Consider the following 57,199-nt stretch of genomic DNA (forward strand, 5'->3'; position numbering starts at 1 on the left):
CCTCACCACACGGGGGTATGAGAGAGCCGGAACCAAAAAATATTTGGCACTGACATTCATCGACACACTATTGAGTTCTCAAAGAACACACGCACGCAACTCGACCCCAGATTCTCTCGGGGGGCTTGTTGAGGCAACTTTCCTAGCCTAGCCAACCGCCCGCGCAGAGTCAAGTCTGCTCGTTCGATCCGGCAACGCTGATCGTCAGGCGCTCCTCGTCCTACCTCGTTTCCCAGGCCACTTGCTCAACGTTTCCGCTGCGCTCTGGGCTCCGGGTCGGTGTCCGTGTCGCTCTGACTTGGACAAAGTTACGCGGCGGGGAACGACGAGTCAAATCCGCACTACACGGATGTCATTTCGCAGGTCAGAGGCCATCCGACACCCCAGAAAACCGGCTCGGGCCACCCGAATGTGACCCGAGCCACGTGATCTTTATGCGCCCGCCCGCAGTACGCCCGCGAAGTTCCGCTTACCGCGGCGCAGCACCAACCACCGTCCGTGCAGGTAGTCGGCATCGGCGGGCGTCCATTCCAGATCCGAGATCCGCTCGTTGTTCACCGACGCCCCGCCTTCGTTCACCGCGCGGCGTGCGGCACCGCGGCTCTCCGACAGTCCGGCGGCGACCAGCAGATCGACGATCGTGCTCGGCTCGCCCACACCGACCTCGGCGACTGTGCCTTCGACGGCGGCTTCGCGCAGGGCTGCCGCCAGCGTCGGCTCATCGAGTTCGCGCAGATCCGCGCGTCCGAACAAGGCCTGGCTCGCCAACTGCACGGCCCGGGTATTCGCCTCGCCGTGCACCAGATTCGTCATTTCCTCGGCCAGCTTGCGCTGGGCTTCCCGTGCGTGCGGACGCTCGGCCGTGGCCGACTCCAGCTCGGCCAGCTCCTCCCGGGACAGGAAGGTGAACCAACGCAGGTATCGCACGACGTCGGCGTCGGCGGTGTTCACGAAGTACTGGTACCAGGCGTACGGGCTGGTCATTTCCGGGTCGAGCCACAGACTGCCGCCGCCGGTCGACTTGCCGAACTTCTTGCCGTCGGCCGAGGTGACGAGCGGCACCGTCAACGCGTGCACCGACGCACCGTCGACGCGCCGGTTCAGCTCGACACCCGCGATGATGTTGCCCCACTGATCCGAACCACCGACCTGCAGTGTGCAGCCGTAGTTACGGCGCAGCTGCAGGTAGTCGTTGGCCTGCAAAAGCATGTAGCTGAACTCGGTGTAGGAGATGCCCTCGCCATCCAGACGGCGCTTGATGGTGTCGCGGGCCAGCATGACATTGACCGAGAAGTGCTTGCCGATATCGCGCAGGAAGTCGACGGTCGACAGCTGGCCGGTCCAGTCCATGTTGTTGGCGATGATCGCGCCGGTCGGTGAGTGGTCGAGGTCGACGAAGCGCTCGAGCTGCGACCGGATCCGGACCGCCCATTCGCCGACGGTATCGGTCGAATTCATGGTGCGCTCGCCCACGTCGCGGGGGTCGCCGATGAGTCCGGTGGCTCCGCCGGCCAGCACTATCGGACGATGGCCCGCGCGCTGGAACCGCCGTAGCGCCAGCAGCGGGACCAGATGTCCGGCGTGCAGGCTGGCCGCGGTGGGATCGAAACCGGCGTAGAGGGTCAGCGGCCCGGCGGCTACCGCCGCGCGCAGGGCGTCCAGGTCGGTGGACTGCGCGATCAGTCCGCGCCAGGTCAGTTCGTCGATGATGTCGCCGCTCACGCCTCCGCCTCGCTGGCGCTCAGCTCCAGCGTGCGCGATGCGCGCTGGCACATGGTTCGCTCACTTCGTTCGCTCACGCTTTCCCATCTTTCCGCACCGGTCCCCGCGACCGGCATGCCCCTCAGTGTCACTGTGCGCCGCCACGCACGGCGAACCATTTTCGGTAAACGCCACAACGATCGGCAGACCGCAGTCTGCCGATCGGATGCGTTATCCAGATACTCAGCTGGCCAGCAGCTCCCGCGCCGCGATGATGCTGTCGCGCCGCTGCCAGGCGATCCAGCCGAACACCGCGGCGAGCACCAGCGGGAAGGGCGCGAGCGCGGGCGCGCCGAGCAGAAACACCTGGGTCAGGGCGGCGCAGACCGTGGTGATGGTCAGGCCGACGGCCGCGGGGCCGGTCAGGCGCGGCACCAGCAGGCCGATGCCACCGGCGAGTTCGACAAGGCCGGTGAAGTAGCGGAACCACTGGCCCCAACCGATCGTGTCGAAGGATTCGACCGCGGCATGCGCACCCAGCAGCTTCGGGGCGGACGAGGCGATGATGAAGAACAGCGCGAGCAGGATCTGCACGGTCCACAGCGCGGTATTCATCTTCTTGCCGGGGCGGTAGGCGACGGTGGTGGTGGTGGTGATCGAGGCGGCGGGGGCGATGGCGGTCATCTGTCTGTCCTTCGAGTCGGTCGCGCCGGGTGCAGCGCGTTCAACAGATAGGACTGACACCGTGCCGAAAACTCATCGCCGGCCCCGAAAATTCTTGTGACCTGGAGCTATACCGCCTCGATCGGGGCACGCGGGCTGCGCCGGTAGACCGAGACCGCAGGCGATGCGAGCCAGAATCGCCACGGCACATCCGCCGCACTGCTGACCCCGACACGCGGTCCGCTGGAGATCTCGGCGGGGTCGACCGCACCGTTCAGCTGCAACCGGATCGGCGAGGCCGGATCGAACAGCGGAGTTCCGTAGTCGCTCAGCGTGATTCCGAGCGCGCTACCGAGATTCCCAGGGCCCCTTGCCAAATCGGCATCGGTACGGGCAGCGGGCCGACGCTGTCGGGCCGTCGCCGCCCCGGCGATCACTTCCCCCGACCGGATGAGTACCGCACTCGCCGTGCCGTCCGGACCGCTGGTCACGTTCACGCACATATGCATGCCGTAGCTGAGGTAGACGTACAGCACTCCGGCGGGTCCGAACATCACCGCGTTGCGCTTGGTTCGCCCGCGTCCGGAATGCGATGCCGGATCCGGCCACGGCCCGGCCGGATCGCCGCCATATGCCTCGACCTCGACGATTCGCACGCCGACCGGTCCGGCCCACAGCGTCGAGCCGAGCAATCGGCGAGCCGCGGCGGGCGGCTCGACCACGAGTTCCTCATTACGCACGACTCACCATTGTTCCCGAAAGTCAGACATAGCGACTGTGCTGGCCCGAGCGCAGCGTGACCAGATCATCGATGATCACCGCGGCATAGCCGACCGCGACCAGCACCGCGAGCTGTGCCCAGGCGACCCACGCGATACCGATCGGGATGGTCGCGGCCACGGCCGCGGCGGCGAGCAGTCGCGACCACGGGCGGGGCAGACCGAGAGCGAGCCGGAAACAGAATTGGCCGAAGAAATACAGTGCGACACCACCGGAGAGCGCGGCGGCCGCGGCGACGGACGCGGGTTCGTTGCCGTGCGCGATGGTCATATTGATGCCCGCCGCGGCGACGGTGATGCCGATGAGCAGCGGGTAGAGCGCGTAGCCGTAGGCGAGCACGGCGGGACGTGAGCGTTCCCGGTCCGGGACCGCGGCAAGCGCGTGTTCGCCGCGCTCGTCATCGATCCCGAAATAGGCCCACCACAGCACGTAGACCAGACAGAGCCCGAGCGCGACGGTGGCGGTCAGCGGCACAGTGAGCTTCTCCCCGGCTAGCCCCAGACCGATCGCGACCACCGACTCACCGATGGCGACGATGATCACCAACCCGTTGCGCTCGCAGAAATGGCTGGCCCGCACCACGAAATCGCGGGTGTCGACCAGATATGGGCTGAGTACCTGCACCACGAATGCCAGACCCCAGCACAGGTACTGCCACCATCCGTGTACGAATCCGCCTGCGAGCACGAGCGCCGCCGCGAGCGCATTCAGTGGCGCGATGCGCTTGATCGCCTGGGTCGCCGAGGTGCCACCGCTGACCCAGAACAGCGCCGTGTGCACGGTATTGACCAGGACGTAGCCCAGACCGAAGGCCAGACCCGTGCCGTGGAACGCGTCCGGGATCGCCAGCGCGAGCACGAAGAATCCGAACATGCCGATCAGCAGCAGGGTGCGGCGCTGCGAATTGCTCGGCGCCACTTCGTTGGTGAGCCAGACGTAGCCGCTGTACATCCACCAGATGACCCCGAACAGCACCACCACCTGAGCCAGTGCCTCCCAGCCGGGATGGTGGGTGAAGACGTGGGTCAGCTGGGTAATGGTGAAGACGAAGACGAGATCGAAGAACAGCTCGAGGGTGGAAACCCGAACCTGTCCCCCGTCCACGTTCGGTTCCGCGGTCTGGCTGGTCACGGCAGGATCGTAAAGCAACACGCCGGAGCTGACCCGCCGAGTGGTTACCCGAGGACGTCGGTCCCCATGTACAGCCCCTTCAGCTTGCTCGGGTTCACCTGGAAGCGCAGGTTGTGGATGTGGCCATCGATGATGTCGTAGGTGAACGCCGCCACCGGATTCCCGTCGATGCGCGCGAGCGCACCGAGTTCCCCGTTGATATGCGCGGGCTCGAGGACGATGCCCGCGACCGAGGGCTTGGCGAGTACGCCGAGGACCCAGCGGGCCACATGATCCGGTCCGTAGAGCGGACGCCGGGCCGCGGTGACCACGCCGCCGCCATCGGACCACGAGGTGACATCGGGAGCGAGCAGATCCATCAGCGCGTTGAGATCGCCACCGGCGCAGGCGGCCATGAACCGTTCGGTGACGTGGGTGCGCTCGGCCTTGTCGGTATCGAAGCGCAGGCGCCGAGATTGCACATGTGAGCGGGCCCGATGCGCGATCTGTCGCACAGTGGCCTCGGGCTTGTCGAGGGTGTCGGCGATTTCGGCGTGGCTGTAGCCGAAGACCTCGCGCAGCACGAACACCGCGCGCTCCACCGGGCTCAGGGTCTCCAGGACCACCAGCATCGCGGTGGAGACGGTGTCCGCCAACTCGGTCTCCTCGGCGATATTCGGTGAGGTCAGCAGGGGTTCGGGCAGCCAAGGGCCGACGTAGGTTTCGCGTTTGGCCTTGGCGGAGGTGAGCCGGTTCAACGACAGATTGGTGACCGTGCGTACCAGATAGGACTTGGGATGCTGGACTGACGACTGATCGGTGTCATTCCACTTCAGCCAGGCGTCCTGGAGGACGTCCTCGGCGTCGGTGACGGTGCCCAGCATCCGGTAGGCGGTGGAAAAGAGCAGCCGCCGGTGTTCGATGAACGGATCCTGTCCGGTCGTAGCGTCGACCATGCTCATCCGCCTCCCTGAATATTCAGGTCATCCATGTCAGGTGCGCGTGAATCGAGAAAGAATCTACCGCCCGCCGCGGGTTTTCCCGGCGAGCGGCAGATTTTTTGCGCCGTCACGCGGTAGCACGCGTGGCCTTGCCCCCCTTGGACAGCTGGACCGAGACCGTCATCTTCTTACTGAGTTTGAAGCTCGGCACCGGGCTGCTGCTCACGCCCTCCTTGTACAGCACGGCGGCACGTCCGGTCAGGTAGAACCGGCCCGGCGTGTCGTCGGCCTTCGTGAACTGGATGACCGCATCCTTGCGGCCGAGGCTGACCGGCTGGTGGAAGTAGCCGAATCGGAACGGCTTGACGGTCTTGCCCTTCAGCTGCCGCGCGATGGTGTCGGCGGTGTAGGCGGCGGTCGGCAGACCGGATTGGCAGGTGCCGTGGATCTGGCCCCAGGCCTGGCGCACCGCGGCCGCATCGCCGATGGCGTGAATATTCGGGTGAGAAACCGACCGCAAGGTCGGATCGACCACGATCAGCCCGCGCGCATCGGTTTCGATGCCCGACTGTGCGGCAAGTGGCGAGACCCGGACACCGGTGGTCCACAGGGTCAGATCGGCCGAAACCAGTTCGCCGTCGGCGAGTTCGACCGCATCCGGGAGCACCTTGGTGACCACCTGGCCGACCTCTCGGGCGACACCGAGCCGATCGAGTGCCTTGTTCAGGTAGGCGCGAGCCTTATCGCCCATCATCGCGCCCGGTTCGGTGCTGCTGATCAGCGTGACGCGCAGTCCCGGGTAGCTCTCGGCGATTTCGGTCGCCGCCTCGATACCGGTCAGACCACCGCCGCAGACCGCGACGGTGCCCGACTTGGCGGCGACCACCGCGAGGTGTTCGGAGAAGCGGTGCGCGGTGCGCGGATCGTTCAGGGTCCAGGCGTGATCGGCGGCGCCGGGCACAATGCCGGTGTCGGTGCTGCTGCCGAGCGCGTAGATCAACTCGTCGTAGTGCAGTGTGCCGGTGCCGTCGACGTAGACCCGCTGCGCGTCGGGATCGATGGAAGTCGCCCAGCCCTGGACGAATTCGACGCCCGTCCCAGCCAGGATCTCCGGAATCCGGTTATCGGCCAACCGCTGTCCGGCGGCGACCTGATGCATGCGCAGCCGCTCGGTGAAGCGGGCGGACGGGTTGACGAGAGTGATCGCGACGTCGAGTTTGCGGGTCCGTCGGGCCAGTCGGACGGCGGCAAGCATGCCGGTGTAGCCCGCGCCGAGTACGACGATCCGATGCTTTGCGGTGGGCCCACCCGTCACCCGGCCACCACCCCTCATCGAATCGCTACGCGATGCTGTACTCATGATTGCTCCCCATGGTCGGTGTCACCTGGTCAGGTTTGTCGGTTGGTGACGACCATCGGACAAAGCACTGTCACCGGACGTGACAGCCATGCGATGTGACGTGGGGCACACACCGGATCAGGGGTGAAATGGGGACGCTCCCGGATGTGGTCAGGGCCCGGTCATCCCTACCGTCTGCGGCATGTCTTCGGTTTCCCGCCCGCGGTGGTTGCGGCGCTTGCTCTTGATTGTCGCGGCGGTCGCGACGGTATTGCCGCTAGCGGTTGGCGGATGCGTAACGTGGGTGTATCGCAGTGCGGCCATATCTACTGTCGGCAGTACCGAACTCGACAACGAGCTCGCGATTCCACCGCTGGCTCAGTCCCGCGTGCGCGCGGATGGCACGCGTGTGTTCGAACTCGAAATGCGCTCGGGGCAAAGGGAATTCCAAGCGGGGAAGGCGACCGAGACATGGGGGTTCAACGGCGACTATCTCGGACCGACGCTGCGGGCGCGGCGCGGGGAGAAGGTGGAAGTCGAAGTCCGGAACAATCTTTCGGAGCAGTCGACCGTGCACTGGCACGGGATGCATTTGCCAGCGGCGATGGACGGCGGGCCACACCAGATGGTGCCGGCCGGTGGCACGTGGACACCGCACTGGACCGTGGATCAGCCCGCCGCCACCCTCTGGTACCACCCGCATCCGCACGGTGCGACCGAACAGCACGTCCGGCGTGGGCTCGCGGGGCTGTTCCTACTCGACGACGAGGTGTCCGAAGGACTTTCGCTGCCGAAGAACTACGGCGTCGACGACCTGCCGGTCATCGTCCAGGACGTGAAATTCCGTGGCAGTCAGCTCGATTCGTCGCACGGCATGTTCCGCGACGTCGGGTTCCTCGGCGACCGGACCATGGTGAACGGAACCCTCACGCCGTATCGGAATGTCGGCGATGAGCTCGTGCGATTGCGGCTGCTCAACGCTTCGACGGCGCGGGTCTACACCTTCGGCTTCGCCGACGATCGCCGGTTCTCACTGGTCGGCACCGATGGCGGCCTGCTGGAGCGTCCTGTGGCACTCGATCGGGTGCGGTTGTCGCCGGGCGAGCGCGCCGAGATCGTGGTTCGCATGCGGCCCGGCGAACGCACCGTGCTGCGCAGCACGGAACTCGATGCGGGACTGGACTTCTGGACGCAGCGATTCGCGGGCGGTGACGACAGCTTCGATATCCTGGAACTGCGTGCGGCATCGATATTGCGGCCATCGCCGCAATTGCCGGCGGCACTGGCACATCCGTCCACGCCGGATGGCTCCGATGCGGTGCGTGAGCGCAGCTTCGAACTGAATCTGAGTGGCATCAACGGCAGTCCGATGGCAATGGATCGGATCGATCTGACGGTCATCCGGGGCACCGCCGAAACCTGGGTGGTGCACAACAACGACGGCATGCCGCACAACTTCCACATTCACGATGTGCAGTTCCGCGTCCTCGAACTCAACGGTGCGCCGCCGCCCGACGCACTGACCGGGCCGAAGGACACCATCTTCCTGCCGCCGAATGCCACCGCGAAACTCGCCATGCGATTCGACGGACCCGCCGATCCGAACTCGCCGTACATGTATCACTGCCACCTGCTCTGGCATGAGGACCAGGGCATGATGGGCCAGTTTGTCGTCGTCGAGCCCGGCCGGTCGGCGAGCACACCGGCACATCACCACTGACAGGTCTTGCCCGAAGAGCCGGGCCGCGCTAAATTCATCACATAGTGAATTCAACACTCGATGAATTGAGGCGTCCCATGCCGGACCTGCACTCATCCCATGCCGTCGAGGTTCGCAACCTCACCGTGCGCCGCGGCGGCCGCGAAGTCCTACACAACATCTCGCTGACCATCCCGCGCGGATCCATTACCGGATTGCTCGGACCGTCGGGATGCGGCAAGACCACGCTCATGCGCAGCATCGTCGGCACCCAGATCGTGGCGTCCGGCGAGATCTCCGCACTCGGACTACCCGCGGGCTCAGCGGAATTGCGGCATCGAATCGGCTACGTAACCCAGGCGCCGAGCATCTACCGCGATATCAGTGTGCGCGAGAACGTCGGCTACTATGCCGCGCTCTACGGCCGTGATCGCGACGATGTCGACGAGGCCATCGCCGCGGTCGGCCTGTTGGATCACGCTCGTCAGCGCGGCGATGAACTCTCCGGCGGCCAGGAGACCCGCGCCTCGCTGGCCTGCGCCCTGGTCGCACAGCCGGAGGTGCTGATCCTGGACGAGCCGACGGTCGGCCTGGATCCGGTACTGCGGGTCGACCTGTGGAAGCAGTTCCACGAACTGGCCGCGAACGGAACGACGCTACTGGTCTCGAGCCACGTCATGGACGAGGCCGAACACTGCGACAAACTGCTCCTGCTGCGCGAGGGCGACCTGCTCGCCCAGCTCAGCCCGGACGAACTGCGCACCGAGACCGGTGAGCAGAACCTGGAACAAGCCTTCCTCGCGCTGATCACGATGGGACGTGCGGCATGACTACCACCCTCGTACCCCGCCACCGGACACCGACACTGCGTCCCTACACCGCGACGACCGGACGCATCCTGCGTCAGCTGCGCAACGACCACCGTACTGTCGCAATGATTCTCGTGGTTCCCGCGATCCTGATGGCGCTGCTCTACTTCATCTACAAGGACACCCCGACCAATCCGCTCAACCCGGTGCCGATCTTCGATCGTGTCGGCATCAGCATGCTCGGCATCCTGCCGTTCATCGTGATGTTCCTGATCACCGCGATCGCCATGCAGCGCGAACGCACCTCCGGCACCTTGGAGCGGCTGCTGACCACCCCGTTGTCGAAACTCGATCTGCTCGCCGGTTACGGCACCGCCTTCTCGTCGGCCGCGGCGGCGCAGGCGGCGGTGGCCTGTGTGGTCTCTTTCGGGCTACTCGGTCTCAATTCGGCGGGCAGTCCGGTCTGGGTGGTGGTGATAGCCATGGTCGACGCGATCTGCGGTGTCGCACTCGGGCTATTGGCAAGTGCCTTCGCGCGCACCGAATTCCAGGCCGTACAGTTCATGCCGGTGGTGGTCGCTCCGCAGATCTTCCTGTGCGGCCTACTTGTTCCGCGTGCACAGCTGCCCGGCTGGCTGGAGGCGATCAGCAATGTGATGCCGTTGAGCTACGCGGTCGATGCGCTGCAACAGGTTTCGACGCATTCGGATGTCACCGGTCAGATGCTACGTGATCTGGCCGTCGTTGCCGGCTTCGCGATCGTCGCGCTCTGCCTGGGCGCGGCGACGCTACGACGGCGGACCGCGTGACGGCCGAGGAACCGACGACCAACGGCGACCGGGGCAGCCGCTCCGGTCGCCGGCCGGGTCGATCCGGGGCCCGCGAGGACATCCTCGCGGCGGCCCGCACCCGTTTCGCCGAGATCGGATTCGACAAGACCTCTATTCGCGCGGTCGCGGCCGACGCCGGAGTCGATCCCGCGCTGGTCCACCATTACTTCGGGACCAAACAGCAATTGTTCGCCGCAGTGGTCGAGTTGCCGGTCGACCCGGAGGTCACGCTGCGTCGGATCGAGGCGGCACCGCTGGATCGGCTCGGCGAAACCATCCTCGGCTCGGTGCTCGCGGTATGGGACTCCCCCGCGGGTCCCGGGGTCGTCGCGATGGTGCGCAGCATTATCGCAGGCAGCGATACCGCGCTGGCCAGGACGTTTGTCCTGGATGTCGTCCTGGAACGGGTGCGGATGCGGATCGTGACGCCCGAGGATGACGGCCGTGCCCGGGTCGCATTGGTGGGGACACAGATGATCGGCGTGCTGGTCGCGCGCAAGATTCTGGAGATCGAGCCGCTGGCCTCGATGCCGATTCCCGAACTCGTCGCCGCCGTCGCCCCCACACTCCAGCGCTATCTCACCGGTGAAATCGATACTCCCGCACAGTAATTCGCGGTGGCGCCCGCTAGCCCGCGCCACCTGACGGATAGCTGCTCAGGCGTCGGCGTGCTGGCTGGTGAACGCGGCGTGCTCGACGTCGGTGACATCGCGGGCCTCATCGATCAGCAGGACCGGAATGCCGTTCTCGATCGGGTAGGCACGGCGCAGGCGCGGGTTGTAGAGCGCGGTGGCACCCTTGTCATCGCGGACCAACAGCAGCGGACCCTTGTCCTGCGGGCAGGCGAGCAGGCTCAACAGGGTGGCGTCCAAGGCGGTTTCCTCCGGCATGATCGATAACCTACCCGGCGCCTAGAACCGTTACGCACCCGAACCGGCCGACGGTTCCCGCCGGAACGAGATGTAGCGATGGCCGAAGTAGCTGGCGACCGCGACCAATCCCATCACCACGACCGCCGCGGGCTTACTCGGCAGGTGCAGCACCGAGACGGCCAGCGACAGCAGCGCCATATTCATCAGCAGCCCACCGGAATTCACCCCGACGAACCGGATGAAATCACGAACGACATGGCCGTGCACCCGGAACACCAGCGTGCGGTGCAGTACGAACGCGATGACGATGCTGATGGCATAAGCCAGCACCACGGCGGCGGCGGGCGGCACGCTATCGCCGAGGATTGCCAGCCACATGACCGTCAGCCCCATCCCGAGCGCGGTATTGAAGCCGCCGACCACCGCGAAGGCGACCTCCTGCCGGTGCACCAGCCGCAGCAACGGCCCCGGATCCTCGGCTCCCGTCGCCCCCGCGTGCGCCCCGGTCTCGCTCACGCTCACCGGATCGCGTCCACTAGATCGGGCTCCGGCACCGGACTATCCTCGGTCGGCCGAACCGGGGTACCGCCGTCCGGCTCGTCATGACGGTTCCTGCGCAGGTACAACCATTGCAGCGCGCCCACCCCGAACACTGCCAGCAACGCCGTCACGCCGCCCAGCTTCCACCCCGGCGGACGCCAGGTCAGCTCCAGGTCGGCATTCTTGGCGCCCGCCGGAATATCCACGGCGACAAAGGTTTTCGCGACAACGCTGATCGGAATCTCGTGACCGTTCAGCGTCGCCCGATATCCGGGCCAGCCGAGCCGGGCGAAGACCACCCGCCCACCGTGTTCGGAGTTCACCCGCACCCGGCTGCTCAGCTCCGACTCCGACACCGACGTCGCGGTGCCGCCCTCGACGGCAGCGATCCGCCCGTTCTGCGCGGAGCTCAGCCCGCTCGTACGCTCGAGCACCGCGATGTACTTTTCGTGGCCCGGGTAGTCGACCCACTTCCAGCCCGGTGGCGCGGGCTGATTACGCGCGTCCGGGTAGAGCGCGCGCTGGAGCACCACCCGGTCGACCTTCATCAGATCGACGACGGTCGCACCTGTGGTCGGCTCGACCGCGAATGCCCGTCGGTACGCGTCGGGGCAGACGCTGGTGTCCCAGCGCATGCACAGCATCTCGCCGAACCAGAAGTGCCCGTTCGGTGTGTAGCCGCTGACATAGGTCAGCTCCAGGTCCTTGGCGTAGTTGCCGAACACCAGTGAGCCATAGCCGCCCTGCAGCGTCCGCTCACCCGGTTGGATCAGCGCGCGGTCGGCGAGTTGCAGTGTGGTGCCGGGGAAGTCGGGGAACGCGGCCTTCATCTCCGAGCGCCGCTCCGGCAGATTCCAGCTCATCGGCGTCGGCTGCGCCGCATACACCTGCAGGAATGCGATCGGGAATATCGAGATGATGGTCAGCGCACAGGCCGCCGCCGTCCCTCGGCGCAGGCCCAGCCACACCACCGCGGCCCCGAGCGCCGCGATGCCGAGGGCCGCGACAACGTGCCACACGACCTCGCGCGGCGCCGCCGTGAACGATCGCACCCACAGCAGCCCGATCAGCACCGCCGCCGCCATGCCGCGGTGGCGCCAGTTGCGGACGGTGGCGTAGCGGCCCAGCAACACACACACCAGCACCAGCAGACCGAGAGCCAGCATCGGAAGCACTCGGGCGGGCCAGCGCAGCGGGCCGATGGTGCCTGGGCCCGCGGTCCACATCAGCGCCATGATCGCGACGAGCGCGATCGCGGTGAACTCGCGCCAGTTCTCGCGCGCCTTGCGCCAGTCGATGAAGGCCAGCGCCGGAATCAGGAACCAGGCGATATAGACCACCGGCATCGGCTGTATGTAACCCCACCACGAGTTGTACGCGGGCAGCGTGCTCGGCAGGCTGGCGTTGAGCGATTCCGACCACGGCACGGTCAGGAACTGGTCGTTGTTGATCTGCGCGGTGCCGCGCCAGGTCACCTTCGCCGACAGCATGCTCGGCAGATAGGTCGCGAGCCCGGCAAGCGCGGCGCAGGCCGCAACCGCGAGCAGGCGCACCGACGGCAGCCACCGGCGCTGGTAGACCACCTCACCGACGGCGACAGCTCCGATCATCAGACCGGCCTCGACGGCCGGGAAGATGTACTGCACCGAAATCGCCAGGTAGAGAAAGACAAAAGTGGGGATCGGCCCGCTGCGTCCGCGCGCATAACGGACGCCGCTGGCCCAGGCATGCACCAGCCACGCGGTTCCGGTTAACGCGGTGTACCAGCTGGCCTCATCGAAGAAGAGCAGCCATCCGGAGAAGGGAATCGCGATGCCCGCGACCGCCGCCCATGCGGTCCTCGCGCCGTACTCCAGGCAGATCCGGTACACGCCGAGCCCGAGGATGATCGCGAAGATCAGCTTTACCACCGTGGTGTAGAGCGCGATATTGTCCACCGAGGGCGCGATCAGATCGATGAGCAGCTGCGGCGGATTCAACAGGCCGGCCTCTTCGATGGCGTAGTTGCCCGCCATCCAGTGCTCGGGAACCAACACCGGGAACCGGCCCTCACGCAACTGTCGCCCGAGCATCACCCAGAGCGGACCGTACTGCGACTCGCTGTCATCGGTATAGAAGTGCCGGACGTTGGCCAACAGAACCGCGACGTAACCCGCAATCACACCGAATGCGGTAACGAGACCCCACTTGACCACATCCCGCCGGGCGGGGGCGCTACTTTCCACCACGAGTCCCAGACCCTACAGCCCGCGCCGCCCGGTGTCGCACGCCCACCGGGCGGCGCCTCGTTCCCGCAGCGGTGTCCTCGCGCCCGTCGGCGGTTCGGCTACCGGGTGCGGGTCAGCGGTCACGAAAAAACTTCGGCCAGTTCACGTTCCGGCTCGCCGGTCGGGTGGTCGGCGACGGCCGCCGCGTCCCGCCGCCGGGACCGCACATACAGCCACTGCAATATGCCGATACCGGACAATCCGGCCACCATGGTGGCGATGCCGATCTTCCAACCCGGTGGACGCCAGGTGAGCACCAGTTCGGCATTCTGGGTACCGGCCGGAATGTCCACGGCGACGAAACTTTTCGCGACCACCTTGATCGGAATCTGCGCACCGTTCAGGGTGACCCGGTAGCCCGGCCAGCCGAGGCGCGCGAATACCACCCGGCCACCCTCGGTCGAGGACACCCGCACCCGGCTGGTCGTGCCGGTCTCGGAGATCGATGTCGCCGTCACGTTCTTGGCATCCGCTACCCGGCCGTTCACCGTCGAGATCAGGCCGTTCTCCCGCTCCAGCACCGAGATATAGCGCTCGTGACCGGGATAGTCGACCCACTTCCAGCCCGCCGGCGCGGGCTGATCGCGGGCGTCCGGGAACAGCGCGCGCTGCAATACGACGCGGTCCAGCTTCATCAGATCGACCAGCGGTCGACCGGTGGTCGGTTCGGGAGCGAACATCCGACGGAAGGCATCCGGGCACACGCTGCTGTCCCAGCGCATGCACAGCAGCTCGCCGAAATAGAAATGGCCGGTCGGCGTATAGCCGTTGACGTAGGACAGGTCCAATGACTTGGCGTAGTTGCCGAAAACCAGGGAACCGTAGGCGCCGTCGAGACTGTTGTCCTGCGGCTGCAGCAGCCCGCGCTCGGCGAGTTGGATGGTATTGCCGGGAAAGTCCGGGAACACGGCAGCGGCCTGCGAGCGGTTGGTCGGCAGGTTCCATGTCATCGGGGTCGGCTGGGCGGCGTTGACCTGGAAGTAGGCAATCGGGAACATCGCGACAATGGCCAGCGCACAGCCCGCGGCCACGCCCTTGGTGCGATCCAGCCACACCACACCGGCACCGAGCGCGACCACCGCCACCACCGCGACGACATGCCAGATCACATCGTGCGGATCGGCGGAGAAGGTCCGCACCCACAGCAGGCCGATCAACACCGCGGCGGCAATGGCGCGCTGCTTCAGGTCACGGACCGTGCCATAGCGCCCGAGCAGCACGCACACCAGCACCAACAGGCCGATCGCGAGCATCGGCAGTACCCGCACCGGCCAGCGCAGCGGACCGATCGTGCCCGGACCGGCCGACCACATGAGCATCAGTACCGAGAAGACCGCGACCGCGCTGAGTTCGCGCCAGCTCTCGCGTGCGCGTCGCCAGTCGATGAACGCCAGCGCCGGAATCAGGAACCAGGCGATATAGGTGACCGGCATCGGCTGCACATAACCCCACCAGGAGGTGAATGCGGGCAGTGAGCTCGGCAGGCTGGCGTTGAGCGATTCCGACCACGGCACGGTAAGGAACTGGTCGTTAATGATCTCCTGGGTGCCACGCCAGGTCACCTTCGCCGACAGCATGCTCGGCAGGAAGGTCAGCAGGCCGGCGAGGCCGGCACAAGCCCCGGCGATGGTCAGCTTGGCCACCGGCCGCCACTCGCGTCGGTAGATGAGCTCACCCACCGCCACGGCGAAGAGCATCAGGGCCGCCTCGACCGCCGGGAAAATGTACTGGGTGGAGATGGTCAGATACAGGAAGACGAAGACCGGGATCGGTCCGCCGCGTCCGCGGGTATAGCGCACCGACGACGCCCAGGCGTGTACCAGCCACGCGGTGCCGGTGAGGGCGGTCATCCAGCTGGCCTCATCGAAGAAGAGGAAGAAGCCCGACAGCGGGAACGCCACGCCCGCCACCGCCGACCACGCGGGCCTGCCGCCGTAGGCGAGGCAGATCCGATACACCCCGAGCGCGGCGATAACACCGAAGATCAATTTCACCAGGGTCGCGTAGACCGCCATATTGTCGAACGACGGTGCGATCAGATCGATCAGCAGCTGCGGCGGATTGAACAGGCCCGCGTCGTCCATCATGTTGTTGCCCGACATCCACCGTTCGGGCACCAACACCGGGAAGGTGCCGTCGCGCAGAGCGCGACCGAGTCCGATCCACAATCCGGTGTACTGGGATTCGGTGTCGTCGGTGTAGAAGTGCCTGGCGTTGGCCAGCAGGACCGCGATATATCCCGCCACCGCGCCCAGCGCGGTAACGGCGCCCCAGCGCAAGACTTCACGCCGCGAATCACGCTCGGCGGCGCGCGGATCCGGCCCCGCGGCGGTAGCTGGTGTGACCCCGGAGGACCCGCCAGGCGCCGCTGTCGCTGCTGCACTATCCGTCACGAGTTCCAGACCCTACCGTGCGGTGCGCCGCTTGGCATCGACCGCTGACGCGATGATGATGGGGTGATGCGCAGCCCCGAAAGCCGAAACCCGCACCGTGCTAGAGTTCTGGGCGGCTCGGGCCCTGCTGTCCAGCGGGGAGTACCGGCACGCACCGCAATCGAAAGTCGATCCAGCTGATGCCGATTCCCACCACTCCCACGTCCGGTAGCGACGTCGTCGCGACGAACGGCCACACGTGCGGCGATCGCGCGCACACGGTGTCCGTGGTCGTGCCGATCTACCGGGGCGAGGATACGATCGGCCCCTTGGTCGCCGAGCTGAACACGCTGACCGTCCCCACCACCACCCCCGGCGGTGCGGTCTTCGAGATCACCGAGATCATCCTGGTGCACGATCACGGCCCCGATCGCTCCGATGTGGTATTGCAGCAGCTCGAGCACACCTATCCGCAGGTGCGCACCGTCTGGCTCAGCCGCAACTTCGGCCAGGACGCCGCCACGATCGCGGGCATGTCGGCCGCCCGTGGCGCCTGGATCGTCACCATGGACGAGGACGGCCAGCACGATCCCCACTTCATCGGCGCGTTCCTCGACGCTGCCCTCGCCGAACGCGCCGATCTGGTTTATTCGAAACCGACCAATACCCGGCCGCACGGCTTCCTGCGCAACATCACCTCGCGCGGTGCGAAGATCGTGTTGGCGACGGTCTTCGCCTTCCCGGACTCCACCCGGTTCGAAAGCTACCGGCTGATCCGCGGCGCCATCGGCCGCCAGCTCGCCGAGGTCGCCTCCAACGGCGTCTATCTGGATGTCGCGCTGACCTGGGTGGTCGGCACCGTCGCCCAGGTGCCGGTGGTGCTGCGCGCCGAGGGCCGCGAGGAGTCCGGCTACAACTACCGCCGTCTGTTCTCGCTGTTCTGGAAGATGGTGCTGTGCAGCGGAACTCGTGGCCTGCGGCTGGTCAGCCTGCTCGGCGTCACCCTGGCGCTGCTCGGCGGCGTGATGGCCGCGGTAGTCGTCGTCGAGGCGCTCACCGCCGACAATTGGGCGCCGGAGGGCTGGGCCTCGACCATTGTGGTGCTGCTGCTGGTTTCGGGCGCGACCCTGTTCTCGCTCGGCCTCATCGCCGAATACCTCGGGGTGGCGTTGCATGTCCTGGTCGGCAAACCGCTCTACTTGACCGTCGATTCACCGACGCCACGCCCGGCCGAACACCGGGAAATGTCCACGACCGCCGCCAGTAGGGGGACCGACCGGCTTGAGCACTGACCGCGTCATCTTCAGCCGCCCGTTTCGGGCGCGCCGCGAATTGGCCAATCTGGAGGCCGTACTCGCCTCCGACCACAGCCACGGCGACGGAAAGTTCACCGCTGCCGCCACCGAGAAGCTGAAGACCATCACCGCGGCGCCGCATGCGCTGCTGACCACCTCGTGCACTTCCGCGCTGGAGATGGCGGGCCTGCTGTTGGAGTTGGGGCCCGACGATGAGGTGATCGTGCCGAGCTTCGCGTTCACCTCGACCGCGACCTCGATGGCGCTGCGTGGCGCCACCTGCGTTTTCGCCGATATTGATCCGGAGACGGGCAATCTGGATCCCGAGTCCGTCGCGGCGGCGGTCACCGAGCGCACCAAGGCCGTGGTCGTCATCCACTACGGCGGCGTCGCCGCGGATATGGATCGGCTGCTCGCGCTGGCGAACGCACACGGTTTCGCTATCGTGGAGGACAACGCGCACGGCCTCGGCGGCAGCTGGCGCGGCCGTCCGCTCGGCACCATCGGTACCCTCGGCACACTCAGCTTCCACGACACCAAGAACGTGCACTGCGGCGAGGGCGGCGCGCTGCTGCTCACCGACGAGATCCTGATGGCGCGCGCCGAGATCATCCGGGAGAAGGGCACCGACCGCGCCCGCTTCTTGCGTGGCGCGGTGGACAAGTACTCCTGGCAGGATATCGGCTCGAGTTATCTGCCCAGCGAACTCAACGCGGCGGTACTGGACGCCCAGCTGGACGAATTCGACACCATCCAGGCCGGACGGCACCGAGTCTGGGATGCCTATGCCGCCGGATTGGCGGACTGGGCCCGCCGCAACGACGTTCGACTGATGACGGTGCCCACCGACCGTGCCCACACCGCACATCTGTACTACTTGCGCACGCCCACCGAAGAACGCCGCGACGAGCTGATCGCGCATCTGGGTGCGCGCGGTATCTCGGCGCCGTTCCACTATGTGCCGCTGGATTCCAGCCCGGCCGGTCTCAAATTGGGCCGGACACCGCAGCCGTGTGTGCACAGCGCCGAATTCTCGGGAACCATTGTGCGCCTGCCGCTCTGGCCCGATCTGACCGATGCGCAGGTGGCCCGCGTCGTCGAGGCGGTCACCGACTTCACGGTCTGAGCATCGTGGTCAGGCGTTGAGCACGAACAGCTGCTCGCGACCGCCCGCGATCAACGACCGCTCCACGACTCGCGATGCGTAGCCGCCGATGAGTTCGTCGAGGGTCGCCTCGGTGAACCGATGCGCCTGGGCGCCGTCACCGGCGTTGGTGAAGCGTTGGCCGATGCCCGCGAGGATGCGGTTATCGCTGGTCGCCAGGTTGCGGATCGGTTCCGCGATGATCACCTGCTTGCGCGCCGCCGCCAGCATCTGGTCGATGATGGGGGCTGGTTCGGGCAGGAAGTGGTACAGGCTCGCCTGCATGATCAGATAATCGGCCTCCGGCAGCGGGGCGGGTAAGTGCAGGTCCCGGACTTCGCCGTGCCCGCCGGCCCGCGCTACCTGGGCGATGAATCGGGGGTTCAGATCGAGGCCGGTGTAGGCCACCGATTTTGGGCGCAAATAGCCCGAATACAGCGTGGCAGGTCCGCAGCACACGTCGACCACGCTGGCGCCGTCGGGGACGATTCCGGCGATGGCTCGATACCGAGCCCCGTAGTGGCGGCCGTACAGCCCGCGCATCGCCAGTTCGTAGACGGTTCTGTTGCGATAGATAAAACTCGTACCCACGGTTTCCTTGAACAGATCCGTTGACATCGTCCGTCCGCAGTCTGGAATGTTACGTCGAAACCCAGTCGATCACGTACTCGCCGCTGCCGCCTACTGCTGCTGGCTCTGCTGCCGGGCAGCTTCCTCCCGGATCTCGCGGAGTCTTGTCGCCGCGTCCTTCGTCGCCCGGGTCTGGACCGCGGGCGGCGTCGTGCTCGGCAGCTGCTGCTGCGGCCGCGTTTCGGCCTTACCTCGGCTGGCGACGTAGAGCCGAAATGCACCGTAGCCGAGCACAAGCAAAATCACCAAGGGCACCAGCGAGAAGATCAAACTCTTCACGAAGCCGAGAACCATCAGCGCGCCCAGCAGCGCCAAGATGCCGATGCCCAACCGAACCTTCCACGACATCTCGAACCTCCGTCGTCGTCGAGGACTTGGTATCCACGCTACGCACTTCCGAGTACCGACGGCGGCACCGGGGACCGTTCGTCATTCCGGGGAACGCCGAATCGATGGGCCACGTCCCGGCTTTCGCCGGGATGTCCGGTAGTGGTCAGTCGGTTCCGAGAATGGCGGCCGCTTCGGCCTCGGTGAGCACCTCGTAGGAATCCGAATCGCGGTTATACCACCAGGTATCGGGTCCAGGCTGCGGACGGCCCGCCGCCTGTACAGCCCGCGTCGAGGGACGGTAGGAGGAACTGCGCGGAATCTCGTCGACGATATAGACGATGTCGGGTCGCTGGTTCGGATCGAGTGCGCGCACCGCCTCGGTCACATCCTTGGGTTCCAGTCGGAAGCCCGTGCGGATGCTCACCGCCGCCACCGCCAGCGCATTATCGCCGGCGGGCAGTCCGTAGGCGACCTCCATATCGACCGCCGTGATGTCGTTGAGCACATCGACGATGGGCTGGGTGAACACCGGACCGCGTTCGGTGCGGATCACCGTGTCCCTGCGATCGACCAGCCAGTAGTCGCCATCGCTGTCACGACGGAAGAGGTTTTCCGTCGGCATCCACGCATCGCCCGCCGTGAATACTCCGCGGAGTCCGCCGTCGGAGAGGTCGACACCGTCGGTCGCCTTGCCGATCAGCAGACCGACCTCGTTATCCGCACACCGGCGCGCGAAGCCGGACCCGTCGGTGCGGATCTGCTCGGTGACCGGGTCGTAGGCGACCAACTCCACCTTGGCGGTGCCGGGCACGGGGCGGCCCTTGCAGCCCGCCTTCACCCCGGTCACATTGGCCAGCACCACATCGCCCTCGATGGAGGCGTAGAACTCCAGCACCCTGGCGGGCCCGAACTGTTCGGTGGTACGCCGCCAGAGGCCAGCGGGCATGCCCGAGCCGATGAACAGGCGGATGGGATGCTGGTGTCCAGAGGGGAAGACCTCGGCGTCGAGGATGTCGCGCAGCATGGTCCAGGTGTAGGTGACCACCGTGACGCCGTAGCGGTGCACCTCCTCGCCGAACCGGGCCGGATCCAGCGACCTGGCCAATGCGATCCGACTGCCGCCCGCGATCGCACCGCCCAGGCTCACCAGCAGACCGGAGGAATGGTGCAGCGGCGCAAGGCAGTAGACGGTGTCTTTGCGATCGAGATCGGCCGAGGTCGCGGTGCCGAAGGCGGACAGCGCCCAACGGTGGTTGGTGATGTACTTGGTCTCCAGGCGGTCGCCGGTTCCGGTGACGAGCACGAAGGCGAGTTCCCGCGCCAGACCCGGATCCGGGCGGTACCAGGCAGGCAGCTGCACCGCTGTGGGATCGATCTGTTCCAGGTCGATCACGTCTTCGCTCAACGGAATATCGAGAGCGCGCGTATTACCGCCGCCGAGCACCAGGATCCGGGTGCCGGTTGCCGCCGCCGTGCGCAGATTCTCCGGATCCGAGATCAGGGTCTTGATGCCGGTGAGTTCGATGGCCCGATCCAACTCGCTACCGGGGGCGAGCAATACCGACACCGCGCCGATACGGGATAGCGCGGCGACGCTGGCCAGTGCGCTCGGCCGGGTCTCCATAACCACACCGACGCGCATGGCCGGGCGGATGCCGACGGAGATGAGCCCGCGTACGACATTGTCGATGCGCGCGTTCACTGCGGCGTTGGTGTGCACGCGATCGTCGAAGAGGAAAAGATCACGCAGCGGCGCGCGCCGTCCCTGCTCGGCGACGAGGCGGCCAAGGGAGATGCGGGTATGCGGCTGGATCATGCCGAGTCGGGTCAGCCGCGGCAGCGCGCGTGCGGCCTCACCGGCGAGTTCGATCGAACCTCGCACGGTATTGCCGGCAATGCCCTCCAGCGCCTTGCCGACGCCCGCGCCCGCCTCGGCCAGGGTGGCCGCGGTGTGCACAACCCGGGTGGCCGCCGAATTCGGCCGGTTGGTCGCCACATGTTCGGTCATCGGCGCGATCTCCGGCGGCAGCGGCTGATCGCCGTCCATCCAATCGATCCACTGACGCACCAGCGGCCAGGTGTGCTTGGTCGCCATGCTGCCGGCGACGAGGCCGAAATGTCCGGCTACCAAACTGGCTTCGTATACCTCGGCATTGGGTGCGGCTCGGACGATGCCGCGCACCGCGGCGGGCTGCCCGATATCGTCGACCTCCCCGACGAAGGCCAGGATCGGGCATTTCAACTCGGCCAGCGAAATCGGCTGGTCCCGGATCACGAAGCCGCCGAGCATCATTCGGTTGTGCGCGACGAACTGCTTGAGCAGATCCGCCGCCGCCGGACCGGCGTAGCCGACCCAACCGTCGTTATTGAGGAACCGACGCTGACGTTCCTTGGGCAGCAGCGCTTCCCGGTCGTGCAGCTGGCGCAGGAAGTCGATGCGCGATTTGGCGGTCTTCACCGGGTCGAGCATCTGGAAGCCGAGCCGGACCATCGAATCGGTGATCGGCAGCCGGGTGACCACATGGTCGGCCAGGAACTCCGCGACATCGGAGACCATGTCGTACGGCAGTCCGAACGGCATACCCGCGACCACATCAACCGGGCTGCCGAAGGTCACGATGCTCTCCACGCCCTTACCGAACCGGTAGGCGGTGGTCTGATAGGCGAACATGCCGCCCTGCGAGTACCCCATCAGGTGCACATTGCTGCCGGTCGCGTCGCAGACTGTATCGATGGCGCTGTTCACCGCGAGGACATGATCGGCCAGATCCCGTTCCCAGCCGCCCTCCTCGCTGGCGGGCGAACCGAAATCGACAACCCAGCAGTCGATTCCGCCGCGATGCAGAATGCCGACCGCGCCGTCGTCGGCGTTCACATCCCAGATGTCGGCATTCACCATCAGCGGCGGCACCAGGACCGCGACCGGGCGACCCGGCGTCGCATCATCGGGGAAGTAATGGCGCAGCCGATACATTCTGCGCCGCTCGACGACCTCGAACGGCGACGACTCGTCATCGGTGGTCAACCCGCCGAAGCGGATGACCTCGAGCCCGTTCTGGGCCGTTGCCATCAGCCGCTGCACCGACCCGACCACACTTTCCACATTGAACTTCACGATCGCTCCTGGCCCTACCCTGCAAAGTGACCCGCATCACACACCCCGATGTGCTCAGACGAGCTTCCCACACCGTGTGTCCATTATGGGTCGGACGTGACGGGTTCCATGCCGGGTGGGGCCGATGATGCGGGATATTCGCGGCGGCGGTGCGCAAAAGATACCGACCGTACAGCCTTGCTCCGGTCGGCCCGAATCGTCACGGGTCGTTATCCGCAGTTATCCGCATCGAGGTCATGTCGTAACCATCCGAAAAACAGACCAGCATTCTCGTGGCTTCATCTTCGAGATTCCTGTGCGCACAGCATCTTTCGCGGTCTAGGATCTAAGCCGTTCGGAACGCAATGTCGCGTAAGCCAATTCGCACGGGAGAGTCGGTTACCGTTTCGCATGTCTCGGTCCGCCACATCTCCCGGCAACCATGCCGTCGTACCCAGCAGGCCGGCCGCCTGTCGAATTGTTGTGCACCACCACCGAATTCGAAAAGCCGTCGAGTAACAGTACCGCACAATCGACCGTCTCGGTGACCATCTCAGGTGAGGACCACGCATGACCATCGAAATGCCAGTCCAAACAGAAAACAACGTTCGCAAGAGCCTCAGCACCGGTGCCGCCCACCAGCTCGCGCACACCACCAAGTCCGAGCCGCAGATGCAGGGCATCACCTCGCGCTGGCTCACCCGCATACTGCCGTGGACGCAGGTCAACGGCGGTATCTATCGTGTGAACCGACGGCTCACCCACACCGTGGGAAACGGTGAGGTCGAGTTCGTCATCGACGGCTCTCGAGCCAGAGTGATTCCGCTGGAACTCACCGAACTTCCGCAATTGCGCGACTTCGACGACGAAGAGGTGCTGCGCGCGCTCGCCCAGCGTTTCGAGCAGCGCGACCTCGAACCCGGTACGGTGGTCGCCGAATTCGGCAATCCGATGAACCAGGTCATGCTGATCGTGCACGGCAAACTCAGCAAGATGGGCACCGGCGAATTCGGCGAGCAAACCAAGCTCGGCATGCTGGGCGGCGGCGATTTCTTCGGCGACGAAACCCTCGTCGACGAATCCGCCATCTGGCCGGTGACCGTCAAAACCGTCACCCAGACCACCATGCTGGTGCTGCCCCGGCAAACGCTGGCAGAAATACTCGAGAACACCCCGGCGCTGCGCGAGCAACTGTCCCGCGTCGCCGCCGCGCCCGCGCGCCCGCAAAATACCAAGGGCGAGGCGAATATCGAGATCTCCTCGGGTCACTCGGGGGAACCGTTGCTGACCGGCACCTTCGTCGACCTCGACGCCGCCCCGCGCGAGTACGAACTGAGCCTGGCCCAGAGCGTGCTGCGGGTGCACACCCGCGTCGCCGACCTGTTCAACGATCCGATGAACCAGGTCGAACAGCAGCTCCGGCTCACCATCGAGGCGCTCTACGAGCGGCGCGAGAGTGATCTGGTCAACAATCCCGACTTCGGGTTGCTGCATAATTGCGACCTGAAACAGCGCATTTACAGCGAGTCCGGCGCGCCGACGCCGGACGATATGGATGAACTCCTGAGCATGCGGCGCAGCACGAAACTGTTTCTGGCACATCCGAAGGCGATCGCCGCCTTCGGGCGCGAATGTAGTAAACGGGGCCTGTATCCGGATCCGGTCGAGGTGGACGGGCACCGGGTGTTCGCCTGGCGCGGCGTCCCGATCTACCCGTGCAGCAAGATCCCGGTCAGCGATACCCAGACCACCTCGATTCTCGCCATGCGGACCGGCGAGAAGGATCAGGGCGTCATCGGCCTGCACCAGATCGGCATTCCCGACGAATACGAGCCGAGTCTGAACGTCCGCTTCAAGGGCATCGACGATCAGTCGATCATCTCCTACCTGGTCAGCTGTTACTACTCGGCGGCCGTGCTGGTGCCGGACGCGCTGGGCGTGCTCGACAACGTCCTGGTCGCCCGGCAGGCGGACTGACCGGGGTGATGACCGATGTCGGTGCTCTCCCGCGCCTCGGCACCGCCCGCCACCCACGAGGTGGCCGCCGCTGTCGCGGCACTGCTGTCCAACCTCGAAACCACCGCTCCACCGACACTCCCGCTGGAGGTTCCGAAACCGAAAACCTCGGCTTCACCTGAAAATATCGATATACCGGAAAGTACGGAAATACCCGAATGCACAGCAATACCCGAATCATCCGAAACCCAGGTGGTGGCAGCTGATTCGCGACAACTGGACCGCCCCACCCAACCTGAGGCGATCGGTCCGCGCCACCTGCTCGGACCCAGCGGACTGGGCGCGGCTGCACTCCTACTTCCGACGTCCACCACCACCGAAGTGGGATTACCTACTACTGAGGTACCCGACACCGCACTCACACCTACTATCCGGGCGGCTGGTCTCCAGCCGCCACCGGTGGCGTTCGGCGCCACATCGATCGCTGTCGGCGTGGCGCAGGGGGCCGCGCCGGCAGGATCGGCCGCACCCGAACCGGAATCGACCCGGAGCCGAATTCCATCAGGCCCCACCGGATTAGGTACCACGTCGGCCTACCTGCACGGCACCGCGGCACCGATTCCACCGCTGTACTGTCCACCTCCCCTGCGCGATGACCCGGCCTTGGCCGAACTGGTCAACGCCGGACTCATCGACTGGGCGCGGGATATCGGCCTCTACGCCGGGCGTCTGGACGAACTGCGCGATGCCGACTTCGGTCGCCTGATCATGCTCGCCCATCCCGACAGCGACGATCCCGACCGGCTGCTCGCGGTCGCGAAATGCGCGGTCTCCGAATGGTCGGTCGACGATTACTACTGCGAGGAAGGAGCCGATGAGACCGCACCCGACGGCACGCCGTCCAGCGCCGCGGCCGAACTCGGCCCTCGACTCGAATTGGTATCCGCCGCAATGGATCCCGTCCATCTCCCGGCGCGCTACCAGCGACAGTTGGAACGGGCGTTGCAGGCCGATCCGATCCTGCGCGCGTTCCGTACGTCCTTCGAGCATCTGTCCCGGTATGCGACCCCGGCACAGCTGGCTCGATTGCGTACCGAGATCGCCGGATGGTTCATCGCACTCGGCGCAGAGGCCGGCTGGCGCACCGCGCACCGGATGCCACCGGTGTGGGAGTACCTGACCAATCGGCAGCCGCACAGCTTCCTGCCGTGTATGGCGCCGATCGATGTGGTCGGCGGCTATGAGGTCCAGGCCGCCGAGTACACCGATCCACGGGTGCGCCGAGTCGTCACCACGGCCGCACTGGCCAGTCAGATAGTCAACGACCTTTATTCGATGGCGCGCGAAGACCGTTCGGAAGGTAGGGAATTCAACCTGCCGACGGTCTTGGCCGCGGAGGAGCACTGTTCCCGGCGCGAGGCGGTGCAGCGCACGGCCGCCGTGCACGACGAGCTGGTGCACCGATTCGAACAAGAAGCCGGTCCACTGGCGGCCGCCGGATCGGCCGAACTGCGCCGCTTCCTCGGCGGGCTCTGGGCCTGGATGGGCGGCAACCGCGCCTGGCACGCCGGGAGCAAGCGCTACAACGAGTCGAATTAGCCAGTACCGCAACGAAATCAGTAGTACCGCAACACGAGAGGATGATCAGGCATGACCATGCTCAACCCCGCTACCGGGTCCGTCCTGCGCACCAACTACCAGAAGGCCGTTGCCGAGTACTGGAACAACAACCCCAACGACGACCGGGTCAATACCAGACTCGGCGAGGTCGACGGTCTCTTCCACCACCACTACGGCATCGGCGAACCCGATCAGGCGGCGCTGGCCGGACCGGCGGATACCCGCGAGGAACGGATCGTCAAGGAACTACACCGCCTCGAAACCGCGCAGGCCTCGCTGCTGCTCGATCACCTCGGCGATATCCGGCCCGGCGACCGGCTGCTCGACGGCGGATCCGGACGCGGTGGTACGAGTTTTATGGCCAATCAGCGTTTCGGATGTCAGGTCGACGGCGTCACCATTTCCGAATACCAGGTCGGCTTCGCCAATGACCAGGCCGCACATCGCGGTGTCGCGGACAAGGTGCGCTTCCACTTCCGGAATATGCTCGATACCGGCTTCGACACCGGATCCATCCGCGGCATCTGGACCAACGAAACCACCATGTACGTGGACCTCGGCCAGCTGTTCGAGGAATTCTCCCGGCTACTCGAACCCGGCGGTCGCTACGTCTGCATCACCGGCTGCTCCAACGATGTCACCGGCGGACGCTCGGCCTCGGTCAGCTGGATCGACGCCCATTACGGCTGCATGATCCATCCACGCAGCGAGTACTTCCGGGCCCTGGCCGACCACAATCTGGTGCCGGTCGATGTGATCGATCTGACCGCCGCCACCATCCCCTACTGGGAGTTGCGCACCGAATCCGAACTGGCGACCGGGGTGGAGAAGCCGTTCCTGACCGCCTACAAGGAGGGCAGCTTCCAATACCTGTTGATCGCCGCCGATAAGGTGGGGCGATGAGCGAGCGGTCCACAGGCACAGCATCAACGGTCGCAGCGCAGCCGAGCGCTGGCGAGGCGCAGCTGTGACCGAAACACTGGCCGAACCCGTCACCGACCGCGAAGCTCTATCCGTCGAACTCGTCGACGAAGCCGGGCACGCGGTCGGTGCGTGCCCGGTAGCGCAAGCGCATACCGCGCCTGGACTGCTGCACCGCGCGTTCTCGGTGCTGCTGTACGACGATGCGGGTCGGGTGCTGCTGCAGCAGCGTGCCGCGGTGAAGACGCGGTTCCCGCTGCTGTGGGCCAATTCCGCCTGTGGTCATCCCGCGCCGGGTGAGCCGGTGGCGGCGGCCGCCGCGGTCCGGTTGGCCGAGGAGTTGGGGTTGGCCACCGCGCTGACCGAGGTCGGCATCTTCCGGTATCACGCCGAAGATTCCGCGACCGGTCGGGTGGAGCACGAATGGGATCATGTGCTCATCGGGCGGCTCGATGCCGAGTTGCTGCGGACCGCAGCGCCGCGACCGGATCCGGCAGAGGTCGCCGACTACGCGTGGATACAACCGGAGGCGCTGCGCGATGCGATCGCCGACGATCCGGGGAACTACACCCCGTGGCTGCTCGGTGTGCTCGATATCGCGGAAGAAGCGGTCCGGGTCGTCTGAGGGGTATTCGAGGCCCTTCCGTTGATTCGGGCTATGCCGGTGAGCCAGGCCGAGGCAGCCACTGATCATTTCCGGCGGTGATCCGGGGGTGGCTGTCTCGGCCGAGTCCATCGGTAACTTCGAGCGGCTGGTGGACCAGCAGAAACGGATGCAGCGCGGGCAGAGAGATCCCCATCTCTTTGCTGCTTTTCGGTCCGACACACGCGGTGCCGTCCGGGGCTACATGCCTTGATGCGCATATCTACGTTTCGGCAAGTATCCCCTGAGAAGCACGGTCCTTGTAACACCGCACAAAGCCTTCGGGAAATCACAGGCATGACACAGGGTGCGAACAGGAGTGACTCGGATCCTGGATCAAGTAAGAGGTCTCGAATTCAGCGAGGTGCACGATGGTCGAAGTCGAAGTCACGGACGATAAGGTGACGATTCATGTGCTCGGTGGGCACCGACTGCTGGCCCTGCGCGAACATGTGACCTTCGATCTGGCCGATATCAAAGAGGTGACCACCGCCCCGGTCGATCTGCGTCCGCCGTGGGTCCGCGCCCCTGGCACCTTCTTTCCCGGCGTGATCGCGGCCGGCACCTACCGGGGTAGGCGGCGAAAAGAGTTCTGGGACACCAGATTCGGTGGTCAAGCCATCCTCATCGACCTTGCCGGTCCCGGCTTCACCCGTCTCGTCGTCGATGTCGACGATCCCGATGCGGCCATGGACGCCTTGACTTCGGCGGCCTGACAGCTCACGGATTCGAGCCGAAGGAACGCAACAGACCGCTGTACGGCTTCGGTGGTGGCGCGGCGAACTCTCCCCTACCCGATTTACGCAGGCCGAGGGTGATCAGCGACTGCACCGTCAGGGTGGCCGCGGTGACACCGTCGATCACCGGTACACCGATCTCGTCGCGAATGTGGTCGCACAGGTCGGCCATGCCCGCGCAACCGAGGACGATCGCATCGGAGCCGTCGGCGTCGACCGCATCGCCACATGCCTCGGTGACGATCTTGCGGGCATCCGGATCTTCCAGTGCGAGCACCGGGACTTCGCAGGCGTGGATGCCGCGGCAAAAGCGCCGCATGCCGTAGCGCCGCACCAGATCATCGGCTCGACCGATCGTTCGGCTCAGCGTGGTGACGATGCTGAAGCCACCGCCGAGCTGGCTCGCGGTGTGCATCGCCGCCTCCGCGATGCCCAGCACCGGGCCACTTGCCAATTCTCTGGCCGCATCCAAGCCCGGATCGCCGAAGCAGGCGATCACGAAGCCGTCGATCCCCTCCTGTTCGCCGCGTCGGACGGCGGCGAGCACGCCTGGGACGCTGAGTGCTTCGTCGTAGTGACTCTCGATCGAAGCGGGGCCCATTTCGGCGGTGACCGCGTCGAGCAGTGTGCCCCGGCCCGCTACGGACTTGGCACACTGCTCGATCGTGTCGGTCATCGCCCGGGTGGTGTTCGGGTTGACGACCCGGATGCGCATCAGGCGGTGACTCCCTGCACTGCCAACCGGGTTCGGGTGGCCAGCAGGTAGTAGGTGAGGAAGCCGAGGCCGCAGCCGATGAACCAGCTGTACTGCGCGGCGGTGTACATGCCGGTGACATCCTTGGCGAACACCGGGATCACCGCCACGATCGCGCCGACCGCGGTGGCAATGATCGCGGCCGGGTTGTAACCCTTGCTGTACCAATAGCTTCCGGTCTGCGACAGGGTGAACAGATCGTCGACGACAACCCGCTGTTTGCGCACCAGGTAGTAGTCGGCGATCAGGACACCGAACAGCGGGCCGATGAATGCGCCGAGCACTTCCAGGGTGTAGTGGATGACCTCCGGATTGTTGTAGAGGTTCCACGGCGTGATCAGCACCGAGCCGACCGCGGCGATCATGCCGCCCGCGCGCCAGCTGATCCGCTGCGGGCTCACGTGCGAGAAGTCGAAGGCCGGTGAAATGAAGTTGGCCACGATATTGATGCCGATGGTGGCGACGGTGAAGGTCAACGCGCCGAGGACGATCGCGAAGGTGCTGTCGATCCTGGCCACGGTCGCGACGGGATCGGTGATCAGCTCACCGTAGACCGGGACGGTCAGCGATGCGGTGATCACCACCAGCAGCGAGAACAGCAGGAAGTTGACCGGCAGCCCGAGCAGGTTGCCGCGCCGCACCGCCGCGAAGCTCCTTCCGTAGCGGGAGAAGTCGCCGAAATTCAGCATCGGACCCGAGAAGTAGGAAACTACCAGCGCGATCGCACCGAGCATGACCGGCAGCGAGGCCCAACCGGTGTACTTCACCGCGCCCAGCTTCAGGTCGATGGCACTCCAGCCCGCCTTGGCGATCAGGTAGCCGCAGAGCAGGAACATCACGACATACACAGCGGGACCGCAGAAGTCGATGAACTTGCGAATCGATTCCATGCCACGCCAGAACACGCCGGCCTGCACGACCCACAGCAACAGATAACTGCCCCATCCGAGCAGCGAAAGACCGAGGAACCCGTAGTCGTCCACAACCGCGTACGGCGCGAGGCTCGGAAATAGTTTCACCAGTACGACATCCAGTGCCGCCGAGGCGAGGAAGGTCTGAATCCCGTACCAGGCGACGGCGATCAAACCACGGATGATGGCCGGAATATTCGCGCCGAGCACCCCGAACGCGCTACGGCACATGACCGGGTACGGCACTCCGGTCACCTGGCTCGGCTTGGCGACCAGATTGCAGAAGAAGTAGACGATCGTGATGCCGATCAACAGCGCCGCGAGCACCTGCCAGCTGGCGAGTCCGAGTGCGAACAGGCTGCCCGCGGTGACATAGCCGCCGACGCTGTGCACGTCCGACATCCAGAACGCGAAGATGTTGTAGGAACCCCAGGTCTGCTTGCGCAGTGGGGCCAGATCCGCATTCGTCAGCCGTGGATCGTAGGCAGGCGGCGCGGGTACGGGCGGGGCCGCGGTGGTGAGCGTTTCGGTCATGGTGTTTCCCATCCGAAGGGTGAAACTGTGATCGAAACGACGGTAGGAACCACGCATTGCCCTGCCGTTGCGCAGTTATTGCCCGGCTATTGCGCGACAGATATATCTTCCGGCGCGAGCAGTCCGGTATCGGTGGGCAGCGTCGCGATTACCGTCTCCAACCTGCGGTGATGCCGTTCGGCGATGAGCAGCAGGCGATCCACGTCCCGGGTCATGAACGCATCGAGCATCAGCGCGTGATCGGTGTGTAGGCGCACCCGATCGCCGCGGCCGATATGCACCATGGACTGCACCGGCTCGGTGACATTCCACGCCGATTCGAGCATATGCAGCAGCCGGAACATCCGCGAAGGCTTGGTCAGCGCAACATGAAAATGGCGCGACTGGCGGTGGTATGCCACCGGGTCGTCATCTCGAATCGCCTGTTCCAGTAACGAATTCACCTCGAGCAGGCGGGCGCGGTCGGCGTCGGTGGCATTGCGGGCGGCAGCCGCGAGCGAGGCGGTTTCCAGCGTCTCCCGCACGATATACATTTCCCGCAGCTCATTGGCGGTCAGCTGGGCCACCGCGTACCCGCCGTGTGGCTGATGCGTGACCAGGCCCTCACCGATCAATGTTTTGAGCGCCTCCCGCACCGGGATGTGACTGACGCCGAATAATTCGGCGACCTCGCGCAGTGGGATCGCGGTGCATGGTGGGACGGCACCATCGAGGATTACCCGGCGCAGTTCGCCGAGGATCACTTGTGGTCGGCCAGGTTCGTCGACAACCAACCTGGCCAGTAGCGCCGATCGTCGTCTCGGGGGCATACGGCCACGCTATGCGAGGCGTATTGCGATCTCTGTCGCGGATGTGACGGTCAGGATAAGTTCACCGAACCGACTGGTCTCGTGGTCGGAATTTCAACATCTCGATGCGCCATAACGCGGTCATGCCATGCTGTTGGTTGGTCGAACGACAGAGGTATTCCGATGACACTTACGACAACGCAGTCGGTGGATCGTCGCTATGTGCGCCTGGTCGCCGAATTCGACAGGCTGTTCCGTCGGCCCAGCGATGGCGGCGGCGCGCTGGTGGTCTATCAGCACGGCGAACCGGTCGTGGATGTGTGGGCCGGATTCGCCCATCCTGGCGTGCCGTGGGCCGCCGATACCGTGGCCATGGCCTACTCCACCGGCAAGGGTGTGGTCTCGACGCTGGCGCATCGTTTGGCCGAGCGCGGACTATTCGATTACGACGAGCCGGTCGCCACCTACTGGCCCGAATTCGGGGCCGCGGGCAAGGAGCGCATCACGGTGCGGGAAATGCTCACCCACCGGGCGGGTCTGCATCGGTTGCGCGATCTGCTGTCCGGGCCGGTGACACGTTTCTTCGACGATGCCGAGGTCACCGCCGCGCTCGCGGCCTGCCCGCCCGATCCGCGTCACGTGGTGACCAGCGGCTATCACGGAATCTCCTTCGGGCACCTGGTTGCCGAGCTGATCCGACGGGTCTCCGGTTCGGACTTCACCGAGCTGCTGCGCACGGAAATCGCGCAACCGCTTGCGGCGCAAGAGCTCTGGTTCCAGGTTCCGAAATCCGAGCGCGATCGCATCGCGACGAACTTTCCTCGACTCACCGTCGCAGGTATGAGTTGGGAGAACGGTGCGCGGCTCATGGGCCGGACTCGTTTCGCGGCCGCCGCCGATACCACGCCGCGCGGGTTCGCCGATATGGTTTCCGATCCGTGCCTGCACGATTCGGTGATGCCGGGCGTCAACGGTGTCTTCTCGGCGCGAGCCCTGGCGCGGATGTACAGCGCGCTCGCGACCGACGGTCGGCTCGGCGGCTTCCAGTTGCTGCGGCCGGAAACCATCGAGCAGATTACTCGGCGTCAGGTCTTCACTCCCGATTACGTACTGGCATTCCGCATTCCGTGGGCGATGGGTTACCACGGTGTGCCGATGAAGCCGTCCAAGGCCGAACCCATCTCCGCCTTCGGCCATTTCGGCCTCGGCGGCTCAGGGGCGTTTGCCGATCCGGCCACGGGTATGTCGCTGGCCTTCGTCACCAATCGGCTCGGTGGGAAGCTGACGCCGTTGGGCGATGCCCGGCTGGCACGGCTCGGTGCGATTGCCCACAATCTCGCGAAGGCCGGATAGGCGGGCTGGCTTCGCCGGGAAATCATCGGATGATTCTCGACCAAGTCGAGCGCATTCGCGGTTTGGGCTGGCAACATGGGCGCATGGAGTTGCTGGGACTGGAGCGGATCGAGGCGGCCGCGGCGGCATTGGTGCCGGTGATTCGGCGGACGCCGATGGTCGCGTCACGGGTGTTATCCGAACGTGCCGGAACCGAAGTGCGGCTGAAGTGCGAGAACCTGCAGCGGACCGGATCGTTCAAACCGCGAGGGGCGTATTTCCGGATCGCGAACCTCCCGCCGGAAGACCGGGCGCGCGGTGTGGTGGCGGCCAGTGCGGGCAATCACGCGCAGGGAGTGGCGTGGGCCGCGGCGTCGCTCGGGATTCGCTCGACGGTGTTCATGCCGGTGGGCGCTTCACTGCCGAAATTGGTGGCCACCAAGGCGTATGGCGCCGAGGTGCGCCAGGTCGGTGAGACCGTCGACGACTCGCTGGATGCCGCACTGGATTTCGCCGAACGGACCGGTGCGACGCTGATTCATCCCTTCGATCACGCCGATATCGTCGCCGGGCAGGCAACGGTGGCTTTGGAGATCATCGAACAGATGCCCGAGGTCGGGACGGTGATCGTGCCGACCGGCGGCGGCGGGCTACTCGCCGGGGTCGCCATCGCACTGCATCATGTCGCACCGCAGGTGCGGGTGGTCGGGGTGCAGGCGGCGCAGGCGGCGGCATGGCCGGATTCGCTGGCCACGGGTAAGCCGGTGCGGGTGGCGCGGATGTCGACCATGGCCGACGGTATCGCGGTCGGGCTGCCCGGTGAGGTGCCGTTCGCGCACGTCGCGGCGCATGTGCCCGCGGTGGTGACAGTGGATGAGGATGCGCTGTCCAAGGCGCTGCTGCTGTGTCTGGAACGGGCGAAGTTGATCGTCGAACCCGCCGGTGCCGCTGCAGTGGCGGCGCTGATGAGTTACGAGCCGACGGAACTCGGCTTGCGTGGGCCGGTGTGCGCGATCCTGTCCGGCGGAAATATCGATCCGATGATGCTGACCAGGATCATCGGTCACGGCCTCGGTGCCGCTGGACGCTATCTGGCTGTGCGCGTGACTATTTCGGATCGGCCGGGTGCGTTGAGCGGATTGCTCGCGGTCGTCGGGAAGACCGGCGCGAGCGTGGTGGATGTGGTGCACTCGCGCACCGGTGGCCGGCTTGCCGTCGACGAGGTCGAGGTATCGCTGACCTTGGAGACCCGGGGTCCGACGCATCGCGACGATGTGCTTGCCGCACTGGAGAATTCGGGTTACGCGGTACGGGTGGAGGACTAGGAGCCGTCGGGTCCGAGCATTGCCCGGACCCGACGTCGCCTCGTCAGCACTTCCGCTTGTAGAAATACTTCGAGTTGGCATCCATATCGGCCTGGGTGATGGCGACCATATCGGTCTGGATATTGCGGGTCACCGGCTTACCCTCCAGCGCGGCCGCGGCCTCGTCGACGCCCTTCGCGCCGATCCCGGCCGGATCCTGTGCGATAAGTGCCTGCACGGTACCGGCTTTCAGATCCTCGACCTGTTTCGGACTCGCATCGAAGCCGACCAGCTTGACCTGGCCCAGCTTATTGGCATTGCGCAATCCGGTGGCCGCGCCCTCGGCCGAGCTGAGGTTGGTGGCGAAGATCCCGGCGAGGTCGGGGTGGGCGGCCAGCGTCGCGGTGACGATCGAAGCCGCCTGTGCCGCTTCGTTATTGTTGTATTGCACACCGAGCGAAGTGATGCCCGGGTAGGCCTTCACCGCGTCTTCGAAGCCCTGCGCACGCGCGTCGGTGGTGGAGGTTCCGGCCTTGGTGTTGATCACCAGTACGGGCCCCTTGTCGCCGATGAGCTTGGCCAGTGTCTGTGCCGCGAGTTCGCCGCCCTTCTTGTTATCGGACGCGATCGATGACAGTGCGATCGAGGTGTCGTCCAGCGCGGTATCGACCTCGATGATTTTGATCCCGGCATCCTTGGCCTGTTTGATCGGATTGGCCATGGCCTGGGCATGCGTCGGGGCGATCAGGATGGCGCCGGGCTTATTGGCCACCACACCGGTCAGCACCGGAGTCTGCGCGCCCGCATCGAATTTCGTCGGCGCCTGCGTGTCCAGCTGGTAGCCGAGTTTGCTCGCCTCGTCCTGCGCGCCGCATTGCATGGAGATATAGAACGGCTCGTCGGCGACACCGGGAATCAGCACCAACTTCTTGGCGTCCGTGCCGCCGGAATTGCTCACCGAGCCACCACATCCCACCACCAACGCGCCGACCGCCGCCATCGCGCCGATCATTGCCGCGGTCCGCTTCGCCACCCTCATTCGGCTACCTCCGCCTTATTTTCTTATCGCGCAGTGTTGTAACTGCATACCTCTCTACTTACGGTCCCGAGCCCGGCGGCGCAGTTGGTCGAACCACACCGCCCCGACCAGAACCGCGCTCACCGCGATCGGCTGCCAGAACACCGGCACCCCCGCGATGACGAAACCCTTGCGCAGCACCGACGGTATGAAGACGCCGATGACCGTGCCGACAATGGTGCCGATCCCGCCGAAAAGACTCGTCCCGCCGATGACCACGCCGGCGATGGCATCGAGATTGTCCGTGCCGTGTCCGCCGATGGTGGTGGTTCCGAAGTAGGCCAGATTCATGAATCCGGCCAGTCCGGCGAGCAATCCGGTCATCAGATAGACCAGCACGAGGTGGCGGGTGACCGCGATGCCCGAGCGCCGCGCGGCCTCCTCATTGGAGCCGATCGCATAGGTGTAGCGGCCGAATCGGGTGGTGTGCAGCACCCACGCGGCGAGCACCGTCACCGCGGCCGCGACCAGCACCAGGTTCGGTACACCGCCCAGTGATGTTCCGAAACCCAGGGAGTTGCGCAGCTTGTCGGGCACGGTCCTGGTGTCGACACCGCCGGTGATCAGTTGTGCCGCACCGAGTGCCGCGCCGAACGACCCGAGTGTGACGATCAGCGGTGGAATCTTGGCCTTTGCCACCAGAATTCCATTGAGCAAACCCCAGATGCCACCGCCCACAATGGAAATCAAGAAGCCGACACCGATAATTCCCCATCCCGCGTTGGTGGCGTTCTCATCGGGGCTCAGCAATTCCATCGTTTTCGCGCCGAGCACCCCGGCGAAGATCAGCACCATGCCGACCGAGAGGTCGATGCCGGAGGTGATGATCACGAAGGTCATGCCGACCGAAAGGACCAGCAGCACCGAGGTTTCGATCAGCAGGGTCTGCAGGGTGAAGCGGGTCGGGAAGGCGTCGGGGCGGATGATGCTGAAGACCACACACAGCACGACGAGCACCACACCGATCCACAGCGTGCTCGCGCCCAGAAGTCGTTGCAGTACAGTGCGTTCCGGCAGATCGGGGCCGCCGTTCGGCTCCACGGCTGCTTTTGTCATGCGGCGTCCTCGGGTGCGAGCGCTCCGGTCATGGCGCCGACCAACTGCTCCAGCGTCGCATCGGCGGCGGCGAATCGAGCCACCCGCTTACCGAGGCGCAGCACTTCGATCCGGTCGGCCACGGCCAGCACCTCGGGCATATTGTGGCTGATCAGGACGACGGCAATGCCCTGGTCACGCACATTGCGGATCACCTCGAGCACCCGTTCGCGCTGCACGACGCCCAGGGCCGCGGTCGGTTCGTCCATGAAGACCACCTTGCTCGCCCACAGCACCGCGCGAGCCACGGCGACACTCTGACGCTGTCCGCCCGACAGTGCGCCGATCGGCACATCGGTACTCTGCAGCGTCACGCCGAGGCGTCGGAAGTGTTCGACGGCCTGGGCCCGCATCGCCCGTTTGTCGAGCATGCCGAGCCGGCCCGCCAGCCCGCGGCGAATCAATTCCCGACCGAGGAAGAGGTTGGCGGCCGGATCCAGATCAGGTGCGACGGCGAGGTCCTGGTAGACGGTTTCGACGCCGAGCCGGCGTGCCGCGGTCGGCGTGCTGAGCACCGTTGCCGAACCGTCCAGCATAATGGTCCCCGAATCCGGTTGTTCCGCACCGGAAAGGCATTTCACCAGTGTGGACTTGCCCGCACCGTTATCGCCGATCAATGCGACGACCTCACCGGCTCGGACCTGAAAGTTGGCTCCCCGCAACGCCTCGACACCGCCGTAGCGCTTCACCAACGCCTGGGCCTCGAGCACTACATCGCCGATATCCGATGCCATACCGTCACCCGCGTCGACTCAGTTGAGCAAACGTCCGATCCATCGGCCGATGCTACGTTCGCCGCCACCTCCCATGGGACGAATTCGGCAAAATGCGCAGGGCGCAACGAGACCGATCAGTCCCACCAGAAACGCCACAGCTGCCGCAGCGGGGATTCGGCGAGTTCATCGAGTGAATCGCGATCCTGTTCGGCCGCATCCGAGCAGTACAAGTACGCCTCCATGGCCTGTCGCAGCGCGGCGTCCTCGGTCAGCTCCGGCTCGTGTGCGACGGCGAGCCACAGCCGCCCGATATCCGGGCTCGGTCGACACGATCCACACCGGCGCCCCGGGCACCGTTCGCTCGACCACCGACGCCGCCGGCGGCTCGATCCCGCACGCCGCCAACGCTTCCGCCGGATCATGCCCCGCGAACGGCACCGCCGCCGCGACCGCCGGTCGATCCGCGGCGAAGGTTCCTGCCACGAAATCTCTCTTCATGAGTCGTCATTCAATAATGACCCACCGACAAGATCGGTGCGCGGATGTCAGTGTGCACCACCGAGTTCCAGTGCCAGCACGCCGAGAATCACCAATGCGATGCCGCCGACCTGGATCGACGAAAGTCTTTCGTCGAGAAATAGGACCCCGATGACGGCGATGGCCGCGACGCCCACCGCCGACCAGATGCCATAGGCAACGCCGATCGGTATGCCGCGCTTCAGCGCCTGGGACAGGAAGAAGAAGGCCGCGCCGTAGCCGATGACCACGATGATCGAGGGCACGAGCTTGGTGAAACCGTCGGAGATCTTCAGCGATACGGTCGCGGTGATTTCGGAGGCGATGGCCAGCGCCAGCAACAGCAGGGTCATCGGCGCAGCGTAAACCGAGCGGCATTTAAGCGTTTGCACCGATGGATCGAAAGATCACCACCGCAGACTGGCACGCAGGCCGCCGTTTTCGGCGGCGCTGAGAATCGTCGCGAACGTTTCGGTTCGCGGCACGGGCCGATCGAGGGAGGGATCCGATGGATGGGGCGGCCTTGGCGGTCCTGGTGATCGTGCTAGCGCTGGTCATGGGGATGCCGATCATGCTGATCGCCGTGGCACTGCCCCTCGCGGTTCGTGCCGAGCGTCGACGCAAGGGGGTGCTGTGGCAATGGGCGGCTCGACACGGATGGTCGTACGCGGAGCACTCGTGGGCGCAGTGGGTGTCACGCCTGCCCGGTGGCGGTCGCCGAGCTCTCGGCGTGACCTTGTCCGGGATGGTGGGCGGCCGTTGGGTGACCGTCGCGGAACACTCGTACACGACGACCTCGTCGAGCGGTGATTCCACATCGACCCAGACGCATCACTACCTCGCCGTCGTCGTCGTGCTGGATCGCCCACTCCCGTCCGTCGCCGTCACCGGCCGCGGCGCCATGTCGAAGTTCGGCCGCGCGCTGTTCGGCGACAAACCCACCGCGACCGGCAACGCCGAATTCGACGCCCGTTTCCGGATCAAGTCCGCCGACCCGAACTTCGCCCGCTGGCTGGTAAGCAAGCCACTGATCGATGCCCATCTGGCCGGAATCGTGCCGGACTGGAGCCTGGTCGGCCAAGACCTGCTCACCTACCGCCCAGGCCGACTACGCGACCCGAACACAATCCCAGCCCTAACCACCCCCCTAACACACGTAGCGGACCTGTTGGGCCGCTGAGGATCAAGATCAGGTGGCACTGATGGTGGGGGCTTCTCGGGCGATGCCGCCACAGTTTCCACCTGATCTTGATCACCTTGTTGGGCGGCAAACGTTGGGCGAGACGCGGTTACGCGAAGAGGGCGCGCAGTTCGACGACTACGTTGCGGATCTCGTCGAGTTGCGCGGCGACCTGGACGGCTGCGGTTCCGCCGCGGGCGTTGCGGGATGCGATGGAGCCCTGGACGGTGAGGACCTCGCGGACCTCGGGGGTCAGCGCCGAATCGATGGTGGCGAATTCTTCGTCGGTCAGTTCGTCGAGGCCGACGCCGCGCGCCTCGGCGGCGCGCACGCACGCACCCGCGGCCTCGTGCGCGACGCGGAACGGAACACCCTGCCGGACAAGCCATTCGGCGATATCGGTGGCGAGGGTGAAACCGGCGGGGGCGAGTTCGGCCATGCGGTCGGTGTGGAAGGTGAGCGTCGAGACCAGGCCCGCGATGGCCGGGAGTAGCAGTTCGAGCTGGGCGACCGAGTCGAACAGCGGTTCCTTGTCCTCCTGCAGGTCCCGGTTGTAGGCCAGCGGTTGGGCTTTGAGGGTCGCCAGCAGTCCGGTCAGGTTGCCGATGAGGCGGCCCGCCTTACCGCGGGTGAGCTCGGAGACGTCCGGATTCTTCTTCTGCGGCATGATCGACGAGCCCGTGGACCAGGCGTCGGCCAGGGTGAGGTAGCCGAATTCCGGTGTACTCCAGATGATCACCTCTTCGGCCATCCGGCTCAGGTCGACTCCGATCATGGCGAGTACGAACGCCGCCTCGGCCGCGAAGTCACGTGCGGAAGTGGCATCGATCGAATTCGCCGCCGCGGCAGCGAAATCCAGTTCGGCCGCGATGGCTTCCGGATCGAGTCCGAGCGAGGATCCAGCCAATGCGCCGGAACCGTAGGGCGACACCGCCGCCCGCTTGTCGAAGTCGCGCAGCCGATCGATATCGCGCAGCAAAGGATGCGCGTGGGCGAGCAGATGGTGCGCGAGCAGCACCGGCTGTGCGGCCTGCAGATGCGTCTTACCGGGCATTACGGCGTCCGGATGCGCGGCGGCCTGAGCGACCAGCGCGTCGACCACATCGAGGAGTCCGGCGGCGATCCGGCGGGCCGCGTCGCGCAGCCACATCCGAAAGAGCGTGGCCACCTGGTCATTACGGGAGCGCCCGGCCCGCAGCCGGCCGCCGAGTTCGGTGCCGACCCGATCGATCAGCCCGCGCTCCAGCGCACCGTGCACGTCCTCATCGGCCTCGGCCGGGGCGAACGCGCCCGAATCCACGTCTGCCGCAAGGCGATCCAGTCCGCCCAGCATGGCGGCGAGGTCGCTCTCCGAGAGCAGTCCCGCCTTGTGCAGCACGCGCGCGTGCGCCTTCGACGCGCGAATGTCGTAGGGGGCCAGCGCCCAGTCGAATTGGGTCGACTTGCTCAGCGCGGCCATTGCCGCGGCCGGTCCGGACGTGAAACGTCCACCCCAGAGCGCCCCTTCGTTGGTGCTGCCGCTCTGCGTCATCGTGTGCTGTCTCCTCCGGGTTGTCGGGCGGTGAACAAAGTATGGGTCTTCAAGCCGGCGGCGGCCACGTCGGATACCTCCCGGCCCCGGCTGCGCAGCACCTCGGCCGGATCGGCGCGCGACACCGTCCAGCCGTGTTCGGCGAACCAGGCGATGGGATCACTGCGGCCCTCGTCGGAGTACCACAGTTGGCCGACATCGACCTGCACGTCGACCCCACCGGATCGCGCCTCCTGCAACGCCTTGGCGTCCGGCGCGGAACCGGTCGAGCGGTAGATCGCGACACGACTGCCCGGTGCGCTCGACGCCACGATGTTGTCGAAGAGCCGATCCTGGGCAGCCGCCGGGAGGTAACGCAACAGTCCTTCGACCAGCCATGCGGTCGGCACGGACGGATCGAATCCATTGTCCCGCAACGCCGCCGGCCAATCCTGGCGCAGATCCACGGCGATCGCGCGGCGCTGCGCCGCGGGCGGGAAATCCGTAAGCGCGCTCTCCTTGAACTCCAGAACCTTCGGCAGATCAAGCTCGAAAACCGTTGCGCCGATCGGCCATTCGAGTCGGTAGGCCCTGGCGTCCAGGCCGGCGGCGGGGATGACGAACTGCCGGATGCCGTCGGCCGCCGCCTCCTGGAAGTAGGCGTCGAGGTAGCAGGTGCGGGCGATCAGAGCCGAGATAATGGCGCCCATCGACGCTATCGCGGCCTCCTCGAGATCGGGGATCTCGCCGCGCACGATGCGCGTCCAGGATTCCGAGCCGACCGCGGTCACCAGCACTTCGGCGTACGGGTCGTGGAACAGTGCGTCCGGGCGGCGGCTCTCGGCGGCTCGCATTGCCGCGACGCCGAGGGCCGTGGCGCCGACGCTCGATTCGATATCCCAGCTGTCGTCATCGGTCCGCATAGCGCTCCCTTCGGGTCGGCCACCGCTGCGCCGACCCGTTCGAGCCTAATGTCACCGACGGACGTGGTCTCGCGCGCTGGCTACTTCTGGTTCAGGTCGCGACGGGCCGCGACCTTGGAGGACAGGCCGTGGATCTGCACGAAACCCTTGGCGAGGGACTGGTCGAAGGTGTCGCCCTCGTCGTAGGTGGCCAGGTTGAAGTCGTAGAGCGACTGCTCGGAGCGGCGGCCGTTGACCACGATGGAACCGCCGTGCAGCACCATCCGGATATCGCCGGTGACGTGCTCCTGGGTCTCGGCGACGAACGCGTCCAGCGCGCGCTTGAGCGGAGAGAACCAGAGGCCGTCGTAGGCCAGCTCGCCCCAACGCTGCTCGACCTGCCGCTTGTAGCGGCCCAATTCGCGTTCGATGGTGACGTTTTCCAGGGCCTGGTGCGCGGTGATCAGCGCGATGGCGCCGGGAGCCTCGTAGATCTCGCGGCTCTTGATGCCGACGAGCCGGTCCTCGACCATATCGAGGCGGCCGACGCCCTGGCGGCCCGCCCGATGGTTCAGCTCGACAATGGCCTCCAACACGCTGACCTGGCGGCCGTCGATGGCGACCGGCACACCTTTGTCGAAGGTGACGATGAGTTCGTCCGGTGCCTCGAAGTTGACCGTCGGGTCCGAGGTGTAGTCGTAGACATCCTTGGTCGGCGCGTTCCACAGGTCCTCGAGGAAGCCGGTCTCCACCGCGCGGCCCCAGACGTTCTGGTCGATCGAGAACGGCGACTTCTTCGTGACATTGATCGGGAGCTTGTTCTCCTCGGCGAAGGCAATGGCCTTCTCCCTGGTCCAGGCGTAGTCGCGGACCGGGGCGATCACATTCAGGTCGGGGGCGAGCGCGCCGATGCCGACCTCGAAGCGGACCTGGTCGTTGCCCTTCCCGGTGCAGCCGTGGGCGACGGTGCTCGCACCGTGGAACTTGGCGGCCTCGACGAGGTGCTTGACGATGAGCGGGCGGCTGATCGCCGAAACCAGCGGGTACTGGCCCATGTACATGGCGTTGGCCTGGATGGTCGGCAGGCAGTACTCATTGGCGAACTCGTCGCGCGCATCGACCACGATCGCCTCGACGGCACCGCAGTCCAGCGCACGCTGGCGCACCACATTCATGTCCTCGCCGCCCTGGCCCAGATCGATGGCGACCGCCACGACCTCGGCGCCGGTCTCCTTGCCGATCCAGCTGATCGCGACGGAGGTATCGAGCCCACCGGAGTAGGCGAGTACGACGCGCTCGGACATGTCTATGTGCTCCTCGGTTTCGTGCTTGTCTGCAGGTTGTGCCCGCATCCGCGGGCGGCGGGGTGCGGCGCCCACCGACGCACTCAAATCGCACGTCAGGCGGCCCGCACCGGATTGCAAATGATTATGCACGATGATGCAAGCCCATTCACAACCGGGTCCGAGTTCCACCTGCCAGCTAGCACCTTGGCACCCCCTTGCCCCTATGTCACGCTTGACCCGGTAACTATCGGAGCGGGCAAAGGACGGACCCCATGCTGCACCTCATAGCAGGAGAATTCAGCACCCTCGGCAACGGCGTCCTCGACATCGGCCGCGCCATAGTCGACTTCATCCAAGACATCATCGACATCGGCACCCCGAACGCCCCACACAGCGGCGGCCAATACCCCTTCGGCTGACACGTCCGCCCCCACCGCGCCGCTTCGATCGACCGCCGCCGAGTCGGGATTCATCGTTGTCGGTGAGCGAAATCCGTTGGTGCAGACCGAGGGACGCCGAGGACTCAGGCGAGTGCCTCGATCTTGGCGGCGAGTTCGGCGCCGGTCAGCGGTTCGCGCGCGATGACCGCGATGGTGTCGTCGCCCGCGATGGTACCGACGATGAACGGCAAGGCCGCTCGGTCGAGGGCGCTTGCCAAATAATGGGCGGCACCGGGCGGGGTGCGCAGAACCGCGATGTTTCCGCTGGCATCCGTGGAGACCAGGAGATCGCCGAGGAGTTTGGAGAGGCGGTCGGTGCCGCCGGTGACGCCGCGAACGGGGCTGCCGTCCTCGGGGACCACGTAGACGCCCGCACCGCCGTCGGCGGCGCGCAATTTCACGGCGCCGAGTTCATCGAGGTCGCGGGACAGAGTGGCCTGAGTGGTTTCGATGCCTTCGGCGGCGAGCAGTGCGGCCAGTTCGGTCTGGCTGCGGACCGCGTGTGCGGTCAGCAGTTCGACGATCCGGGACTGCCGACCGGCACGGGTGCGGGCGATGGCGGGGGCGGACTTACCCGCATCGGGTTGGACCGTCATGACCACGCCTCGCCCACATGTCTCACAGCGCCCCCGAAGCAGGCCGCAGTGGATCGGCCACCCGCGTGGTCACGCCGAGCCCGCGAGCCCGGCACACCGGCACGCTCGCACGCATTCACTGCGCCTCACCTCGCTTGGCCAGCAACCACACCAGCAGCGCCTTCTGCGCATGCAGTCGATTCTCCGCCTCGTCCCACACCACACTGTGTGGTCCGTCGAGTACCTCGTCGGTGATCTCCTCGCCGCGGTGCGCCGGAAGGCAGTGCAGCACAACAACATCCGGCTGTGCCTTGGCGAGCAGATCATCGTTGAGCTGGAACGGGCGGAACGGGCCGACCCGGTCGAGGCCGTCGTTCTCCTGCCCCATGGAGGTCCAGGTGTCGGTCACCAGAGCATCGGCACCGGCCGCAGCGGCAACGGGGTCGCCGGTCAGCGTGATGGTCGCACCGGTCTCGGCGGCGCGCTTGTGGGCGGCCTCCAGAATCCATGGCAGCGGCTCGAAACCCGTTGGCGCGGCGATGGTTACGTTCAACCCCGCGGTCACACCACCGAGCAGCAGCGAGTGCGCCATATTGTTCGCACCGTCACCGAAGTAGGTCAGATTGCGCCCGGCCAGACTCCCCTTGCGCTCGACGAGGGTCTGCAGATCGGCGAGCACCTGACACGGGTGGAACTCATTGGACAGGGCGTTGACGACCGGAACCGTTGCGGTGATCGCCATTTCGTCCAGACGCATCTGCTCGAAGGTCCGCCACACAATCGCATCGACGTAACGCGAGAGCACCTTGCCGGTATCACCGAGGGTCTCCTCGCGCCCGAGCTGGGTGTCGCGACCGTCGACCACCACCGCATGCCCGCCGAGCTGTGCGATACCCATTTCGAAGGAGAACCGCGTGCGGGTGGAGTTCTTCTCGAAGATCACCCCGACCCCGCGCGGCCCTGCCAGCGGCCGGTACGCGAATGGATCCTTCTTCAATTCCGCTGCGAGCGTCAGAATTTCGGCTTGTTCGGCAGGCGTGACGTCATCGTCGCGCAGGAAGTGCCGCAGCTGCCCACCCGTCTCTCGACCGCCACCGCCCATGGAATCGGTACGCGATGCTGTACTCATTCGGCCCCCTTCGCGTCCGCGATCGCACCGTCGAGGATCTCGGGCAGATCGCCGACGAAATTATCGGACTGGGTCTCGGTGAGCACCAGCGGCGGTGCGAGCCGAATAATGTTGGGCTTGGGTGCATTCACCAGATAGCCTGCCTCCCGCGCCCGGTTCTCGACCTCGGCCGAGATATCGTCGGTCAGCACGATACCGAGCAGCAGACCGGCACCGCGCACGTGATCGATCAGCGGATGCTCGAGCAGTTCGATACCGTCGCTGAGCCGCTTGCCGACGGATTCGACGTGGGCGAGCAGATCGGTCTCATCGATGGTCCGCAGTACCGCCAAAGCCGCTGCGGCGCATACCGCATTGCCGCCGAACGTGGTGCCGTGCAGCCCCGGCGTCAGCAGCTCCGCGGCCGGTCCGGTGGCCAGCACCGCACCGATCGGCAACCCGCCGCCGAGCCCCTTCGCGAGGGTGATCACATCGGGCACAATGCCGAACGCCTGGTGCGCGTAGAACTTTCCGCACCGGCCGATACCGGTCTGCACCTCGTCGAGAACCAGCAATGCACCATGACGCGCGGTGATCTCCCGCGCCTTGACCAGATAGTCGATGGGCGGCACGACAACGCCGCTCTCCCCCATGATCGGTTCGAGGAATACCGCCGCGGTGTCCTCGTCGACAACCGCCTCGAGCGCCGCCGCATCGCCGTAGGGCACATGGACGACACCGGCCGGCATCGGCTCGAACGGCGTCCGCTTGGACGGCTGTCCGGTAAGAGCGAGCGCGCCCATGGTGCGGCCGTGGAAGGCCTCATCGGTCGCGATGATCTTGTGCCGCCCGGTCAGCCGCGCCATCTTGAACGCCGCCTCATTGGCCTCGGTGCCGGAGTTGCAGAAGAACGCGCGGCCGTGGCCGTCCCCGAATTCACCGTCGCCGAAGTGCGCGAGCAGCCGTTCGGCCAGTTCGATGACCGGTTCGTTGGCATAGATATTCGAGGTGTGGCCCAGCGTGCCGAGCTGCTGGGTAACGGCTTCCAGAATCGCCGGATGGGCGTGGCCGAGGCTGTTGACGGCGATACCGCCGAGGAAGTCGACGTAGCGTTTGCCGTCCGCGTCGTAGACCACCGCACCCGCACCGCGCACCAGCGCGACCTTGGGTGTGGCGTAGTTCTTCATCAACGCGGCGGACCACCGCTGTTGCAGCTCTGCTGTGTCACTCATATTTTCGTTCCGTTCAGTGTGTCCGCCGCGCTCGTCGGGAGCGGGGCGGGCGTCACCATCGTTCCGATTCCTTCTCCGGTGAACAGTTCCAACAGCACCGAATGCGGGACGCGACCGTCGATGACATGCGCGGTCGGCACCCCGCCCTGCACGGCGCGCAGGCAGGCTTCCATCTTGGGCACCATGCCCGCATCCAGTCGCGGCAGCAACTCGACCAATTCGGCCGAGTCGATGCGCGAGGTGAGCGACGAACGGTCCGGCCAGTCGGTGTACAGGCCCTCGACGTCGGTCAGGATCACCAGTTTTTCCGCGCCGATGCCCTCGGCGAGTGCGGCCGCGGCGGTGTCGGCATTGATGTTGTGCACCACGCCGTCGGCGTCGGGGGCGATGGTGGAGACCACCGGAATGCGCCCCGCGCCGATGAGATCGAGCACCGCGTCGGCATTCACCTCGGTGACATCGCCGACCAGACCGATATCGGTGGCCTCGCCGTCGACATCGACGGTGCGCCGGGTCGCGGTGAACAGCCGCGCGTCCTCACCGGAGATGCCGACCGCGTACGGACCGTGCGCATTGATCAGCCCGACCAGTTCGCGGCCGACCTGACCGAACAGCACCATCCGCACCACATCCATCACCTCGGGTGTGGTGACGCGGAAGCCACCGCGGAATTCGCCTTGCAGCCCGAGCTTTTTCAGCATCGCGCTGATCTGCGGTCCGCCACCGTGCACCACCACCGGGTGCACACCGACGGTGCGCAGGAATGCCATATCGGCGGCGAAGGCCTGTTTGAGGTCCGCATCGATCATCGCATTGCCGCCGTATTTGACGACCACGATCTTGGCGCGGAACTTCTGCAGCCACGGTAGCGCGTCGGCGAGGACGTGCGCCTTGTCCAATGCCGAAAGTTCTCGCACCGCGTCGCTGGTCATGGCGCCAGCTCGCTGGCGCTCACCTCCGTCATGCCCAGCGATGCCGGCTGCGTTGATTGTTCGCTCGCCGCGCTCGCTCATGAGCTATAGGCCGAATTCTCTTCGACATAGCCGTGCGAAAGGTCGGTGGTCCGCACGGTGGCGGTGCCGTCACCGACATTCAGTTCGATCCGCACCTCGATATCGGCGCCGGACAGATCGACCTCGCGTGCACCCGGCGCGCCGACGCTGTCGACGCAGACCGGATTTCCGTTGAACGACACCGAGATCCGGTTCGGATCCAGGGTGACCGGTGCGATACCGACGGCGGCGAGCACCCGGCCCCAGTTCGGATCGGAACCGAAAAGCGCGGTCTTGACCAGACTGTCGCGGGCCACGGCGCGCGCCGCGATCAGCGCCTCGTCCTCGGAGACCGCCCCGGCGACGGTGATCCGCACCCGCTTGGTCACACCCTCGGCATCGGCCATCAGCTGGGCGGCCAGATCGTCGCAGACCGCGAGCACGGCCGCGTCGAGTTCCTCCTGGGTGGGGGTGACTTCGCTCGCCCCGTTGGCGAGCAGGAGCACGGTGTCATTGGTCGAGCAGGAGCCATCGACATCGAGCCGGTCGAAGGTGAGCCGAGTCGCGTTGCGCAGTGCGCGATCCAACTGGTCGGCGCTCGCGGCGGCATCGGTGGTGAGCACCACCAGCATGGTGGCCAGTGACGGCGCGAGCATCCCGGCGCCCTTGGCCATACCGCCGACATTCCATTTGTCGCGGTGGTGGAATGCCGCTTCCTTGGGAACGGTATCGGTGGTCATGATGGCATGTGCCGCATCGAGACCGCCGGACATGCCGCCGCCCATTTCGTGCACGATCTCGGTGACGGCCGGAACCACCTTGTCCATCGGCAACCGGTCACCGATCAAACCCGTTGAGCAGACCGCGATTTCGCCCGCTCCGGTTTCGGTGCCCCAGTTGCTCAGCGCCTTGGCCAATTCCTCGGCGGTCTGGTGGGTGTCCTGGAATCCACCCGGACCGGTACAGGCGTTGGCCCCACCGGAATTCAGGATCACCGCACGCAGCCGGCCAGCGGTGAGCACCTGCTGCGACCACAGCACCGGCGCGGCCTTCACCTGGTTGCGGGTGAATACGCCCGCGGCCGCGTATTCCGGCCCCTCGTTGAATACCAGTGCCAGATCGGGTTTTCCGCTCGCCTTGATGCCCGCGGCGATGCCCGCCGCCCGAAAGCCGAGCGGTGCGGTCACGCCCTGGCTCCGGAACAGCTTGCCCGCCGGTGTTTCGATCGTCGTCACGGTGCCACTCCTACGGTGGAAAGTCCTGCGGTCTCGTCGAATCCGACGGCCAGATTCATGGATTGGACCGCGGCGCCCGCGGTGCCCTTGGTCAGGTTGTCGATCGCGCCGATCACCACGAGCAGTCCGGCATCGGCATCGACCGCGACCTGGAGGGTGACGGCGTTGGAGCCGAGCACCGAACCCGTCTGCGGCAGTGTGCCCTCCGGTAGCAGATGCACGAATGGTTCGTCGGCGTAAGCCTTTTCATAGACCGCGCGAGCTTCGGCGACGTCGACGCGGGTCGGGGCGGTGCAGGTCGCGAGAATGCCGCGCGGCATCGGCGCCAGTACCGGAGTGAACGATACGGCGACCGCCGCACCACCGGCAGCCTGCAGATTCTGCGCGATCTCCGGGGTATGCCGGTGCGCGCCCGCGATGCCGTAGGCCCGTGCCGACCCCATCACCTCGGAGCCGAGCAGGCCGATATCGAGTTTGCGGCCCGCACCCGAAGTGCCGCTCACCGCAACCACATTCACCTTCGGTTCGATGATTCCGGCCGCGATCGCCGGTGCCAGCGCGAGGCTGGCGACCGTGGGATAGCAACCGGGAACGGCGATCCGGTGCGCACCGCGCAGCCGCTCGCGCCCGCCCGGCAGTTCCGGTAGGCCGTAGGGCCAGCTGCCCGCGTGCGTGGTGCCGTAGTACTTCTCCCAGGCTGCCGCATCGGTGAGCCGGAAATCGGCCCCGCAGTCGATGATCACCGTCGACTCCGGCAGCTGCTGGGCGATGGCGGCGGACTGCCCGTGCGGCAGGCCGAGGAAAACGACGTCGTGGCCGGCCAGTTCGTCGACCGTGGTCGGGGCGAGTACGCGATCGGCGAGCGGCAGCAGATGCGGCTGGAGCTCCCCCAGTGCGCTGCCCGCATTCGAGCCCGCGGTCAGCGCCCCGATGACGAGGCGCCCGTCGCGGTAGGCCGGATGACCGAGCAATAGACGCAGCACCTCACCGCCGGCGTATCCACTGGCACCGGCGACCGCAACCCGCAACACCGGGTTACCCGACGAATCATCCATGTGATGATTATGCACGATTATGCAAGCCCATTCATGAACGGGGTGTCGCATCGCCCGACCGGGCCGCGCACACCGATCGTTCCGCTACCGCCCGTGCCGTATTACCCGGACAGAAGCCGCCTCAATCGTATCGATCGGATTCGACTCGCGTCCGGGCGAGCGGGCGATGGCCTGGAAGATCAGCACCGTGCTGCGTTCAGAGTCGGGGCCAGCCGCTGTGCACCATTGATCGGATCGACTCGCGTCCGGGCGAACGGGTGATGATCTGGAAGATCAGCACCGTGCTGCGTTCAGAGTCGGGGCCAGCCGCTGTGCACCATTGATCGGATCGACTCGCGTCCGGGCGAACGGGCGATGGCCTGGAAGATCAGCACCGTGCTGCGTTCAGAGTCGGGGCCAGCCGCTGTGCACCGATGCTGATCGAGACCGGGCCACCGGCCACGTTCAGTAGTCCGGCAGCAGCCCAGGGTGCTCCCGGACCGCGGTCGGGGCTGCGGAATCTGCCGTCAGGCGACCGTCGCGGGATCGATCCCGAGTGTCGCGCGCAGACCGACCTCCCCTTTCGGGGTGAGGCGGACGGCGCGGCCGGATCCGACCCGTCGCACCCAATCCAGCGCCAATAGTCGACGGCACAACTGCGCTCCCGCGGCACCGCCGAGGTGGGTGCGGCGCTCGGTCCAGTCGAGGCAGGGGCGGACGATCGGGCGGCGCGTGTGCAGTGTGTTCGCCTCGATGCCCATCGGACCCGTCAGCCATGCCGAGCCCGCATCGGTGAGGGCGAAGCCGCCATCGGCATCGAGCAGTTCGCGCTCGGTCATGGCATCGGTGATCGCGACGCCCAGGCGGCCCGCGAGGTGGTCGTAGCAGGTTCGGCCGCGCGCCAGGGCCGCCGCCGCGGTGGACGCCCGCAGCGTCGTGGACTCGCGGCGGACCGGTTCCAGGTGGGCGACCATGGTCTCCAATAACTCGGCGACCTGCGGGCTCGCCAACTGCACATAGCGGTGCCTGCCCTGACGACGTTCGATGAGCAGACCGCCGTCGAACAGCCGGTTCAGATGTTCGGTCGCGGTGGACGGTGCCACGCCGGCATGGCGGGCCAGCTCGCCTGCCGTCCACGCGCGACCGTCGACCAAGGCCAGGCACATATCGGCGCGGGTGCGATCGGCCAGCAGGGTGGCCAGTCCGGCCAGCTCGGCTCCTCGAGTTTGCACCACACCATGATCGCGCCGGGTTACTTCGGCGGCCACCGAAATGTCCGCGGGATACGGTTGCGCTATGAATCTGATCAGCGAGCCCGATCGAGCCCGGGAGGTTTTGACCGGTGCGCCGATGCCGACGGTGCCCCGGACCGCGCGATCGGCCGGCATCGGTCGGCGCCGCGCCGATATCGCCCGATTCTGCGATGGGGTCGATCACCGGGCGCTGGTCGTCGCGGAATCGGCCGCATTGTCACCCGCGGCGCTGGGTGAACGGGTCGGCACGGTCGAGGGGCCAGTTGCCCATGTTCGTGTGCTGGCGGAAGCTGCCCCGGCCGCGACCATGCCCTTTGCTATTGCCGCCGGAATCAACGAGAGGTCTTGATGGACAAGACGAAGGCTTTTCGCGAACTGCACCACCGCGCCGATCCGCTGGTGCTGCCCAATGCCTGGGATTTCGGGTCAGCGGCAGTGCTGGCCGCCGAGGGGTTCGCGGCAATCGGCACCACCAGTCTCGGCGTCGCGGTGGCCGCCGGGCTCACCGACGGCGCCGGCGTCACCGGCGACGAAACCCTCATGCTGGCAACGAGACTCGCGCGGTTACCGGTGCCGGTGACCGTCGACATCGAGGGCGGGTTCCGCGCCGATTCCGAGGCAGTCGCCGACTACGTCGCGCAGCTGGCCGATCTGGGGATCGCCGGGGTGAATCTCGAGGATGGGCGGGCCGACATCGCGTTGGCCGATCCGGGGCACCAGGCCGAGTTGATCGCCGCGATCAAATCCGCTGCGCCCGAGTTGTTCATCAATGCCCGAATCGATACGTATTGGCTACGGCTGGAACAGGATTCGACGCTGGCTCGCGCCGCGGAATATGTGCGCGCCGGTGCCGATGGGATTTTCGTGCCCGGTGTGACGGATCCGGCGGAGATCGGCCGGATCGTCGCGGCGGTGCCCTTGCCGATCAACATGCTGTACTCGGCGGCCGGGCCGTCCATCGCCGAACTCGCGGCGTTGGGTGTGCGACGGATCAGCACGGGATCGCTGTTGTACCGCGCGGCGTTGGCCGGGATCGTCGAAATAGCGCGTGCGGTGCGCGACGGCGGTGCGGTTCCCGCCGACATCCCCACCTACCGCGAAATTCAGGCCATCACGGGCGCAGAGTAGTTCTTTCGAGAAATTTCTGTCGGCGATGTCGATTCGACGGGGGACCGTTCGTGTAGGAGGTGCAGCCGGTCGCGGACCGGCCAACGACAGGAGGCGAGATATGAGCAAGATCATCGCGGTTGAGCACCTGACCCTGGACGGTGTCATGCAGTCACCCGGCCGGGCCGATGAGGACACCCGGGACGGTTTCCGCCGCGGCGGCTGGGCGCATCGGCACGACGATCCCGAGCAGGCCAGGGTCATGGGCGAGCATATGGCGACCCATCACGGTGCGCTGTTGTTCGGGCGGCGGACCTACCAGGACTTCTACGGGGTCTGGCCGCAGCAAACCGACAATCCGTACACCGAGGTACTGAACAAGACCGAGAAGTTCGTCGCATCCCGGACGCTGACCGAACCGTTGCCGTGGGAGAACTCCACGCTGCTCGGTGGCGATGTGGTCGCCGCGGTGCGCGGACTTGGGCAGGATCTCGTGGTGCTCGGCAGCGGCGATCTGCTGCAAACGCTGATGCGCAATGATCTCGTCGACGAGTATCTATTGCTGATCCATCCGATTGTGGTCGGCCGCGGGCGGCGGCTGTTCGACGGCGCGGACCTCGGTGAACTGCGACTCACCGATAGCGTCAGCACCCCAACCGGCGTGGTGATCGCCACCTATCAGCGGGGATGAGGAGGAGCCGTGCAGCAGTATCTGCTCAGCATCTATCAGCCCGATGACACTGCGCCGCCGGACAATCTCGACGAGATCATGCGCGATCTGGCCGCGCTGAACGACGAGATCCGGGCCGCGGGCGCCTGGGTTTTCGCCGCGGGACTGCACGCGCCGAGTACCGCGACCGTGCTGCGCGCCCAGGGCAATGATGTGCTGGTCACCGACGGTCCGTATGTCGAAAGTAAGGAGCACATCGGCGGATTCACCGTCATTGCGGCGGCCGATCTGGACGAGGCGCTCGACTGGGGCAAGAAGATGGCCGCCGTGCTCACTTTGCCGATCGAGGTCCGGCCGGTGGCCGATTACTGAGATGGTCGCCGACGCCGCGATCGCGGCCGTATTCACCGAACATTACGGCCGCGCGGTCGCCAGCCTGATCCGCGTCTTCGGCGATATCACCATTGCCGAGGACGCGGTGCAGGACGCCTTCACCGCCGCCGTGCAACGCTGGCCGACCGACGGACTGCCGCCGAGCCCACCCGGTTGGATCATCACGACCGCACGCAACCGAGCCATCGATCGCCTGCGGCGCGAGGCATCTCGCGACGACCGGCATGCCGAGGCCGCACTTCTACACGCCGACAACGAACCCGACGATATGAGCGCCGTCCTGGACGACCGCCTCCGACTGATCTTCACCTGCTGCCACCCGGCACTATCGATGAATTCCCGAGTGGCACTTACCTTGCGGCTCCTCGGCGGTCTCACCACACCCGAAATCGCCCACGCCTTCCTGACTTCCGAATCGACCATGGCGCAACGGCTCGTCCGCGCCAAAGGCAAGATCCGCGACGCCCGCATCCCCTACCGCGTCCCGCGCGACGCCGACCTGCCCGCCCGCCTGCGCGCCGTTCTGGCCGTCATCTACCTCATCTTCACCGAAGGGCATACCGCCACCTCCGGTGATCAGTTGATGCGGACCGACCTGTGCGCCGAGGCAATCCGCTTGGGCCGCTTACTCATCGAGCTGATGCCCGACGAGCCGGAGGCTTCCGGGCTGCTCGCACTAATGTTGCTCACCGAATCGCGTCGAGCCGCCCGCACCGCACCGGACGGATCACTGGTGCCACTGCCCGAACAAGACCGACACCGGTGGGACCGCGCCCTCATTGCCGAGGGACACGCCCTCGTCCGAGAATGCCTGCGCCGCAACCAACCCGACGCTTACCAGATCCAAGCCGCAATCAACGCCGTACACGCCGACGCCCCCGCTCCGGAATCCACCGACTGGCAACAAATCCTGCAACTCTACGACCAGTTGGCCGCTATCGCCCCCAGCCCGGTGGTGGCGCTGAACCGCGCGGTGGCGGTCGCCGAGGTCGCGGGCCCACACGCCGCACTCGCACTACTCGACGAAATCGACCTACCGAATCACCATCTGTACCACGCGATCCGCGCGGACCTCCTGCGCCGCCTCGGCCGCACCGCACCGGCAATCCGCGCCTACGAAGCCGCCATCGCCCACACCGACAACACTGCCGAACAGACCTTCCTCCGGCGACGCCGAGATGAGCTCGACTCGGCGACCTAGCGTGCCGAGCAACATTCGCATCCGGAGCGGGAACGGCCCGGCCACCGCGATCGCTCAGTGCTTGCGCACGACTCGTTCGCCCTGTCCCGGCTTCCAGATGGTGATGTCCAGGTGGTCGTCGATGAGCTCGACGGTGGAGGCTCCGGTCAGGTCGGCGGTGTAGAAGTGGTCGAATTCCTGATCGCGGATGTCGAATCCGGTTTCGTCGAACAGTTGCTGGGTGAAGCGGGCGTGCACTTGTCTGTCCGGCAGGTCGACGACGGTGCCGAAGAGTTTCGCGTCACCGTCGCCGACCTGCGTGTCGACGGTCGCGGTGTGCAGGCAGAACCGCGGGTCGCGGGCGAGATCCTTGAACTTGGTGGTGTTCGGCATGCCCGCGATGACCAGCATGTCGTCGAAGATCCGCGGTTCGATGGGGCTGATGCGGGGGAATCCGTCGGAGCGCAGGGTCCCGAGCAGGCAGAGATTGCCGGTGGCCTGGTGTCGACGCGTGAACACGGTGGCGATGCGTGGCGCTTCTTCGATGAACTGGCTCCATGTGGTCATGAGCACGACGGTACGAGCCAAACCTGACATCTTCTGTCAGGTTTTACGACTAATCTCGAATCATGCGGGCGAGTCGACTGGTGCAGCTGTTATTGCTGCTGCAGACCCGCGGCCGGACCACCGGACCGGAGCTGGCACGCGAGCTGGAGGTGTCGGTGCGGACGGTGTATCGCGATATCGAGGCCCTGTCCGTGGCGGGCGTACCGATCTACAGCGAACCGGGCCGGACCGGCGGGGTGCGGTTGGTCGACGGATACCGCACCCGGCTGACCGGACTCACCACCGAGGAGGCCGATGCGGTGCTGCTCACCGGACAACCCGCGGCCGCCGCCGATCTCGGACTCGGTACGGTGCTGGCGACCGCACAACTCAAGGTGCTCGCCGCACTGCCTCCCGAATTGCGCGGCCGGGCGACACGCATCGCGGAACGTGTCCATGTGGACGCACCGGGCTGGTTCCATCGCCCCGATGAAACACCAACACTGGCAACGGTTGCCGACGCTTTATGGCACGACCGGCGACTCGATATCCGTTATCGGCGCAGGGATCGCACCGTCGAACGCCGCTTGGATCCACTCGGCCTCGTATCGAAGGCCGGAACCTGGTACCTCGTCGCACGTGACGGCTCGGCCATCCGCTCCTATCGCGTCAGCCGAATCTCCTCGGCCCAGCAGAACGGCGAAACCTTCACGCGGCCAGATGATTTCGCTCTCGCTGAGCATTGGTCGGCAGCCGCCGACGATTTCGCGCGGTCGATGCTGCGAGTGCGGGCGCGCTGCCGGATCGCCGCCGCCCAATTGCGGCTGCTCCGGTTGACGAACGAGCCCGCCGCGGTCGCCGAGGCGATGGCATCGGCGACCGATCCGGACGCCGAGGGCTGGGTCGAAGTAACCATTCCCTCGGAGTCCTACGAGGTGCTGGCGGGCGCGATCCTGCCGCTCGGCGAATTCTGCGAGGTTCTCGACCCGCCCGAATTCCGCGACCGGCTCGCCGCGACGGCCTTCGCGATGGCCGAGCGCTACCGCCCGCGAACCCCCTGAGCCCGCACCTCCCGCGCGACCCGCACACTCAGCGCAGCGTGCGGAAGAACTCGCGCACATCGCTGATCAGCAGGTCCGGCGCTTCCATGGCCGCGAAGTGCCCACCGCGCTCGTATTCGGTCCAGCGCACGATGTTGTGCTGCTGCTCGGCGAGTACCCGAATGGAATTGTCACCGGCGAATACCGCCGCGGCGGTCGGCACGCCGGAATTCCGCAGTGGCCTTCCCCACGAATCCCCCTCCCCGTACAGCCGGATCGAGGAAACGAACGTCCTGGTGAACCAGTAGAGGCTGACATTGGTCAGCAGCGCGTCGCGGTCCACCGCCGCGTCGGGCAACTCGACTGCGGGATTGGTCCAGCGCTGGAAGATGTCCACGATCCAGGACAGCAGCCCGGCGGGCGAATCGTGCATGCCGATGGCCAGCGTTTGCGGACGGCCCGCCTGCACCATCGCGTATCCGTGCCTGGTGTGGCTCTCTGGCCCGGTGAGTTTGTCCAGCTTTGCCCGATCGTGCGGGCTATAGTCCGGTTCCGATCCGTCATCGCTCCAGGACGGCAGGGTGATCGGCCCGTTCACATGGATGCCGAGCACCTGGTCGGTCGCGATTCGTCCCAGTTCGGTCGAGACGAAGAAACCCGCATCGCCGCCCTGCGCCCCGTACCGGTCGTAGCCGAGCCGGGCCATCAACTTCGCCACCGCCTGCGCGAACCGCTCGGTGGAACCGTCCCCGACCCTCGGACCGGCCTGCGAGAAGGCGAATCCGGGCAACGACGGGATGACCAGATGGAATGCGTCGGCCGGATCACCGCCGTGTGCCCGCGGATCGCTCAGAGGTCCGATCACATCGAGGAATTCGATGAACGAACCGGGCCAGCCGTGGCTCAATACCAGCGGCACGGCGTCGGGTTCGGGTGAGCGGACGTGCAGGAAATGCAGCTGCTGCCCGTCGATATCGGTGATGGAATGCGGCAACTCGTTCAGTCGCGCTTCGACTGCGCGCCAATCGTATTCGGACCGCCAGTACTCGGCGAGGTCCTTCAAGTAAGAGATCGATGCGCCCTTGTCCCAACCAGCGCCGGGGATTTCGTCCGGCCACGAGGTATTCGCCAGCCGGGCGTGCAGATCATCGATCTGCGCCGGTGCGATCTCGATGCGAAAGGGGCGAATGTGCTGTTCGGTGCTCACGAAAGCGACGGTATTCGGCCCTTAGGACAGGATCGTTCCTAAGTGTCTGACATTCTGGAATTCGTGTTGGAGACCTCGGCACGACTGCTCAAACTGCTCGCCCTGCTGCAGACGCACCGCGACTGGACCGGCACCGAACTCGCCGAACGACTCGGCGTCACCAGGCGCACCATCCGCCGCGATGTGGACCGGCTCCGTGAACTCGGCTACCCGGTGCATGCCACACAGGGCACCGCGGGCTATCGGCTCGGCGCGGGGGCCGCGCTGCCGCCGCTGCTGCTCGACGACGAGGAGGCCGTCGCGGTGGCGGTCGGCTTGCGCAGCGCCGCCGACGGCACCGTCGCGGGCATCGAGGAGGCATCGCTGCGCGCGCTCACCAAACTCGAGCAGGTGCTGCCGCCGCGCCTGCGCCACCGGGTCCGCACCCTGCGCCGCGCGACCGTCCGGGTCGGCACACCGGGCGCCACGGTCGAACCGGATACGTTGCTGGCCGTCGCCGAGGCCTGTCAACGGCACGAACGCCTGCGCTTCGACTATCGCGCGCACAGCGGTGCGACCACCCGCCGTACGGTGGAGCCGCACAGCCTGGTGCATTTCAGCAGGCGCTGGTACCTCGTCGCCTGGGATATCGACCGCAGCGACTGGCGTACGTTCAGAGCTGACCGCATCACGCCGCGAACACCCACCGGCCCGCGCTTCAGTCCGCGCGAGCTCCCGGAAGGCGATGTCGCGGCGCACCTTTCGCTGCGACTCTCCGCCCGATCCTGGCCCTGCCAAGCAATTGCCTTGCTGCACAAGTCCGCCGAGGACGCCGTGGCGAATGTCTGGCCCGGTATGGGCGTCATCGAGGCCGTGGACGACCACAGCTGCCAACTGCACGTCGGCGCGGATACGCCGGAGGCGCTGGTCTGGATGATCACCTCGGTCGATATCGACTTCACACTGCTCAGCGGCCCGCCCGAACTCGTCGTGGCGATTCGTGCCCAAG

55 protein-coding genes (1 of these 55 cut by a window edge) are annotated in these 57,199 nt (G+C 66.1%); 22 read left to right on the plus strand and 33 right to left on the minus strand.

From position 1 onward, the window contains the following. Window positions 1-432 precede the first annotated feature (432 nt). The 6 genes from tyrS to AB0L58_RS29625 all read right to left on the minus strand — a co-directional run bounded on the left by tyrS (window position 433) and on the right by AB0L58_RS29625 (window position 6,555). Window positions 433-1,722 (minus strand): tyrosine--tRNA ligase, encoded by a 1,290-nt coding sequence (gene tyrS, locus AB0L58_RS29600; RefSeq protein ID WP_364391543.1) that lies wholly within the window; start codon window positions 1,720-1,722, stop codon window positions 433-435. Window positions 1,723-1,944: 222 nt separating this feature from the next. Next, window positions 1,945-2,385, minus strand: coding sequence for a DoxX family protein (locus tag AB0L58_RS29605; protein WP_364391545.1), 441 nt, complete (start codon window positions 2,383-2,385; stop codon window positions 1,945-1,947). Window positions 2,386-2,492: 107 nt separating this feature from the next. Further along, the gene (locus AB0L58_RS29610; RefSeq protein ID WP_364391547.1) at window positions 2,493-3,104 is read right to left on the minus strand and encodes a DNA-3-methyladenine glycosylase; all 612 of its coding nucleotides are present in this window, start codon (window positions 3,102-3,104) and stop codon (window positions 2,493-2,495) included. Between the two features lie 22 nt (window positions 3,105-3,126). Further along, window positions 3,127-4,275, minus strand: coding sequence for a low temperature requirement protein A (locus AB0L58_RS29615; protein WP_364391549.1), 1,149 nt, complete (start codon window positions 4,273-4,275; stop codon window positions 3,127-3,129). 44 nt (window positions 4,276-4,319) lie between these two features. Continuing rightward, window positions 4,320-5,216: an RNA polymerase sigma-70 factor gene (locus tag AB0L58_RS29620; protein WP_364391551.1), complete on the minus strand. Its 897-nt coding sequence runs from the start codon at window positions 5,214-5,216 to the stop codon at window positions 4,320-4,322. Window positions 5,217-5,322: 106 nt separating this feature from the next. After that, window positions 5,323-6,555 (minus strand): FAD-dependent oxidoreductase, encoded by a 1,233-nt coding sequence (locus AB0L58_RS29625; protein WP_364391553.1) that lies wholly within the window; start codon window positions 6,553-6,555, stop codon window positions 5,323-5,325. 181 nt (window positions 6,556-6,736) lie between these two features. Between AB0L58_RS29625 and AB0L58_RS29630 the strand changes: the two genes are divergently transcribed. The 4 genes from AB0L58_RS29630 (at window position 6,737) to AB0L58_RS29645 (ending at window position 10,483) form a co-directional block, all read left to right on the plus strand. Then, on the plus strand, window positions 6,737-8,254 hold the full coding sequence (locus AB0L58_RS29630; protein WP_364391555.1) for a multicopper oxidase domain-containing protein: 1,518 nt from the start codon (window positions 6,737-6,739) through the stop codon (window positions 8,252-8,254). Window positions 8,255-8,331: 77 nt separating this feature from the next. Next, entirely contained in the window at window positions 8,332-9,063 is a 732-nt protein-coding gene (locus AB0L58_RS29635) for an ABC transporter ATP-binding protein (RefSeq protein WP_364391557.1), read from the plus strand. Continuing rightward, the gene (locus AB0L58_RS29640) at window positions 9,060-9,851 is read left to right on the plus strand and encodes an ABC transporter permease (RefSeq protein WP_364391559.1); all 792 of its coding nucleotides are present in this window, start codon (window positions 9,060-9,062) and stop codon (window positions 9,849-9,851) included. The genes AB0L58_RS29635 and AB0L58_RS29640 overlap by 4 nt, the downstream gene beginning before the upstream one ends. Continuing rightward, a complete protein-coding gene (locus tag AB0L58_RS29645; protein ID WP_364391561.1) occupies window positions 9,848-10,483 on the plus strand; it encodes a TetR family transcriptional regulator in 636 nt (211 codons plus the stop codon). The genes AB0L58_RS29640 and AB0L58_RS29645 overlap by 4 nt, the downstream gene beginning before the upstream one ends. A gap of 45 nt (window positions 10,484-10,528) precedes the next feature. On the opposite strand, the gene AB0L58_RS29650 is transcribed toward AB0L58_RS29645, so the two are convergent. From AB0L58_RS29650 to AB0L58_RS29665, 4 genes are all read right to left on the minus strand, one after another. Next, the gene (locus AB0L58_RS29650; RefSeq protein ID WP_364391563.1) at window positions 10,529-10,762 is read right to left on the minus strand and encodes a Trm112 family protein; all 234 of its coding nucleotides are present in this window, start codon (window positions 10,760-10,762) and stop codon (window positions 10,529-10,531) included. A 30-nt stretch (window positions 10,763-10,792) separates the two neighbouring features. Next, window positions 10,793-11,266 (minus strand): GtrA family protein, encoded by a 474-nt coding sequence (locus AB0L58_RS29655; protein ID WP_364391565.1) that lies wholly within the window; start codon window positions 11,264-11,266, stop codon window positions 10,793-10,795. Then, entirely contained in the window at window positions 11,263-13,509 is a 2,247-nt protein-coding gene (locus tag AB0L58_RS29660) for a hypothetical protein (protein WP_364391917.1), read from the minus strand. Before AB0L58_RS29660 ends, AB0L58_RS29655 begins: the two co-directional genes overlap by 4 nt. 122 nt (window positions 13,510-13,631) lie before the next feature. Continuing rightward, the gene (locus tag AB0L58_RS29665; protein WP_364391919.1) at window positions 13,632-15,830 is read right to left on the minus strand and encodes a hypothetical protein; all 2,199 of its coding nucleotides are present in this window, start codon (window positions 15,828-15,830) and stop codon (window positions 13,632-13,634) included. A 293-nt stretch (window positions 15,831-16,123) separates the two neighbouring features. On the opposite strand from AB0L58_RS29665, the gene AB0L58_RS29670 reads away from it, so the two are divergent. Both AB0L58_RS29670 and rffA read left to right on the plus strand, forming a co-directional pair. Further along, a complete protein-coding gene (locus AB0L58_RS29670) occupies window positions 16,124-17,215 on the plus strand; it encodes a glycosyltransferase (RefSeq protein ID WP_364391567.1) in 1,092 nt (363 codons plus the stop codon). Further along, complete coding sequence (gene rffA / locus AB0L58_RS29675; RefSeq protein WP_364391569.1) at window positions 17,205-18,344, plus strand: dTDP-4-amino-4,6-dideoxygalactose transaminase; 1,140 nt, start codon at window positions 17,205-17,207, stop codon at window positions 18,342-18,344. The genes AB0L58_RS29670 and rffA overlap by 11 nt, the downstream gene beginning before the upstream one ends. A gap of 9 nt (window positions 18,345-18,353) precedes the next feature. Here rffA and AB0L58_RS29680 read toward each other — a convergent pair whose 3' ends face one another. From AB0L58_RS29680 to AB0L58_RS29690, 3 genes are all read right to left on the minus strand, one after another. Further along, entirely contained in the window at window positions 18,354-18,980 is a 627-nt protein-coding gene (locus tag AB0L58_RS29680) for a class I SAM-dependent methyltransferase (RefSeq protein ID WP_364391571.1), read from the minus strand. A 63-nt stretch (window positions 18,981-19,043) separates the two neighbouring features. Next, window positions 19,044-19,340, minus strand: a complete 297-nt coding sequence (locus tag AB0L58_RS29685) for a hypothetical protein (protein WP_364391573.1) — start codon at window positions 19,338-19,340, stop codon at window positions 19,044-19,046. A 145-nt stretch (window positions 19,341-19,485) separates the two neighbouring features. Then, window positions 19,486-22,437, minus strand: a complete 2,952-nt coding sequence (locus AB0L58_RS29690; protein WP_364391575.1) for an acyl-CoA synthetase — start codon at window positions 22,435-22,437, stop codon at window positions 19,486-19,488. Window positions 22,438-22,986: 549 nt separating this feature from the next. Here AB0L58_RS29690 and AB0L58_RS29695 point away from each other — a divergent pair. The 5 genes from AB0L58_RS29695 to AB0L58_RS29715 all read left to right on the plus strand — a co-directional run bounded on the left by AB0L58_RS29695 (window position 22,987) and on the right by AB0L58_RS29715 (window position 28,272). Next, on the plus strand, window positions 22,987-24,393 hold the full coding sequence (locus AB0L58_RS29695; RefSeq protein WP_364391577.1) for a family 2B encapsulin nanocompartment shell protein: 1,407 nt from the start codon (window positions 22,987-22,989) through the stop codon (window positions 24,391-24,393). A gap of 15 nt (window positions 24,394-24,408) precedes the next feature. Beyond that, on the plus strand, window positions 24,409-25,971 hold the full coding sequence (locus AB0L58_RS29700) for a family 2 encapsulin nanocompartment cargo protein terpene cyclase (protein WP_364391579.1): 1,563 nt from the start codon (window positions 24,409-24,411) through the stop codon (window positions 25,969-25,971). A 51-nt stretch (window positions 25,972-26,022) separates the two neighbouring features. Continuing rightward, window positions 26,023-26,895, plus strand: a complete 873-nt coding sequence (locus AB0L58_RS29705; RefSeq protein ID WP_364391581.1) for a geranyl diphosphate 2-C-methyltransferase — start codon at window positions 26,023-26,025, stop codon at window positions 26,893-26,895. Window positions 26,896-26,959: 64 nt separating this feature from the next. After that, on the plus strand, window positions 26,960-27,538 hold the full coding sequence (idi, locus tag AB0L58_RS29710) for an isopentenyl-diphosphate Delta-isomerase (protein WP_364391583.1): 579 nt from the start codon (window positions 26,960-26,962) through the stop codon (window positions 27,536-27,538). A 389-nt stretch (window positions 27,539-27,927) separates the two neighbouring features. After that, a complete protein-coding gene (locus AB0L58_RS29715) occupies window positions 27,928-28,272 on the plus strand; it encodes a hypothetical protein (protein WP_364391585.1) in 345 nt (114 codons plus the stop codon). 4 nt (window positions 28,273-28,276) lie between these two features. On the opposite strand, the gene AB0L58_RS29720 is transcribed toward AB0L58_RS29715, so the two are convergent. From AB0L58_RS29720 to AB0L58_RS29730, 3 genes are all read right to left on the minus strand, one after another. Continuing rightward, window positions 28,277-29,008 (minus strand): aspartate/glutamate racemase family protein, encoded by a 732-nt coding sequence (locus AB0L58_RS29720; protein WP_364391587.1) that lies wholly within the window; start codon window positions 29,006-29,008, stop codon window positions 28,277-28,279. Then, complete coding sequence (locus AB0L58_RS29725; RefSeq protein WP_364391589.1) at window positions 29,008-30,492, minus strand: NCS1 family nucleobase:cation symporter-1; 1,485 nt, start codon at window positions 30,490-30,492, stop codon at window positions 29,008-29,010. The genes AB0L58_RS29720 and AB0L58_RS29725 overlap by 1 nt, the downstream gene beginning before the upstream one ends. Before the next feature lie 86 nt (window positions 30,493-30,578). Next, window positions 30,579-31,301, minus strand: a complete 723-nt coding sequence (locus AB0L58_RS29730; RefSeq protein WP_364391591.1) for a GntR family transcriptional regulator — start codon at window positions 31,299-31,301, stop codon at window positions 30,579-30,581. A gap of 162 nt (window positions 31,302-31,463) precedes the next feature. Between AB0L58_RS29730 and AB0L58_RS29735 the strand changes: the two genes are divergently transcribed. Both AB0L58_RS29735 and ilvA read left to right on the plus strand, forming a co-directional pair. After that, complete coding sequence (locus AB0L58_RS29735; protein ID WP_364391593.1) at window positions 31,464-32,633, plus strand: serine hydrolase domain-containing protein; 1,170 nt, start codon at window positions 31,464-31,466, stop codon at window positions 32,631-32,633. Between the two features lie 83 nt (window positions 32,634-32,716). After that, window positions 32,717-33,937, plus strand: a complete 1,221-nt coding sequence (gene ilvA, locus AB0L58_RS29740) for a threonine ammonia-lyase (protein WP_364391595.1) — start codon at window positions 32,717-32,719, stop codon at window positions 33,935-33,937. 43 nt (window positions 33,938-33,980) lie between these two features. On the opposite strand, the gene AB0L58_RS29745 is transcribed toward ilvA, so the two are convergent. The 5 genes from AB0L58_RS29745 to AB0L58_RS29765 all read right to left on the minus strand — a co-directional run bounded on the left by AB0L58_RS29745 (window position 33,981) and on the right by AB0L58_RS29765 (window position 37,674). Continuing rightward, complete coding sequence (locus AB0L58_RS29745) at window positions 33,981-34,955, minus strand: ABC transporter substrate-binding protein (protein WP_364391597.1); 975 nt, start codon at window positions 34,953-34,955, stop codon at window positions 33,981-33,983. 54 nt (window positions 34,956-35,009) lie between these two features. Continuing rightward, on the minus strand, window positions 35,010-36,050 hold the full coding sequence (locus AB0L58_RS29750) for an ABC transporter permease (RefSeq protein WP_364391599.1): 1,041 nt from the start codon (window positions 36,048-36,050) through the stop codon (window positions 35,010-35,012). Further along, window positions 36,047-36,811: an ATP-binding cassette domain-containing protein gene (locus tag AB0L58_RS29755; RefSeq protein WP_364391921.1), complete on the minus strand. Its 765-nt coding sequence runs from the start codon at window positions 36,809-36,811 to the stop codon at window positions 36,047-36,049. The genes AB0L58_RS29750 and AB0L58_RS29755 overlap by 4 nt, the downstream gene beginning before the upstream one ends. 128 nt (window positions 36,812-36,939) lie before the next feature. Continuing rightward, complete coding sequence (locus AB0L58_RS29760) at window positions 36,940-37,227, minus strand: DUF4253 domain-containing protein (RefSeq protein ID WP_364391601.1); 288 nt, start codon at window positions 37,225-37,227, stop codon at window positions 36,940-36,942. 123 nt (window positions 37,228-37,350) lie between these two features. Then, the gene (locus tag AB0L58_RS29765; protein WP_364391603.1) at window positions 37,351-37,674 is read right to left on the minus strand and encodes a multidrug efflux SMR transporter; all 324 of its coding nucleotides are present in this window, start codon (window positions 37,672-37,674) and stop codon (window positions 37,351-37,353) included. A gap of 155 nt (window positions 37,675-37,829) precedes the next feature. On the opposite strand from AB0L58_RS29765, the gene AB0L58_RS29770 reads away from it, so the two are divergent. Beyond that, entirely contained in the window at window positions 37,830-38,501 is a 672-nt protein-coding gene (locus AB0L58_RS29770; protein ID WP_364391605.1) for a hypothetical protein, read from the plus strand. Window positions 38,502-38,610: 109 nt separating this feature from the next. Here the strand turns inward: AB0L58_RS29770 and argH are convergent, their stop codons facing one another. From argH to AB0L58_RS29785, 3 genes are all read right to left on the minus strand, one after another. Further along, window positions 38,611-40,032, minus strand: coding sequence for an argininosuccinate lyase (argH, locus tag AB0L58_RS29775; RefSeq protein WP_364391607.1), 1,422 nt, complete (start codon window positions 40,030-40,032; stop codon window positions 38,611-38,613). Next, a complete protein-coding gene (locus AB0L58_RS29780) occupies window positions 40,029-40,934 on the minus strand; it encodes a class I SAM-dependent methyltransferase (protein ID WP_364391609.1) in 906 nt (301 codons plus the stop codon). The genes argH and AB0L58_RS29780 overlap by 4 nt, the downstream gene beginning before the upstream one ends. A gap of 80 nt (window positions 40,935-41,014) precedes the next feature. Further along, complete coding sequence (locus AB0L58_RS29785; RefSeq protein WP_364391611.1) at window positions 41,015-42,217, minus strand: argininosuccinate synthase; 1,203 nt, start codon at window positions 42,215-42,217, stop codon at window positions 41,015-41,017. A 254-nt stretch (window positions 42,218-42,471) separates the two neighbouring features. Between AB0L58_RS29785 and AB0L58_RS29790 the strand changes: the two genes are divergently transcribed. Next, a complete protein-coding gene (locus AB0L58_RS29790) occupies window positions 42,472-42,618 on the plus strand; it encodes a hypothetical protein (protein WP_364391613.1) in 147 nt (48 codons plus the stop codon). A 104-nt stretch (window positions 42,619-42,722) separates the two neighbouring features. Here AB0L58_RS29790 and AB0L58_RS29795 read toward each other — a convergent pair whose 3' ends face one another. The 7 genes from AB0L58_RS29795 to AB0L58_RS29825 all read right to left on the minus strand — a co-directional run bounded on the left by AB0L58_RS29795 (window position 42,723) and on the right by AB0L58_RS29825 (window position 50,047). Beyond that, window positions 42,723-43,235: an arginine repressor gene (locus tag AB0L58_RS29795; protein ID WP_364391615.1), complete on the minus strand. Its 513-nt coding sequence runs from the start codon at window positions 43,233-43,235 to the stop codon at window positions 42,723-42,725. Between the two features lie 115 nt (window positions 43,236-43,350). Next, on the minus strand, window positions 43,351-44,343 hold the full coding sequence (gene argF / locus AB0L58_RS29800) for an ornithine carbamoyltransferase (protein WP_364391617.1): 993 nt from the start codon (window positions 44,341-44,343) through the stop codon (window positions 43,351-43,353). Beyond that, on the minus strand, window positions 44,340-45,554 hold the full coding sequence (locus AB0L58_RS29805) for an acetylornithine transaminase (protein WP_364391620.1): 1,215 nt from the start codon (window positions 45,552-45,554) through the stop codon (window positions 44,340-44,342). Before AB0L58_RS29805 ends, argF begins: the two co-directional genes overlap by 4 nt. Next, window positions 45,551-46,486: an acetylglutamate kinase gene (gene argB / locus AB0L58_RS29810; protein ID WP_364391622.1), complete on the minus strand. Its 936-nt coding sequence runs from the start codon at window positions 46,484-46,486 to the stop codon at window positions 45,551-45,553. The genes AB0L58_RS29805 and argB overlap by 4 nt, the downstream gene beginning before the upstream one ends. 77 nt (window positions 46,487-46,563) lie before the next feature. Next, window positions 46,564-47,781, minus strand: coding sequence for a bifunctional glutamate N-acetyltransferase/amino-acid acetyltransferase ArgJ (gene argJ / locus AB0L58_RS29815; protein WP_364391624.1), 1,218 nt, complete (start codon window positions 47,779-47,781; stop codon window positions 46,564-46,566). Next, complete coding sequence (argC, locus tag AB0L58_RS29820) at window positions 47,778-48,836, minus strand: N-acetyl-gamma-glutamyl-phosphate reductase (protein WP_364391626.1); 1,059 nt, start codon at window positions 48,834-48,836, stop codon at window positions 47,778-47,780. The genes argJ and argC overlap by 4 nt, the downstream gene beginning before the upstream one ends. Window positions 48,837-49,342: 506 nt before the next feature. Beyond that, a complete protein-coding gene (locus AB0L58_RS29825; RefSeq protein WP_364391628.1) occupies window positions 49,343-50,047 on the minus strand; it encodes a winged helix-turn-helix domain-containing protein in 705 nt (234 codons plus the stop codon). A 64-nt stretch (window positions 50,048-50,111) separates the two neighbouring features. Between AB0L58_RS29825 and AB0L58_RS29830 the strand changes: the two genes are divergently transcribed. From AB0L58_RS29830 to AB0L58_RS29850, 5 genes are all read left to right on the plus strand, one after another. Further along, window positions 50,112-50,417 carry a hypothetical protein gene (locus tag AB0L58_RS29830; protein ID WP_364391631.1) on the plus strand — a complete coding sequence of 102 codons (306 nt, stop codon included), beginning with the start codon at window positions 50,112-50,114 and terminating at the stop codon, window positions 50,415-50,417. After that, window positions 50,417-51,196, plus strand: coding sequence for an isocitrate lyase/phosphoenolpyruvate mutase family protein (locus AB0L58_RS29835; RefSeq protein WP_364391633.1), 780 nt, complete (start codon window positions 50,417-50,419; stop codon window positions 51,194-51,196). Before AB0L58_RS29830 ends, AB0L58_RS29835 begins: the two co-directional genes overlap by 1 nt. Window positions 51,197-51,296: 100 nt before the next feature. Then, entirely contained in the window at window positions 51,297-51,866 is a 570-nt protein-coding gene (locus AB0L58_RS29840) for a dihydrofolate reductase family protein (protein ID WP_364391635.1), read from the plus strand. Window positions 51,867-51,875: 9 nt separating this feature from the next. Further along, complete coding sequence (locus AB0L58_RS29845) at window positions 51,876-52,217, plus strand: YciI family protein (RefSeq protein ID WP_364391637.1); 342 nt, start codon at window positions 51,876-51,878, stop codon at window positions 52,215-52,217. Between the two features lies 1 nt (window position 52,218). Then, complete coding sequence (locus AB0L58_RS29850; protein ID WP_364391639.1) at window positions 52,219-53,439, plus strand: RNA polymerase sigma factor; 1,221 nt, start codon at window positions 52,219-52,221, stop codon at window positions 53,437-53,439. Between the two features lie 54 nt (window positions 53,440-53,493). Here the strand turns inward: AB0L58_RS29850 and AB0L58_RS29855 are convergent, their stop codons facing one another. Further along, window positions 53,494-53,985 (minus strand): pyridoxamine 5'-phosphate oxidase family protein, encoded by a 492-nt coding sequence (locus AB0L58_RS29855; protein WP_364391641.1) that lies wholly within the window; start codon window positions 53,983-53,985, stop codon window positions 53,494-53,496. 62 nt (window positions 53,986-54,047) lie between these two features. Here AB0L58_RS29855 and AB0L58_RS29860 point away from each other — a divergent pair, with 62 nt between their 5' ends. After that, window positions 54,048-55,025 carry a WYL domain-containing protein gene (locus AB0L58_RS29860; RefSeq protein ID WP_364391644.1) on the plus strand — a complete coding sequence of 326 codons (978 nt, stop codon included), beginning with the start codon at window positions 54,048-54,050 and terminating at the stop codon, window positions 55,023-55,025. 28 nt (window positions 55,026-55,053) lie between these two features. On the opposite strand, the gene AB0L58_RS29865 is transcribed toward AB0L58_RS29860, so the two are convergent. Next, a complete protein-coding gene (locus AB0L58_RS29865) occupies window positions 55,054-56,211 on the minus strand; it encodes an epoxide hydrolase family protein (RefSeq protein WP_364391646.1) in 1,158 nt (385 codons plus the stop codon). A 63-nt stretch (window positions 56,212-56,274) separates the two neighbouring features. On the opposite strand from AB0L58_RS29865, the gene AB0L58_RS29870 reads away from it, so the two are divergent. Further along, on the plus strand, window positions 56,275-57,199 hold the 5' portion of the coding sequence (locus AB0L58_RS29870; protein ID WP_364391924.1) for a YafY family protein. The gene runs 38 nt beyond the window's last position; only the first 925 of its 963 coding nucleotides appear in the window; the start codon lies at window positions 56,275-56,277; its stop codon lies beyond the right edge, outside the window.

This window comes from Nocardia sp. NPDC052112 (genome assembly GCF_040680135.1).
In the GTDB taxonomy this organism is placed as follows: Bacteria; Actinomycetota; Actinomycetes; order Mycobacteriales; family Mycobacteriaceae; genus Nocardia.

Coding starts and splice junctions, on each gene's coding strand:
- AB0L58_RS29705 (WP_364391581.1), top strand. CDS start 26,023: ATGACCATGCTCAACCCCGCTACCGGGTCCGTCCTGCGCACCAACTAC.
- AB0L58_RS29750 (WP_364391599.1), bottom strand. CDS start 36,050: ATGACAAAAGCAGCCGTGGAGCCGAACGGCGGCCCCGATCTGCCGGAA.
- AB0L58_RS29630 (WP_364391555.1), top strand. CDS start 6,737: ATGTCTTCGGTTTCCCGCCCGCGGTGGTTGCGGCGCTTGCTCTTGATT.
- AB0L58_RS29625 (WP_364391553.1), bottom strand. CDS start 6,555: ATGAGTACAGCATCGCGTAGCGATTCGATGAGGGGTGGTGGCCGGGTG.
- AB0L58_RS29770 (WP_364391605.1), top strand. CDS start 37,830: ATGGATGGGGCGGCCTTGGCGGTCCTGGTGATCGTGCTAGCGCTGGTC.
- AB0L58_RS29640 (WP_364391559.1), top strand. CDS start 9,060: ATGACTACCACCCTCGTACCCCGCCACCGGACACCGACACTGCGTCCC.
- AB0L58_RS29730 (WP_364391591.1), bottom strand. CDS start 31,301: ATGCCCCCGAGACGACGATCGGCGCTACTGGCCAGGTTGGTTGTCGAC.
- argF (WP_364391617.1), bottom strand. CDS start 44,343: ATGAGTACAGCATCGCGTACCGATTCCATGGGCGGTGGCGGTCGAGAG.
- AB0L58_RS29805 (WP_364391620.1), bottom strand. CDS start 45,554: ATGAGTGACACAGCAGAGCTGCAACAGCGGTGGTCCGCCGCGTTGATG.
- AB0L58_RS29850 (WP_364391639.1), top strand. CDS start 52,219: ATGGTCGCCGACGCCGCGATCGCGGCCGTATTCACCGAACATTACGGC.
- AB0L58_RS29725 (WP_364391589.1), bottom strand. CDS start 30,492: ATGACCGAAACGCTCACCACCGCGGCCCCGCCCGTACCCGCGCCGCCT.
- AB0L58_RS29700 (WP_364391579.1), top strand. CDS start 24,409: ATGTCGGTGCTCTCCCGCGCCTCGGCACCGCCCGCCACCCACGAGGTG.
- AB0L58_RS29635 (WP_364391557.1), top strand. CDS start 8,332: ATGCCGGACCTGCACTCATCCCATGCCGTCGAGGTTCGCAACCTCACC.
- AB0L58_RS29685 (WP_364391573.1), bottom strand. CDS start 19,340: ATGTCGTGGAAGGTTCGGTTGGGCATCGGCATCTTGGCGCTGCTGGGC.
- AB0L58_RS29670 (WP_364391567.1), top strand. CDS start 16,124: ATGCCGATTCCCACCACTCCCACGTCCGGTAGCGACGTCGTCGCGACG.
- AB0L58_RS29860 (WP_364391644.1), top strand. CDS start 54,048: ATGCGGGCGAGTCGACTGGTGCAGCTGTTATTGCTGCTGCAGACCCGC.
- AB0L58_RS29855 (WP_364391641.1), bottom strand. CDS start 53,985: ATGACCACATGGAGCCAGTTCATCGAAGAAGCGCCACGCATCGCCACC.
- AB0L58_RS29780 (WP_364391609.1), bottom strand. CDS start 40,934: ATGCGGACCGATGACGACAGCTGGGATATCGAATCGAGCGTCGGCGCC.
- AB0L58_RS29830 (WP_364391631.1), top strand. CDS start 50,112: ATGAATCTGATCAGCGAGCCCGATCGAGCCCGGGAGGTTTTGACCGGT.
- AB0L58_RS29720 (WP_364391587.1), bottom strand. CDS start 29,008: ATGCGCATCCGGGTCGTCAACCCGAACACCACCCGGGCGATGACCGAC.
- ilvA (WP_364391595.1), top strand. CDS start 32,717: ATGGAGTTGCTGGGACTGGAGCGGATCGAGGCGGCCGCGGCGGCATTG.
- AB0L58_RS29680 (WP_364391571.1), bottom strand. CDS start 18,980: ATGTCAACGGATCTGTTCAAGGAAACCGTGGGTACGAGTTTTATCTAT.
- AB0L58_RS29620 (WP_364391551.1), bottom strand. CDS start 5,216: ATGAGCATGGTCGACGCTACGACCGGACAGGATCCGTTCATCGAACAC.
- AB0L58_RS29760 (WP_364391601.1), bottom strand. CDS start 37,227: ATGATCCGGCGGAAGCGTTGGCGGCGTGCGGGATCGAGCCGCCGGCGG.
- AB0L58_RS29795 (WP_364391615.1), bottom strand. CDS start 43,235: ATGACGGTCCAACCCGATGCGGGTAAGTCCGCCCCCGCCATCGCCCGC.
- argH (WP_364391607.1), bottom strand. CDS start 40,032: ATGACGCAGAGCGGCAGCACCAACGAAGGGGCGCTCTGGGGTGGACGT.
- AB0L58_RS29835 (WP_364391633.1), top strand. CDS start 50,417: ATGGACAAGACGAAGGCTTTTCGCGAACTGCACCACCGCGCCGATCCG.
- AB0L58_RS29790 (WP_364391613.1), top strand. CDS start 42,472: ATGCTGCACCTCATAGCAGGAGAATTCAGCACCCTCGGCAACGGCGTC.
- AB0L58_RS29605 (WP_364391545.1), bottom strand. CDS start 2,385: ATGACCGCCATCGCCCCCGCCGCCTCGATCACCACCACCACCACCGTC.
- AB0L58_RS29840 (WP_364391635.1), top strand. CDS start 51,297: ATGAGCAAGATCATCGCGGTTGAGCACCTGACCCTGGACGGTGTCATG.
- argC (WP_364391626.1), bottom strand. CDS start 48,836: ATGGATGATTCGTCGGGTAACCCGGTGTTGCGGGTTGCGGTCGCCGGT.
- AB0L58_RS29715 (WP_364391585.1), top strand. CDS start 27,928: ATGGTCGAAGTCGAAGTCACGGACGATAAGGTGACGATTCATGTGCTC.
- argB (WP_364391622.1), bottom strand. CDS start 46,486: ATGACCAGCGACGCGGTGCGAGAACTTTCGGCATTGGACAAGGCGCAC.
- AB0L58_RS29765 (WP_364391603.1), bottom strand. CDS start 37,674: ATGACCCTGCTGTTGCTGGCGCTGGCCATCGCCTCCGAAATCACCGCG.
- AB0L58_RS29650 (WP_364391563.1), bottom strand. CDS start 10,762: ATGCCGGAGGAAACCGCCTTGGACGCCACCCTGTTGAGCCTGCTCGCC.
- AB0L58_RS29785 (WP_364391611.1), bottom strand. CDS start 42,217: ATGTCCGAGCGCGTCGTACTCGCCTACTCCGGTGGGCTCGATACCTCC.
- AB0L58_RS29735 (WP_364391593.1), top strand. CDS start 31,464: ATGACACTTACGACAACGCAGTCGGTGGATCGTCGCTATGTGCGCCTG.
- AB0L58_RS29695 (WP_364391577.1), top strand. CDS start 22,987: ATGACCATCGAAATGCCAGTCCAAACAGAAAACAACGTTCGCAAGAGC.
- AB0L58_RS29745 (WP_364391597.1), bottom strand. CDS start 34,955: ATGAGGGTGGCGAAGCGGACCGCGGCAATGATCGGCGCGATGGCGGCG.